Genomic DNA, 57,671 nt, shown 5'->3' with positions numbered 1-57,671 from the left:
GATGCAACGCGAGACGCTGGAGAAGCTGCGGACCGAGGGGCTGCGAGGACTCAAGGGTTGTCAGACTCATGTGCGTTTCCGCCAGCGCAACTCGCCCGAGTTGCTCGAGATTGAAATCCTTCCCTTGGGGCGCTTACACCCGGACTGCTTGCCGCCGGGCCGCAAGCCACCCTGTCCGCGTTGTGGCCGCCGCGGACTTACCCTCCCCAAGAACAGGCTGCTGGACGCGTCCACGATTCCCACCCACCTGGATGTCTTCCGCTTGGAGGACTTCTCCACCGTCATCGTGTGCACCGGGCGCTTCGTTGACGCCTGCCGCCGTCTGGGGCTGGACGGCGTGGCCTTCCAACCCTTGCCGATGAAGTGAGAATTGACTTGGGCGGTGTCGAAGCCGAGGCGGCTGGTGGTGTAGCGTGGGTGGGATGAGCCTCCCGCCCTGGAAGAGATGGCTGGCGCTGCTCGGCCTGGTGCTGAGCGCGTGCGCGAGCTCGGCGCCCGGAGTGGTGGGCGAGTCCGTCGAGGACGTGGACCCGGTGGCCTCGTGGGAGGAGGCGCGGGAGGACCCGAGCTGTGTGGTCCCGCTGTGTGACGAGGAGGAGCGCTGCGCCTTCTGGCGGTGCCAGGACGTGGTGGAGGTGGAAGACCGTCCGGTCCTCCTGGCCTTCGCGCATGGCAGTCTGCGTCCACCCCCCAATCCGACGCGCTGGTGGGGACGCCCGCTGGCGGTGCCTGGGGGCAGGGAAGCCGTCTTCGAGATTCCGTGGCACAACTGGAATATCCGAGGGCAGTACGCGCCCCGGGTGCTCAAGCCCCCGTGCGTCCGCTCGTGGGAGCCGCTCGAGAAGCACCACATCTTCCCGCAGGCGTTGGCTGCGTGGTTCAAGGGCAAGGACATCAACATTCATGCCTATACGATTCGGTTGCCCAGGAGCTTCCACCAGTGGCTACACAGCGGTGGGCCCCAAGGGGGACAATGGAATGTGGCGTGGCGGCAATTCCGGCAAAACAACTACAATGCCAGTCCAGAAGAGATTTGGCGATTCGCGGGCGAACTCATGTCTCGATTTAACGTGATGGGTCCGCTTGTGTCTTATTCCTGTGAGTAAGATGGACTACTTCACTCTCGAAGAAGACAAGTCGCTGGGCTACGTGGCGTACATCGGTTGTGAACACAAGTGGAGGCTGCCGGGCATCCGTCGCTGTCCTGGCTGCACAACCACCTGGAGTGGCGGTGCCAAATCGTACCCTTCGGTGGATCTCACCCCTGTAACCTCCCTGGCTGACTTTGAGGAGGCCCGGGCCGAGCCTATCGAGGAATATGAGAGGCTGTGTGAGCTGGTGCGGCCCTTGTTGCCTCCAGGTGCCTTGGTGGAACCGGGGACGGAGTTCGGCCCGCTCATGGGTAAGGCCCAGGGCCCATTCGGAGCACTCGTGGCTCGGTTTGCGTGGTTGTTGCTGGCACGGCGTGAGGCGTTGGAAAAGCTCCAGGCCGAAGGGCTGAGGGGACTCAAGGGCTGCCGCACGGGATTTCGCTTCCGCCAGCGTACCTCACCAGAGTTGCTCGAGCTGGAACCGCTCCCCGTGGGCCGGCTTCACCCGGACTGCCTGCCGCCCAACCGCAAGCCACCCTGTCCTCGCTGTGGCCGCTGTGGACTCACGCGGCCCGCTGACATGCTGTTGGATGCAGCCACACTTCCCAGCGACCTGGACCTGTTCCGGCTGGAGGACTTCTCCACCACGATTGTCTGCACCGAGCGCTTCGTCGAGGCCTGCCGCCGTCTGGGCCTGGACGGCGTCACCTTCCGGCCCCTGCCCGCTGCCTGAGCCACCGATGCCCTCAGCGGAGCATGATGTTGGCGAGGATGGCAGTGCGCACCGAACCTCCACCTCTACCCTTGAGATAGAGGTCATGAGGGACGGTTTGAAGCCGGTGGAGATCCAAGGAGCCCTCCACCAACAACCGCAGTCCTCCACCCACGGAAGCATGCGCCTGCCGTACCTGGAGGTGGACGTTTTGCCTGTTGGCCTCCAACGACACCCCAGTCACCTGTTGGAGTTCGCCGCTATCCGAGACAGTCAGTTCCATCTGCAGGATCACCTGTGCTCGGGAAGGATTCCGAGGGTGCACACTGTGGTAGCCGATGAAGCTGCGCAGCGCCTGCACTTCGGAACTCAACGTGACGCTCCTCGTGAGATCCCAGACGATAAATGCACCGCCAGCCGCCATTCTGGAGAAAGCCTCGAGCGTGAGGTGGTCGTGCGGTTGAGGGCACCACTGCCCCGCTTGGGGTTGCTCTGCCTGGCGGGGCGCAATCTCCGGGCCGCTCCCAATGCCCTGCACCTCCTTGCTGGGGTCTGGCGAAGGCGCGAAAGAGGGGGGACTTCCAAGGAGGAGCATCAGGGGCAGGACAGGGCCGAGGGAGATTGAGAGCACGGAGGGAGCGTTTCCTGGAAGCGCGCGGGTGCGCTCAGTAGTACTTGCTCACGGCCTTGACCTGCACGCGGGGCGCTACCTTGACGTGGCCCGGGTTCTCGGGGTCCAGCCCGAAATGGGGAACTCCGGGCTTTCCGTCATGCCATACCTCCATGCACACGGGGACTTGCCTGTTATCGTCAGGCAGCCCGCCGCTGTAGTTGACGAGACGGGTATAGACGCGATCTCCCAAGACGACGCTCGCTCCCCGGAGGACGCCACTGGCCATGAAATCGCCCCATCTCGTGCGAACCTCGACTCCCGTGCCACTCATTGGCACCGACACCGTGGCACCCAGCCTGGACAGAGGCACCTGTCTCGGGAATTGGCCTAAGCCAGACCCGTAGACCGCATCCGGATGGAAGCTCCCGATGGCGATGTGATTCTCCTTCATGGCCTTGATCGTTTCGGGCTCGCACTCCACGAGATCCTCGGGCTCCTCCGCCTTCGCCCATTTCCCGCTCTTGACCCACTGCTCGTCGAAGGCCCGGGAGATGGGGGAGGTGGCGCAGCCGGCGGCGAGCGCGGCGGCCACGCCGAGGCTCAGGCAGTACATCAGGCCCGGCCGTGACTTCCGTGCCTGGAGGGCAGGCGCCGGCTTCTGTGGGGTCTTCTTCTCGGACATGTCTTTCTCGCTGTGGCTGGCGTTGAGGACGGGCGCGGCAACGGCCTTTCCGTTGGGCGCCGCGTCCGCAACAACATGGGGCGGTTTCAGCGAGGGCACGACATCTGGGAAAAAAGCATCCCACTGTATGGGAAAGGCTTCGGGTGACATGAAAGGTTGGGTCCGCGCCGTGACCTCCGGGGTCACGCCCGGCTTCCACGAGGGGATCAGCCACAGCGCGGCGGCCAGCGCGAGGCCTCCCATCGCCAGCAGGCCCAGGCGCCGCCCGAGCCCCGGCCCGGTGCGTGGGGAAGGCGCCCGTGCCGGACGCACTGCCAGCGTCATGGGAGTCGCCTCCTGCGTCGGCTGCTCGCCCCGTCTCGGCGGCTGCCGCGCGAGCCTGCTCAGCCGCAGTTGCAGGTCCTGCCCCTCCGCGAGCCGTTCCTGGGGCCCCGTGGTGGCGTTGTGGGGCCCGTGGGGCTCGAACAGGGGCTCGTGCCACGAGTCGTCCGCCTCCGCCCTCAGTGCGGACAGGGCCCGGCGCACCTCGCGCGCGGTCGCGTACCGGGCGCTGGGGTCCTTCTCCAGCATCCGCAGGCACACGCGCTCCAGTGCCTCCGGGACCCAGGGGTTGAGCTCGCGCGGAGGCACGGGCCGCTCGTGGAGCACGGCCGTGCCGATCGCCAGGAAATCCCGGCCCGTGAAGGGCAGCCGGTCCGTGAGCATCCAGTAGAGCTGCACGCCCACCGCCCACAGGTCATCCGCGGGCGTGGGCTGGTAGCGCATCCCCTCCTCGCCCATGTGGTGCCGGAAGAAGTCCCAGGCCTCGGGGCCGCGGTACTCCGGGGTGCCCGGCGGCAGCACCGACGTGGTCAGGGTGGGCGCCCCCGTGTAGGCGCCCGCGCCGAAGTCCACCAGCACCGGCTTGCCGTCCTCGGCCCTCACCAGGATGTTGGAGGCCTTCACGTCCCGGTGCAGCACGCCCGCGGTGTGCATCGCCTCCACCCCCTCCAGCAATGGCAGCAGCAGCTCCACCGCCCCGAGCGCCGAGGGGTTGCTCCGGCGCACGCTCTCGTCCAGGGGCAGTCCCTTCACGTACTCCATGATGAGTACGCGCAGGTGGGGCTGCCCCTCCGGCCAGTCGACGTACCCCAACAGCCGCACCACGCCCGGGTGCTTCAGCCGGCGCATCACGTCCACCTCCCGCTCCTCCCACCCCCGGGAGGACTCCAGCGGGAGCACCTTCAACGCGACGAGGCTCGTGCTGCCGTGGGCCAGGTACACGGTGCCGTAGCCCCCCGCTCCCAGGCGGCGCACCACCTCGTAGCCGGCCACCTCGGTGCCCAGGTCCAACACGGGAGGGGGTTGTCTGCGCGGACCCGGCCGGCCTCCCTGACGGGCGGGGCGGGACGGGGGCTTCGAATTTTCTGCCATGTGGGTGACCTCCAAGGTCGTCCCCACCCCGGTGGGCCGCGCGGCTCCTGCCGCGGGCGGCTCGCGAAGGTGAGTCGACAAGTCATGCCGCGCGACACTACTCACGGAATCACCCCGAGGGCTACTGCGCAGGTCACCTCCCCTCGCGTGACGTGTTCCACGGCACGGGGCCCGGCCTCCGGCGTCCACCTCACGCTTCCCTGGCGAGCCACCGTCCCCCGCCCCCTCCTCGTGGCCGGTGGCATGGGTTGAAGGGTCTCCTTCCACCCCCAACCTTTTCGGGGACGTGTCCTCCTCCGCGATGCCCCTGACCGACCCCCGGCGCTTCCGCCGCCTGCTGCTGCGAGCCATCCTGCTCCCGGTGGGACTGTTGCTGCTGCTCGCGGGCGTCCTCTTGTGGACGGTGAGCGGCCTCATCGAGGCCCAGGAGAAGGCGCGCCATTACCAGGCGGCCCTCACCCGGCTGGAGCGGGTGCGCCTGCTCTTCATCGACCGGGAGACAGGTCTGCGCGGCTATCTCCTCACGGGGGAACCCACCTTCCTGGAGCCCTACCAGGCGGCCGGGCAACGGCTCCCCCTGGCGCTCGAGGAGCTGGCGCAGGGCCTTTCCAGTGAGCCCGAGCAACGGGCCTGGATGGAGGCGCTGCACGGAGGCTGGCGGGAATGGGAGCGGGTGGCCGAGCTCCAGCTCTCCACCTTCCACCAGAAGGGGGACTGGTTGGCCCTGGTGCGTTCGGGCGCCGGCAAGTCCCGCATGGATGCGCTGCGGTTGACCCTGGATACCATCGGCTCCGAGGTGCTCCGGCGCGCCACCCTCCAGGGACTCGAGGCCGAGCGCGCGGGCCGGAGCGTGCTCCTGGCGGGGGCGTGTGGACGCTCGCGGTGGGCCTGTTGCTGGCCTGGCTCAGCCGCCGTCAGCTCCTCACCCTCGCCCGGGACTATGACGCCAGCCTCGCCCAGGTGCGCTCGCAGACGGAGGCCCTGCGTGCCAGCGAGGCCCGGCTGGAGTCGCGCGTGGCCCAGCGCACCCAAGAGCTCACCGTCGCCAACAAGGAGCTGGAGTCCTTCAGCTACTCCGTCTCGCACGACTTGCGCTCGCCCCTGCGGGCCATCGACGGCTTCGCCCAGGCGCTGCGCGAGGACGAGGGCGAGCGGCTGTCCGCCGAGGGCCTCCGGCTCCTCACGCGCCTGCAGGGGGCCGCCACGCGCATGGGCCAGCTCATCGACGATCTGCTGCAGCTCTCCCGCGTCACCCGCGCCGAGCTCAGCCGCGAGCCGGTGGACCTCAGCGCGATCGCCGCGTCCGTGCTCCAGGAGCTGCGCCAGCGCGAGCCCGGGCGCGACGTGACGTGCTCGCTGCAGTCCGGCCTCACCGCGCGGGGGGACCCGCGGCTGCTCCGGGTGCTCCTGGAGAACCTGCTGGGCAATGCCTGGAAGTTCACCAGCAAGCGCTCCGGGGCCGTCATCGAGCTCTTCGCCGAGACGGCCGGCGGGGGGACTCACTACGTTGTGCGCGACAACGGGGTGGGGTTCGACATGGCGTACGCGGGCAAGCTCTTCAGCCCCTTCCAGCGGATGCACAAGCCCTCCGAGTTCCCGGGCACGGGCATCGGGCTGGCCACGGTCCAGCGCATCGTCCACCGGCACGGCGGAGACATCTCCGCCCAGGCCACCCCCGGCGGGGGCGCCACCTTCCGTTTCACCCTGCAGGAGGCACAGCCATGAGCAGCCCACAGTCCATCCTCCTCGTGGAAGACAACCCGGACGACGTCGACCTGACGCGGCGGGCCTTCCAGCGCGCGGGCCTCACCCAGCCGCTGGACGTGGTGGAGGATGGGTTGGAGGCGCTCGACTACCTCTTCGCGCGCGGCGCGCACGCGCACCGGCTCCATTCGCCGCTGCCCTCCCTGGTGCTGTTGGATCTCAAGCTGCCGCGCATGGATGGGCACGAGGTGCTGCGGCGGATCCGCGCGGACGCGCGCACCCGCTTCCTCCCCGTGGTCATCCTCACCTCCTCGGACGAGGAGAAGGACCTGGTGGACAGCTACAGCCACGGCTGCAACAGCTACGTGCGCAAGCCGGTGAGCTACAACGAGTTCGTCGAGGCGGCACGCCAGCTCGGCGTCTACTGGCTGGAGCTCAACCGCTCCCCGCAGCCGGGGGTGCCTGGATGAGCAGGCCGCTCCGTGTCCTGCTGGTGGAGGACAACCCGGACGACCAGGAACTGGTGGAGCGCGAGCTGCGCCGGGGGGGCTTCGAGGTGCACTGTCACCGGGTGCAGTCGGCCGAGGAGCTGCGCGCGGCGCTCGAGCCCGGGGCCTGGGACGTCATCCTCTCGGACTACTGCCTGCCCGGCTTCGATGCGCCCTCCGCGCTCGGCATCGTGCGCGACAGCGGCCTGGACATCCCCTTCATCGTCGTCTCCGGCAGCGTGGGCGAGTTCGAGGGCGTGGAGGTGATGAAGGCGGGTGCCCGGGACTACTTCCCCAAGACGCTCCTCACCCGGCTGCCGGTCGCGGTGGCGCGCGAGGTGGACGAGGCCCGGCTGCGCCACGAGCGCGCCCGGGCCGAGCGGGACCGGGCCCTGCTGGCCCGCGCCGGGGAGGTGCTGGCCGGCTCGTTGGATTTGCAGGAGACGATGGACCAGGTGGCGCGCCTGCCGGTGCCGGAGCTGGCGGACTGGTGCGCCGTCTACTACTCCGAGGATGGCCGGCACCTGAAGGTGGTGGCGCTGGCGCACGAAGACCCCGAGCGGGTGGAGCTGGGATTCGAGACGGACCGGCTCTTCCCCCTGTCACCGGACGCCCCCAGCGGGCCCGCGCGGGTGTTCCGCACGGGCGAGCCGCAGTTGCTGACGGACGTGCCCGCGGCCCGGCTGGAGGCGCTGGCGCGCTCGCCGGAGCACCTGCGCCGGATGCTCGCCCTGGGGCTGCACTCCGTCATCCACGTGCCCCTGGTGGGACGCATGGGGACGCTGGGCGTGGTGACGCTGGGCACCACCGGGAGCCGGCCGCGCTTCCACCCCAAGGACATGCCCGTGGCCCAGGAGCTGGTGCGCCGCGCCGCGCTGACGCTGGAGAACGCGCGCCTGTTCCGCGAGTCGCAGGAGGCCATCCGGCTGCGCGACGAGTTCCTCGCCGTGGCGGCCCACGAGCTGCGCACCCCGCTCACCACGCTGGGCCTGCAACTGAGCACGCTGGTGCAGCGGGCGCGGCGCGAGGCCTCCGCGGACATGGTGGAGCGGCTGGACAAGGGCGTGCGCCAGGTGCGGCGGCTGGGCACGTTGGTGGAGATGCTGCTGGATGTGTCGCGCCTGTCCACCGGCGAGCTGCCCCTGTCGCTGGAGGGGATGGACCTGGGCGAGCTGGTGGCCGAGGTGCTGGAGCGCTTCGAGGCGGAGTCCCAGGCCATGGGGTGCGCGCTGCGGCTGGAGGTGGCCCGGGGGCTGGTGGGCCAGTGGGACCGGATGAGGGTGGAGCAGGTGGTGTCCGGGATGCTCTCCAACGCCCTGAAGTTCGGGGCGCGCCAGCCGGTGGAGGTGCGGGTGGTGCGGGAGGGCGCGGTGGCGCGGGTGGTGGTGGAGGACCGGGGCATCGGGATTCCGGAGGAGCAGCTCGAGCGCATCTTCGAGCGTTTCGGCCGGGCGGTGTCCTCGCGCTCCTACGGCGGGCTGGGGCTGGGGCTGTACCTGGCGCGCCGGGCGGCCGAGGCGCACGGGGGCCGGGTGTGGGCCGAGCAGCGCCCGGGCGGAGGGGCCCGCTTCATCCTGGAGCTGCCTCTGCGGGCCCGGAACCATGCGGTGGAGGAGCCGGCATGACGCGTCCGTTGTTGGTGGTGGATGACGATGCGGACCTGCGCGAGGCGCTCGAGGAGGTGCTGCGCGACGCGGGCCATGCCGTGCTGGGCGCGGGCAATGGCCGCGAGGCGCTGGAGGTGCTCGCGCGCGCCCGGCCGCTGCCCGGGCTGGTGCTGTTGGACATGATGATGCCGGTGCTGGACGGGCTGGGCTTCGCCCACGAGATGCACGCGGTGCCCGAGTGGAAGGACATCCCCATCGTCATCTTCTCCGCCTCGGCGAGCAACGCGAACGTGGCCCGGGAGGTGGGCGCGTGTGCCTACCTGCGCAAGCCGGTGGACGTGGAGGTGCTGGTGGAGACGGTGGGCGCGCACCTGCTGCGCGAGTGAGTCTCAGCCGTCGCGGCGCACCCAGCTCGTCCACGCCCCCGCGTCCCGGTAGCCGAGCCGCTGGTAGAGGCCATGACCCAGGGGCGAGGCCTGCAGGACGGCGACGGTGCAGCCGCGGGCGCGTGCGTCCGCGTGCAGCCCCCGCATGACGAGGCCGGCCAGTCCCTGGCGGCGCGCCTCGGGGTGGGTGGCCACCAGGTAGATGCCGGCGGTGCCGCCCTGCTCGAACGAGACGCCTCCGGCGAGCGCCCGGCCTCCCCGGCGCACCAGCACGGCGTACAGCGGGGCGGAGGTCTGGAGCTGGGGGCGCCAGCTCTCGAAGTAGTCCACGTGCTCCTGGCCGTAGCAGAGCGCGTTGAGCTTCAGCACCTCGTGCAGGTCCTCCGGGTGCTCGAGCGTGGTGCCCGGGGGCAGTTGGGGCGGTGGATGGGCCAGGGGGAGGCCCATGGCGGGGATGGCGTCCTCGGGCCGGTGTCCGGCGCGGGCCAGCACGGCCTCCGCGGCGGTGTCTCCGGGGTACACGGGCACGCGCCAGGCCCGCACGCCCAGCTCGCGGTACCACGCCTCCAGCGGCCCGAGCGCCTCGGCGAGCGCGCGCGCGTCCGAGTACACCACCTGCTGCTGGAAGAGGTTGGCGGCGCGGCCCGGCAGGGCGAAGGCCCGGACTCCGGGCAGGTCCCTCATCCGCAACGGCCCACCCTGGGCCTGGAGGGCCTTGAAGGCGTGGAGGTTGGTGCGCAGGCGCGTGGTGAGCTCAGCGTCCGTCATGAGCGGCAGGGTAGGCGCTCCAGGCGCTCGCCGGTGGACAACGGGCGTACGGAAAATCCCCGGCCGGCCGCCCGGGAGGCTAGGGTGGTGAGGCTCGCATGGAGCCCCGCTTCTACGCCTTCGATCCCCGTCCCATCCGCCGTGCGCTCTTCGTGGGCGCATGCGTGCTCGCCATTCTCAGCGCCTGGGCGCTGGCGGATGCACGGGCGGTGGGAAACGCTCCCCTGGCCGTGGCCCGGGCGGGCATTACCGGTGGGCTGATGCTCGCCTTCGTCTTCGCCTGGCACAGGCTGCGGCCCCGGCCCGGGTGGGGCGTTACATTGAGTGCCAGGGGCGTCGCACTGGCCCGTCCCTTCACCGGCAGCCAGCTCCAACTCTCCTGGGGGCAGATCGACTCCGTGCGACGGCTCGGACGCAAGGAAGACGTGCTCGGATTGTTCCTGGACGAGGGGGGCCGGGTGCTGGTGACGCGCCATCTCTTCCCCTCTCGGACGGCCTTCAGCGAGCTGGCGGCCGCACTGGAAGAAAGGAAGCCCGCCCCGCGTTTTGACGCGTAGCGTCGCGTGAGGCATTTCGTGAATCTTTTCGCTGCCTTGCGTGTTCTCAACACTCTTGTCCAGGGTGCCTCGAAGTGGTAGGCACACCTGTTCCCGCCAAGCGATTTCCCAAGGATTTTTCGCGCATGGAAAACATCCCCGCCCCCGGCGCCGCTGCCACGCCGCCGCCCGCGGATTACGACACCGGTGCCATCACGAAGCTGGAGGGCCTGGAGGCCGTCCGCAAGCGCCCCGGCATGTACATCGGCGACACCATGACGTACGGGCTGCACAAGCTCGTCTACGAGGTGGTGGACAACTCCGTCGATGAGGCCCTGGCGGGCCACTGCACCGACATCGAGGTCGTCATCCACGTGGACGGTTCGCTCTCCGTCCAGGACAACGGCCGAGGCATTCCCGTGGGGCCGCACCCGGACCCCAAGTTCAAGGGCAAGGACACCCTCGAGGTGGTGCTCACGGAGCTGCACGCCGGCAGCAAGTTCGGCAACGGTGCCTACAAGGTGTCCGGCGGCCTGCACGGCGTGGGCGTCACCTGCGTCAACTTCCTCTCCGAGTGGTTCAAGGTCCGCGTGCAGCGCAGCGGCAAGGTGTACGAGCAGTCGTACTCGCGCGGCGTGTCCGATGGCGCCCCGGCCGTCGTCGGCGAGACGGACAAGCGCGGCACGCAGATCTGGTTCAAGCCGGACACCACCGTGATGGAGACGGTGGACTTCAACTTCGACACGCTCAGCCAGCGCATGCGCGAGCTCGCGTTCCTCAACGCCGGCCTGCGCATCATCATCCGTGACATGCGGGTGGGCAAGGAGCACGACTTCAAGTTCGACGGCGGCATCGTCTCCTTCGTCGAGTACATCAACAAGGCGAAGCAGGCGCTCAACGACAAGCCCATCCACTTCCGCACGGAGAAGGAAGGCGTGTCGCTGGAGATCGCCCTGCAGTGGAACGACGGCTACGACGAGCGCATCTTCACCTTCGCCAACAACATCAACACCCACGAGGGTGGCAGCCACCTGTCCGGCTTCAAGGCCGCGCTCACGCGCACGCTCAACAGCTACGCCGAGAAGAGCGGGCAGTGGAAGGACCTGAAGGAGACGCCCACGGGCGAGGACGCGCGCGAGGGGCTCGCCGCCGTCATCTCCGTCAAGCTGTCCAACCCCCAGTTCGAGGGGCAGACGAAGACGAAGCTGGGCAACAGCGAGGTGAAGGGCCTCGTCGAGCAGATGGTGAATGATCAGCTCGCCACCTTCCTCGAGGAGAACCCCAGCGTCAGCAAGAAGATCGTCGCGAAGATTGGCGATGCGACGCGGGCTCGTATCGCCGCCCGCAAGGCTCGCGAGACGGTGCGGCGCAAGGGCGTGCTGGACGGTGGCTCGCTGCCGGGCAAGCTCGCCGACTGCCAGAGCCGCGACCCCAGCGAGAGCGAGCTCTACATCGTCGAGGGTGACTCCGCAGGCGGCTCGGCCAAGCAGGGCCGGGACCGGCGCAACCAGGCCATCCTCCCGCTGCGCGGCAAGATTCTCAACGTCGAGAAGGCGCGCTTCGAGAAGATGCTCACGAGCGCGGAGATCGTGACGCTGATTACCGCGCTGGGCACGGGCATTGGCCGCGAGGACTACAACCCGGAGAAGGCGCGCTACCACCGCATCATCCTGATGACGGACGCCGACGTGGACGGCAGCCACATCCGCACGCTGCTGCTCACGTTCTTCTACCGGCAGATGCCGGAGCTCATCCAGAACGGCTACCTCTACATCGCGCAGCCTCCGCTCTACAAAGTCACGCGCAACAAGAAGGACATGTACGTGAAGGACGAGCGCGGGCTGAACGACTACCTGCTGCGCATCGCCTCGGAGCACTCGCGGGTGGTGACGGCGGGTGGGGAGCTGGGCGGCTCGGAGCTGCGCGGGCTGCTGGAGAAGGTGATTACGTACGAGGAGCGCCTGGAGAAGCTGGCGGCGCGGCGGGACGCCCGGGTGGTGGACGCGCTGGTGCAGGCGGGCCGGGTGGACGCGGGCCTGCTGACGGACGAGGCGGCGCTGCGCGCGCAGGTGGAGAAGATGGTGGAGTACCTGAAGGCGCGCATGCCGGACACGCTGGGCCGCTTCGAGGTCTCCTACCCGGTGGACCCCGAGCACCACACGCGCAAGCTGGTGGTGAAGACGGACATCAACGGCGGTATGCGCCAGACGGTGTTCGACCACGGCTTCCTGTCGTCGCCCGAGTACCTGGAGCTGGTGGGCCTGCGCGAGGCGTTCGCCTCGCTGGGCAAGGCGCCCTACCGGGTGAAGGTGGGCGATGGCGAGGTGGTGGCGCTCTCGGTGCAGGAGGTGCTGGCCGCGGTGCGCAAGGACGCGCAGAAGGGCCTGGGCCTGCAGCGCTACAAGGGTCTGGGCGAGATGAACCCGGAGCAGCTCTGGGACACCACGATGAACCCGGTCACCCGCACGCTGCTGCAGGTGCGCATCGAGGACGCCGTGGAGAGCGACGAGATCTTCTCGCTGCTCATGGGCGAGGCCGTCGAGCCCCGGCGCGAGTTCATCGAGCGCAACGCCCTGGACGTGCAGAACCTGGACATCTGAGCCAGCAGGCCCTCACCGTGTGAATCCCCTCTCCCTCTGGGAGAGGGCCAGGGTGAGGGTCTTTTGCTACTGGGCTGCTCGGGACGCGAAGGTCGCGCCCGCGAGCAGCCTTGTTTTACGCGGAGGGCGTTGCCTCGTCCTCTGCCCCCAACTTCTCCAGCAGCAGACTGCGCTGCTCCAACGGCAGTTCGAGTAGGACGCTCCTGTCGCCGCTTTGTTGGTAGCGTGCCGCCACTGACAGCATGCCGAGGGGAATGCGGCACTCGGGCCTGTCCGCGAGCGCCTCCTCAAGTAGGGGAAGCGCCTTCGTCCACGCATCGTCCGCGAGCAGGTCTTCTTCGAGGCACTCGTCGAGAAGCTCGGACAGGACTGCGGGCATGAGGGCGCTCCGCTGGTGCTTGTCGAGCACCGTCCGGAGTTGCGGAACCTGCCGCGCCATCGCCATCACACCGCGGAGATGCTGCTCGATGGACAGGACGTTGCGGAGCGTTGTGGCAATGGAGTCCGACTCCATGGACTTCGCCACTCCCTCCAGCGATTGGTCGAGCATGGACATGGCCGCCCCGAAGCCCGCGCTTCCAGCCAAGGCCTGGACCTCCAAGAGCGCGACCTCCGCGTCCTCGGGGGCTTTCTGTCGGGCGCCTTCAGCAGCCGTCAGGGCTTCCTTGTATCGGGAGAGCCGAAGCAGTGCGCTTGCACGCTGCTTACTGAAAGGGGTCGTCTTTCCCTCCTTCTTTTCGAAGTCATCAATCCAGGAAAGAACCTTCGATGGCTGCCCAAACTGGAGCAAGATGTTCAAGACGAACCCGATGGTGCGCTCATTTGGATTCAGGCCTAGCACCTTCAACCCAGCCTCCGCCGCTTCTTCGCGTCGATCCAAGGCGAAGAGGGCAATCGACTTGAAAACATGAGCCCACACATCTTCAGGGTTGGACTCTATTGCCTTGTCCAATTGGATGAGTGCATCACCATGCCTTCCCACATGCGCCAGAGACTGTCCATAGGTCGCAAGTGCGACTGGGTCACCCACAAGTCTTTCTGGGGCCGAGTCTGCCAGGGAAACGACCTCAGTGTTTTTGTCTTGTTTATACAGGGAAAGGAGTAGTCCGCGAAGAGCCTGGGGCTCGTCCGGAGCCAATTCTAGATACATCCGATATGCCTGCTCGGCATCCGCGTATCTGCGTATGTTGTACGCGCTTTGCGCAATGATTGCTATCGTGTCTCGGTTCGTGGAGGCCAAGCGTGATGCCCGCATGAGATGTTCGGTTGCCAGTTCATCGCGTCCGTTCAAGTCTAGCAAGGCGGCATACGCATTGATGACCAGTGGCTCGTCTGGCTTGATTGCGAGGGCGCGCGCCCCAGAAACCAATGCCTCCTCAAAGTTTTCAAGGCGCACCAATGCTTTTGCGGCATCCAGGTGTATGCTTCCCTCATCCGGGTATTTTGCTGTTCCTTCTCTTGCCACTTTGAGGGCGTCTTCGAATTGCTCTAGACCATCCAGTGCTAAGGCCAGCAGATGGTAGTAGTAGGGAGATGGCCGCTCCTGCAGGAGCCGAGGCAGCGCATCCACCAAGCCCTGGTAATCCTTCTCCGCGAAGCACCGCTGAGCCTCGGCATTCAAGTGCTCCAGGAAGGGCTCTCGCGGATCCTGTGCAAAATCTTGGAGCGCGGCAGTGAGGTGCAGCCGATCGAAGCGCCGGGCTTCCGGCTCGACCTGTCTCAGGAGATCGAGCTTCGTCCGCAGCTCCCGCCCCGAGAACCAGTACCTCAGAAACTCGACGAAGAGCTTGAAGTGATCCGTGCGGTTGTCTTTGATATCCACACAGATGCGCATCAGCGGTTCGGCCAACTCGTAGTACGACTCGCGCCCCACTTTGGTGCTGAGCACGAACTGGAGCTTCGCCAACTCGCCGAGTTGCTTGGCCGCGACCTGCGGGGAGATCAGGCACCGCATGGCCAGGTCCTTGACGATGATCGGCTTTGCTTCCTGGCACAGCAGTTCGATGATCTTCCGCTGCTGAGGCGTGAGCTGCCGCATACGGTCCTGGTAATAAGGCGTCAGGTCATCGGCCATGCGCATGAAGGGCCCGATGAGCTCCTCGAGCGACTCCTCGTCCAGAAAGTCGGAGAGGATGACGTAGACGCGATGATTGCCGCCGGCCAGGTGGTGGATGGCCCGAACCCGCGCCCGCCCAGTGGGCGTCAGCAGGAAGTCCGCCAGTCCAGTGCGTCCTTCCAGCAGTGCCTTCTGACGCAGCAGTTCCGTCGCCGTGTCGAAGTCCAGTCGCTCCAGCGACTTGATGGTGAAGAAGTTGTAGAACGGCGAGCTCTGGAGCCGCACCCCCGAGAACAGCGCCGGAGTGGTGGCCAGGATGGTCCAGAAGGGGTGCTCCTGGATGAAGGCGCGCCAGCGCTTCTGTCCCTCGTCCTCCAGGCCTTCGAACAGGTCGGACAGGTTCTCGCAGATGAGCAGGAGCGTGCTTCCCCGGACATGCTCGATGAGGAGCGACTCGGCGGCTTGCAGTGCTGCCGCCGGGCTCTGTTTGAAAGCCTCGTAGATGCGATCGAGCGCTGCCGAGAGACTTGGTGTTCCCTCCTGCGCCTGGAGGGCGCGGAGGATTCTCACCAGCAGATCCAGGAACGAGGCGACTCCCCACTCCTCTTCGTTCAGATAGGCAATCTTCAGCCGCGCGCGTGCATTGGCGTAGGCGGGGTCGCTGTTCAGTTTGTGAGCAGCGAGCGAGACGAAGTGGGTCTTCCCCATTCCCCGCGGGCCCACGAGGAGGATGTAGTGCTTCTCCTTGCGCGTGGCTGAAGCGGTGATGCGCTTGAGGATGTCCTTCATCAAGGCATCCCGGCCCACGAAGAGCTGCTCGAGCGCCCGTCCCGACATGTTGCCGGGGCTGTAGCGGGAGGTCGTGACGAGTCCACGTGTCATAGGCGGTTCTTCCTCCACCAGCGCTTGACGACATTCCAGCGGAAGTCATGGACCATCACGTCGTCGCGCTGGTCGAGCGTGAGGTAGTGGTCGCGCCGCAGCAGCAGGCACGTCTCGCGGACCTGCTCCTCTCGCACCTCTGGAAGCGTGTGGCGCGCGAGGTTGATCAGGTTCTCCATCGTCGTCGCACCCTCTTGCGAGGCTACCGCGTCCAGCACGAGCAGTGACAGGCGCGCCTCCTCTGGCCCGTAATAGGTGGAGATCCGCTGGAGGTAGTAGGCGAGGTGGGCCGGATCGTCATCCGCACACACCAGGGCCTCGGCGCCTGCGGTGATGTCGGAGGCCGAGGGCGGCCGACCCAGTTCACCGAGACGATCGACGACGTGATGGATGTAATAGGGGAAACCTCCGATGGCTTGGTGGAGGTGCCGCGCGAGCGTCTCGATCTCGGAGGGTGGATGCTCGAGACCCCAGAGCAGTCGAGAGGCCAGTTCGATGGCCTCCGGTTCGGCCATGGGGGGAACCGTCTCCAGGTGCATGTCGTTGACTGGATCGTTGGCGTTCCCCGCCACCCGCAGCATCCGGAGCACGAGGTGCAGCCCGATGGAGCCGGTGAAGAGGAACCGCAGGCGCGCGCCGTGCTGCTGGCGCAGGCTTCGGAGCAGATCGAGCAACTGGATGACGCTATCCGCCCCCTCGCGCTTGTGGAGGTTGTGCAGCATCAACGGCAGCTCGTCCCAGATCAGCACGACCTTTTCGTCTGGCCCGACTGCTTCGAGCACATCGCTCACTGCCTCGGTGAGCAGCCCCTTCCAGTTGCTCCGGGCCTCGGGCAGGTCCAGGTTGCCCAACTTCTTGGGCAACACTGTGCTCCAGAGATCGACGGCCTTCCTCTTCGCCCGCTTTAGCCCAGAGAGCTGGTGATCCACGGCACGGTAGAGCGCGCGGACAAGCTCGGTAAGGCCATGGACCGCCTCCAAGTCCTGGTAGAACGTGGCGAAGCCGTCCCGTCCGGTCTCGTGCATCTTGAGCACGAGGTGGGTCTTGCCGAGGCGGCGCTCTGCCCCCAGAACGAGCCCTTGCCGCTCTAGAATCCTCCAGTATCGACGGATTTCCTGCTCGCGGCCGACGATGTCGTCGACTCCCAGCCGCCCCCCCGGGTTCACCACCAATGGCTTCATGGGCGGCATTTCTAGCGCGCCCTGGAACGTACGTCAATTTAGTCGTACGTCAATTCCGTCGTATGACTGGAGCAGGTTCTGTTGATTCCCTGTCCTCCAGGATGAGGATTGTTGCAGGGGCAGATTCCGAGGAGGGGATTGGAGTTGTCGGGCGTTCCCAGGACCCCAAAAAGACCAATGGGCCCGGTGCCGAAATCGGCTCCGCGCCCACTTGCCTTTCCCGTCCTTGTTGAGCTGGGCCGCGGAACCGCTGCGGCCCCCATGGGCCCTTACGGAAGGAACTTGTTGTATTTCCCAGGCCCACACCGTGTGGGCCCCATGCAAACAGGGTACTCATCCCCTCCGACATGGGAGCGGAGGTGGTGGGTGCCCGGTTGGGGGGTACGAAAGGGAGGGACGAAGGAATCGGCTAACGCCTGATCGTCCGCCCGGCTTCTTTAACCCGAATGTGTTTTGTGGTCAACGAGAAGAGCCACGCAGCGCCGCCGCGCGTTCCCGGCGGGACATCACCGTGACATCCACGATGTCCACCTCGAGCGCTCCCGCGTTGTCCTCCACCTTCGTGTCCGGGAAGGTGCAGCGCAGGGTGTCCGTGCCCGTCATCTGGTAGCGCTTGCCCGCCTCCAGCAGCCGGTGGTTGCGCCGGCCGGTCTTCTTGCTGCTCTCCGCGCACAACACCCGACGTGTACGGCCCGTGCCGCCCGAGCGCAGCTCCGCGAAGTCGTCGCGCACGGTGAGCAGGTAGAGGGCGTTCGGGTTGAGCCCGCTCAGCGCCAGTTGGTGCTGGGGCTCGAGCACCAGCGCGTTCTTGCCCGGATCAAAGGTGAGATGGCGCGGCGCCACCCACTTGGACTGGCGCAGGGTCACCCGCATCGCCCCCGCGTTGTCCGCCACGTCATCGTCCAGCATGAAGAAGTGCAGCTTGCGCACGCCCTTGAAGGTGCGCGGCGAAGCGCCGATCACCCCGAAGGAGTCGTCCACCGGCACGTTCTCGCCCTCGGCGAACCAGGCCAGCGTGTTCTCCGCGCTCGCCCGTCCGTCGCCCAGCAGGGCGCTGCCGGTGGCGCTGACGGAGTAGCTCGCCCCGGAGTTCAGGTCGATCGACGCCGTGGCGTACTTCTCCACCGGGAAGGCGTTGTACTGGGTGCGCAGGACGAAGACCCGCGTCGGGTACTCCACCTCGTTGAACTTCTTGAGATCCTGCGGCAGCGGCGCGGCGCCGGGGTCGCTGGAGCCCTCCGGCCCCTCGGTCTCCGTGCCTTCCGCGGCGGGCACGGCCGCGGTGGGCGGCGGCTCCTGGACGGCGGGCTCGGGCTCCAGGCGCTCGAGGTCCGCCTGGAGCTGCGGCGGGTTCGCGTCGGTGAGGGTGAAGCGCTTCGTCCAGGGCCGGTAGCCGGGCAGGGTGAGGACGAGGGTGTGGGTCTCGTGGAGGGGGACGTTCGGCACGACGAGCGGCGTGGTGCCGGGCACGTCCCTGCCGTTGATCTTCACCGAGGCGCCTGTCGGCCTGGAGGCGATCCACTGCGCGCCCACCGGCACGCCCTCATCCCTGTCAGAGAGGAAGTAGTGGAGGGTGCCCAGCAGCAGGGCGATGCCGAAGATGGGCACGCTGATGAGCATCACCAGCCGCTGGCGCCGCTCGGCGCGCTCCTCGGCCTCACGCTCCCGGGCCTCGAGCACGGGGCGCAGGTAGTCCGGCACGGCCGGCTTCGTGGTCACCGTGACGGCCGGCACCTCGACGGGGGTGTCGTGTGCCCCCTCGGTGGCGCTCTTCGCGGCGCTCACGTTGGTGGCGGTGTCGGGCTCCTCCCCCTCCAGCCGGGGCGGGGCGGCCATGGTCGCGGGAGCCTGGATGCGCGTCGCGCCCACGTTCGACGTCACCCGGCGCCCGGAGGCCGAGCTGACGGTGCGCGCGCCCGCGCTGCTGGAGGGCCGCCCGCTGTTGGTGGTGGGCCTCGGGCCGGGACGGCTGCCCGCGTTGCTCCCCGGCCGGCCCCCGTCACTGCCGGGCCTCGACTGCACGGCGCGCATGTCGGAGTTGGTGGGGGACCGTCCATTGGACGAGCCCGGCGCACGCGCCTGGGCACCCATCGGCTCGCTGACGGGCTGGGCCTGCCACGCGGCGAGCTGCTCCAGGAAGGCGGGCGTCACCTCCACCCGGCGGCCCTCGGCGGCGAGCTCCTCGGCGAAGAGGTGGCCCAGGAGCTGTGACAGCATCGCCGGCGAGAAGCGCGGCCAGCCCGAGTAGAGCTGCTCACGCAGCGCCTCGGAGAAGGCCTGCGCGGTGGGGTAGCGCTGCTCCCGGTCCAACGCCATCGCGGTGGACATCACCGCTTCCAGGTCCGGGCCGATGGCGGGATTGTAGGAAGAGGGCGGCGGGTAGTCGCCCTCGAGGATGCGCGGCAGCACCGCGGCGAGCTTCCCCTCGTAGGGGCGCCGGCCGCACAGCATCTCGTAGAGCACCACGCCCACGGCGAAGATGTCCGAGCGCGCGTCCAGGTCCTGCGCGCCCCGGGCCTGCTCGGTGGAGAAGTACGGGTACTTGCCCTTGAGCGTGCCGGGCGAGGTGCGCGCCTCCACGACGCTCGTCGCCTTGGCGATGCCGAAGTCGATGACCTTGACCTGGCCCTCGTAGGAGATGAGCACGTTGTCCGGCGACACGTCGCGGTGGACGAGCCCCATGGGCCGGCCGTCCTCGCCGATGTGCCGGTGCGCGTAGTCCAGCCCGTCACACATCTGCGTGGCGACGAACAGCGCCAGCGGCATGGGCAGGCCCGGCAGTCCGGTCTTCTGCGCCCGGCGCAGCAGCTTGGACAGCGTCTGGCCGTGCACGAACTCCATGGCCAGGAAGTACTGGCCGTCGATCTCTCCGAAATCGAAGACCTGGGCGATGTTGCCGTGGGTGAGCCCCGCGGCCACGCGTGCCTCGCTGACGAACATCTCCACGAAATCGGGCTCGTCGGCGAAGTGCGGGAGGATCTGCTTGATGACCACTGGCTTGGTCACCCCCGCGGCGCCCTTCATGCGCGCGCGATAGGTGATGGCCATCCCGCCCGCGGCGAGCTTCGAGACCAATTCGTACTTGCCAAACTCCCGGGCTTCGTTGGCGGCCACGACGCGCGAGCATACCCCGCTTCGTCCAAAAGTCCCGATAGGGGGGGGCCCCCGGTGGCTTTCTTTCCTACCTCCGCGGACAGGCTGCGAATCCACCCGTCAACGTTTTATCCTGAGCCCCGGCCCGGTGGCCGCCCGGACGGGGCGGAAGGGCCGGACCGCCCGTGAAGAAGAAGGAGTTTCAATGATGGTGCGACTGTGGGTGCTCGCCCTGGCGGTGCTGCCGGGCGGAGTGCAGGCCCAGGTGTCCGAGGGGCAGGGGGCGGTGGACGTCCCCCTCGTGGCCGCTCCCTCCCGGGTGGAGGTGGAGCCCGGGGCCCCGGGGGGGGAGCCCCTCCGGCCCCGCTTCGAGGCGCTGCCCGCGGCCGTCTCGGTGGTGCCCGGCCTGCTGCTGCATGGGCTGGGGCCGCTCGTCGCGGGGGACACCCGGACGGCGGGACGGCACTTCCTCCTGGAGGGCTCGGGCCTCGGGCTGCTGATCGCCGGGGGCGTGCCCATCGCCATGTCCGGGGCCTCGCGCCGCGTCATCGGCCCGCTCTACGCGGTGACGCTGACCGGGGTGGGCCTCCTCTCCATCTCCACGCTGGCCAACCTGTACGGGGCCGTGTCGCCCGCCTTCCCCCCAGGCGAGGTGGCGCGGCGGCTGCCCCCGCTCGAGCTGGAGGTGGGCTACCAGCACGTGGCGGACCCGGCCTTCGACTACCGGAACTTCGTCTCGGTGGGCGCGCTGGCGCGGCTGGAGCGCGTGCGCCTGGAGGCCGGGGCGAAGCTGTCTCCGGACGAGGGCAACCTGCGCGTGCGCGTGGGCGGAGGGTACCGGCTGATGGGGGCCCCCGAGGGCGCGCGCGCGGGCGCGGACGGCACGGCGCTGGACCTGGAGGCCGCCGCCATCGCGCACCGCTACCCCTCCGAGGACTTCACCCTGGCCGGTGGCGAGCTCTTCCTCCGGGGCCGCTACGACATGGCGCGCTTCAGCCCGCGCATGGCCGGCTCCTTCGCGGAGATGGGCGTGGGCTTCGCCATGCAGGGCTACCTCTACACGGGCCCGGTGGATGACATCCTCTTCGAGCAGCTCCTCTTCACCTTCGGGTACGGCGTCTACCTGGGACGCGGTGGGCCCTTCCGGGGCGAGGCGCTCCTCTATTACGACCACCGCAAGGACGACTTCCCGGGCGGCATCAAGGCGGGCGGAGGGGTGCCGGGATTCGTGGGGCTGCGCGGGCGCATGTTCCTCACGGAGCGGTGGGGTGTGTCCGCGGATTTCCAGGCGGGCTCGGCGCTGGTGGGCCGGGTGTCACTCGTCTACGCGTTGGGAGGTGAGCCGTGAGGAGGAACATTCGCCGGGGAGCCGCCGTGCTCGCGCTGCTGGCCGCGGGCTGCAGCATGCGGCCGGCCGAGGAGCGCGCCCTGAAGGACCTGCGGGTGGGGCAGGTGGACGCCAACGGCGTCGCCTTCACCGTGGAGGACGGGCTGGCGGTGGTGCGCAAGGTGGAGCCTGGCACGCTGACGCTGTGGGGCTCGGCGCCGGCCTTCCACGTGCGCGCGATGTCCTCGGCAGGAGCCACCGAGGAGTGGACGGTGGTGGTGCGCAACGCCATGCGGGAGGCGGAGCTCTCGGCGGTGGTGGGGAGCGAGCCGATCCTGGTGGAGGCCCTGCCCCAGGGGCCGCTGCCCACCGTGAAGATGTGGAAGGTGCGGGTACCGGCGGGCGCGGAGGCGCGGCTGACGGTGGCGCCCCCGCTGTGGGACCAGCCCATGCCCTTCCGCTTCGCGGCGCTGGCGGACGTGCAGGAGGCCCTGCCTCGCGTGGGGGACATCTACCGCCGCATCAACGCGGACCCCACGCTGCGCTTCATCTACTTCTCGGGAGACCTGACGCAGCGGGGCTCCGTGGAGCAGTTGGAGGAGTTCCAGTCCCGCCTGCTGGAGTCGCACATCCCCCTGTTCGCCACGCTGGGCAACCACGAGACCTACGCCCCGGACGCGAGCTACCACGAGTATTTCGGCCGGGGGAACCTGCACTTCACCTTCCACGGCGTGCACTTCACGATGATCGACTCGGCCAACGGCTCGTTGGACCCGAAGGCAGAGGAGATGCTGGACGGGTGGCTGGCGGCGGGGCGCGAGTCGGTGCACATCCTGGGCACGCACATCCCCATCGTGGACCCCATCGGCGTGCGCAACGGCGCCTTCGCGAGCCGCAACGAGGCGGCGGCCCTGCTGGCGAAGCTGGCCAACGGGAAGCTGGACCTCACCCTCTACGGCCACGTGCACTCGTACTACTCGTTCTCCAACGCGGGCATTCCGTCCTTCATCTCGGGCGGCGGCGGCGCCATCCCCGAGCAGTTCGACGGCGTGGGGCGGCACTTCCTCGCGGTGGAGGTGGACCCGGCCCAGGGCGTGCGCACCGTGTCGCTGGTGCGCGTGGACTGAGACACCTGGGACGCACGGGGCCGCGCGCGCGGCCCTACTTCGGCTCGGCGGGAGGCACCGGCGCCTCCTGGGCCTCCGGGGCCGTGGGCGTGGCCGGTACCAGGGCGGCGGTGAAGCGGGGGTCTCCCGCCGCGGCCAGGGTCTTGCGCAGCGCCGTCACGGCGTCGTCCACCACGCCCTGTCCCACGATGTTGCTGAGCGAGAGCCCCAGGCTGATGCTCTTGGCCACCGTGTCCATCTTCTTCTCCCGGAGCGCGGAGAGCACATGGGCGAAGTCCTGCTTCTCCTGCTCCGACACGTTCTGCATCATCGCGAAGGCGAGCTGCGGCAGGGACTCCTCGATCTGCTCGAACGGGACCCTGTCCATGGTCCTGGCCATCATCTCGGCGCGAACCCTGGCGCGAGCCCGGTCCACGGCGCGGTCCGTCGCGGAGAGCATGACCTGCAACAGCGCGCTGGGGCCGATGGCGATGTCCTCGTTGCCCACGCGCATGTTGAAGGCCGAGGAGCGCAAGAGCCCCATGGCGCCAAACCCGGCGAGCAGCGTGTACCCGACCCGCGACGAGGCCGGCCCCTCGCCCAGGAGCACCCCCTCGGCGTCCGCCGGGTTCATCGTCTTGAGCGCGAGCAGCGCCAGCGTCGAGGCCAGGACGTTGAGCAGCGTGTAGGTGATGGCGTGGCGGTTGGTGATGGCCTCGTAGGGGTCATCCTTGTAGCGGGAGACGAGCTCGCCAATTCCGATGAATGCACCGATGAGCGCCACGGCACCGTACTGCGCCGTATCCGCGAGCAACTCCAACGTCTCTGGCTGCATGGGCTCTCCCCCAGGGCTCGTTCGCGCGGGCTCCCCCCGCGATTCTACCTCCCCGCGCCGGAGCCCGATGAGACCGGAGATGTAGGGTCCTCCGCCCACATGTCGGGAGTCATCCGGGCCTCGCGTCGCTGGGGTGAAGGGGCGTGAACACGGCGCGGGGCCGGTAAATCGGCCTCGGAGAGGACCCCCTTGAAAAGGCACTGAACATCTGTGCACATGAGGGGCCCACGCAGCACGTTGGAGGGGAGTCCCAGCCCATGTTCGACGCGAACGAAAACGATCCCATCTCGCCCGCGATGAGGGCGCTGCTCGAGGTGTTCTCCACGGAGCTGTCCGAGGTGAAGTTCCCGGACGTGGACGCGGAGGTGTTGGAGGAGGCGGCGAGCCGGGTGAGGGCGCAGGCCGAGGCGGTGGCCCAGGCGCAGGCGGCGCTGGAGGCGGCGCGCCAGGTGCTGGCCGAGGGCCAGGAGGCGCTGGTGCAGAAGGGGCAGCGGGCGCTGGCGTACGCGCGGGTGTTCGCCGAGGAGGACGCGGAGCTGAGCACGAAGCTGGAGGCCATCAGCCTGCCGAGGGCGGGCCGCAAGGTGGTGCGTGCGGACGGTGGCGTGGCCGCCGAGGCTCCCGCGCAGAGCGACGAGTCGGCGCCGAAGCGCCGGGGCCGTCCGCCGAAGTCCCGTCCGAGCGCCCCGCTGTTCGCCGATGGGAGCTCGCCCGAGGCCGTCACCGCCGCCATCGAGTCGGCCGAGACCGCGCCCGTGGCCGCCCGTCCCGCGGCGGCCTGAGTCCTGGCGGCCGGAAGCGCCGGTCCGCCCCTCCTCGTTCTCCGTCAGGCCGCGGCCGCACTCGCCGCGCCCTTCACGGACCGGCGCTCGGCGTAGAGCTTGTCCCTCCACGCGAGGAGATCCCCGAACTCCTCGGCCAGCCCTGGTTCGGTGAACGCGGCGCGCATCCCGGGGCCGAGGGGGATGAGGGGGTGCTCCACCGGCCGCACCATGGTCAGCGAGACGGCCACGGCGATGTCCGCGAAGGTGAAGCCGGAGAGCAGCGTGTCGCGCCCCCGCAGCTCCGTCCGGAGCCGTTCGAGGTTCCGCCGGATCGTCGCGCGATCCCGCTCCGGGTCGCGCGTGTCCAGGCGGTACTTCCGGGTCATGAACGCCGTTCCCAGCCTGGCGAACACCGGGCGCAGCGGGGCGGGCACGGACGGAGGCAGGTTCTCGAACTGCAGCGTCTCGTCCTGGGCCATCCGGGACACACTCAGCGCGCGCGCCGCTTCCATCAGCCCGGTGGCGAGCTCCACGTACCGGGCAATCTCCGCCCCCTCGCTCGCGGGGAACAGCGGCGCGCCCGTGCCCAGCTCGTCCGCGTACCGGGCGATCTCCACCGAGTCGCGGAGGACGCGCCCGTCGTGGAAGAGCACGGGCACGGACAGGGGCCCCCGGAACACCCGGGTGCGCAGCCGCAGCAGCGGCTCACCCAGCATCGGGACGTACGCTTCTTCCCGGTAGTCGATGCGGTGGTGGTCGAGCGCGAAGCGGGCCCGCTCCGACCACGGGGAGAACCAGGCGGCGACGAAGCTGGGGCGGCTCATGGTTCGAGCCTAGCAGACCCGAGCGCCCGCTCCTCGGGCCGCCTGGACTCCGGGAGTGAGCCCGAGGGAGGTGGCTCCGTGCCCGGGCGGACGAGGGGCGGGGAGGGCATTCGTACCGGGCCGGTGGCTGTTACCGGCTGGGGGTACAGATGGAAAAAGGAGCACCGGAATGAATGGGTCGATGGAAGCGCCGGCCGCGCGGCTCGACCTGGAAGCGGTCCCGCTGGAGGTGCTCTGGAACGCCCCTATCGGGATTGCCCTCGTGGACCGGGAACTCCAGCTCGTCCGCTTCAACCGGGCCCTGGCCGGGCTGCACGGCCTGCGTACCCGGGCCTGGCCGGGCATCCGCCTGGCCGACGTGCTCCCGCCCGGCGAGGCCACGCGGGACATCCTCTGGCGCATCGAGCAGGTCCTCGCGACGGGCCAGCCCCTTTCCCGTATCGAGCTGGAGTGGGGCCGGGTGAGCTGCCATCCCCTCCATGACGGCGGGCGGGTGGTGGGTCTCTGCCTGTACCTCGAGGAGGTGCCCGAGCCGAGGTTCGCACACGAGGCCCTCCAGGTGAGCGAGGAGCGGCTGCGGATGTCCCTGGCCTCGGCCGCCATCGGCACCTGGGACTACAATCCAGCCACCGGTGAGTTCCTGTGTGACGACCGCGCCAAGGAGCTCTTCGGCGCCTCGCCGGACTTCCGGATGGACTGCGAGACCTTCCATTCCATCATCCACCCCGAGGACAAGGAGCGCACGCAGCAGGTCATCCAGCGGGCGCAGCGCCCGGAGAGTGGTGGGGGCTACAGCATCGAGTACCGCGTCATCGGCATCCAGGATGGGGTCGAGCGGTGGCTCTCCGCCCAGGGGCGCGCCTGGTTCGATGAGCAGGGCCAGTTCCGCCGCTTCAGCGGCACGGTGCTGGACATCACCCAGCGCAAGCGGGCCGAGGCCAGCGCCCGATTCCTCTCGGAGGCCAGCCGCCTGCTCGCGGGGCGCCTGGACCGGGCGGAGGAGATCCTCGAGCGGGTGGCCCGGCTCGCCGCCTCCTCCATCTGCACCTACTGCATCATCGGCGTGTCGCGAGCGGACGGTCGCCTGCCGCGCGTGGCCGCGGCACACCGGGAGCCGTCCAAGGAGCTGCTCGTCCAGGAGGCCCGGCGCTTCGTGCCCAGGACCCAGGGGACGAGCCCGTTGCTGGACGGCGTGCACACCGGGAGATCGGCCCTCATCCGGGAGTTCACCCTGGACGTCCGCCAGCGCTACGCCGTCAGCTCCGAGCACCTGGCGGTGATGAACACGTTGGATGCGCACTCGGTGATGACCGTGCCGATGCGGGCGGGCGGGAAGGTGCACGGGATGATGATCCTCGCGGCGTGTGGCCCCCAGCGGCGCTTCGACGAGGAGGACCTGGCGCTCGCGGAGGAGCTGGCCGCCCGGGTGGGCATGGCGCTGGAGAATCTCCGGCTCTACGAGGAGGCCCGGCAGGCGGTGGGCCTGCGGGACGAGTTCCTCTCCGTCGCGAGCCACGAGCTGAAGACGCCGCTCACCTCGCTCAAGCTGCAGCACGCGCTCATCGGCAAGTTCCTCACGCCGGAGTGCCGGGCCTCCGTGGGCGCGAGGCTCCCCAAGGCGGTGAGCCAGGTGGAGCGGCTCTCCTCGCTCGTGGACAGCCTGCTGGACGTGAGCCGCATCAGCGCGGGCCGGTTGGGGCTCGAGCCCGTGGAGATGGAGCTCACCCACCTGCTGCGCGAGGTGATGGAGCGGCTCTCCGAGGTGTTCGCCCAGGCCGGGTGCGGGGTGGACTTCCCCGCCACGCCGCCGGTGCACGGGTATTGGGATCCGTTGCGGTTGGATCAGGTGCTCGTCAACCTGCTCTCCAACGCGGCCAAGTACGGCGCGGGCAAGCCCATCCACGTGCGCGTGCAGGTGGAGGGCGGACAGGCCCGGCTGACGGTGGAGGACGAGGGCATCGGCATCGCCCCCGGGGATGTGCCGCGCCTGTTCTCCCGCTTCGGGCGCGCGGTGTCGGAGCGGCACTACGGCGGCCTGGGGTTGGGGCTCTTCATCTCCAAGCAGATCGTCGAGGCCATGGAGGGCAGCATCCGCGTGGAGAGCCAGCCGGAGCGGGGCTCGACCTTCACCGTGGAGCTGCCGCTGAAGACGGCCCGGGAGTGAGCGGGCCGGAGAGGACCACTCCCGACAAGACACCGCCCGGAGGCACGTCTTCTCCCGGAGCCCCCTCCGTCAGAAGAACGCACCTCCGGGCGATGGGCCGCACCCGGGAGGCAGCTCCAGGTGCGGCATTGCTCGTACGGCGGTGAGGCTCAGTTCTCCGGGTACGCCGTCCAGCCGGCCGTCCAGTCCACGCTGCCCACCGCGCCGATGAACTGCGCGCTGGCGTCGAAGAAGCCATCCGCCGGAGGCGTGGCGGCGCTGGAGGTGAGGAGCGCCTGCGACTCGGCCGCCGGCTTGAAGTTGGGCGTCTTGGCGTTCACCGCGGCGCTCAGCATCGGATCCACCACCTGGTTGTCGTTGACCGTGGCGAGGAGCTGCTCCGGCTCCTTGTAGATGGAGCCGTCGGTCAGCCGGGTGGCGTCCGCGTTGGTGGTGTTGCCCGCGGCGTCCTTCACCGGGTTGGCCGAGTAGTCGATGGACGTGGTGTTGCCCTTGTTCTGCCAGAAGAGGGTGTTGCGGATGGAGAGGTTGCCGGACTCGGAGAGCTGCGCCGAGGCCGCGCCGTCCACGTCCACCGCCTTGTCGGCGAAGTGGGCGACGATGGCGTTGTTCAGCTTGATGCCGGCGCCGGTGTTGAACACCAGGCCCTCCTGCTTGGTGCCCGTGGTGGCCGGGGCCCGGTTGGAGCCGAGGAAGGTGGCGTTCCAGATCTCCGGCACCGAGCGCGGGGTGGCCGTGTGGGTGGTCTTGTTGCCGCTGGCCTCGATGGCGCGGTTGCCCACCCTGTCGTTCTGCTGCACCACCAGGAACTGCACCTTGCCGCTGTAGCCCAGGTCATAGTCCAGGCCGTCGTCGTCCGGCGAGCTGATGACGATGTGCTTGAGGTTGGCGGTACCGCCGAACATCTCCACGCCGTCGTCGGCGCCCTTGTGCACCTGCACGTAGTCGATCTCCGTGGCCGAGCCGCACGCGCCCGTGGTCAGGCCGTTGAGCTCGTTGTCCTCGGCCAGCTCGTACCCGGCGAACTCGATGCGGGCGTACTTCAGCTTGCCGCAGTCGTGGGCGTCGTCCTCGCCGCCGTACTTCGTGCGCTCGTCGCCGCTGGTGGCGAAGAAGCCCTCGACGGTGTTGCTGCCACCCGCGACGTTGATGCGGGCCTTGCCCAGCAGCACCACGCCGCCCCAGTCACCCGCGGCACGCTCGCCCTCGGGCTTCGCGCTGGTGAAGACGATGGGCTTCGCGGCCGTGCCCACCGCGTTCAGCTTCGCGTCGCGGGTGATGACGAGCGCGCTGCCCTCCTCACCGACGACCGTGGTGCCCGGCTCGATGGTGAGCGTGCCGCTCTCCACGAAGATGTAGCCCTTGAGGGTGTAGACCTTGTCGGCCGTCCAGGTGGTGTCCTGGGTGATGTGGGCGCTGATGTCGTCCGTGGTGTCCGGCGTCACGGGGCCGGGGCAGCCGGCGAGCAGGGACGTACCCAGGGTGAGGCCGAGAGCGAGCCGCTTCATGGTGTTCTTCCTTTTGAGGGGGGTTACAGGGTCCAGCCGAGCGCCGCGGAGAAGGCGATGCCCGGGCGGTACTTCAGGAGGGTGATTCCGCCCTGCTCCAAGACGACGGCGGAGCCGAGCAGGTTGGAGCCGGTGAGCTTGAGTTGCAGGCCGTTGCCGAGCTTCTGGCTGACGGACAGGTCCACGCGGTGGAAGGGCTGCTCGTAGACGTCCGGCAGGGGATTGAGGCCGACCTCGCTGATGCGCGGGCCGTAGACGTTGTAGAGGAGGGCCACCTCGGTGCCGCTCTCGGGGCGGTCGTAACCGAGGTTGAGGTTGATGACGTAGGGCGACTGTCCCTGCATGGGCCGCTGGCTGTTCGTCTGCGCGCCCAGCTTCTCCGGGTCCGTGAGGACGATGCTGGATTGGATGAGGGTGAGGTTGGCCGCGGCGCGGAAGTGGGAGAGCGCGGGCGAGAGGCGGCCGAGCGACGCGCGGGCCTCCAACTCCACGCCGGCGCTGTGGGCGCCGTCCGCGTTCTCGAAGCCCATGTCGCCCGAGTAGCGGAGGATGCGCTCGATGGGGCTCTGGAAGTTCTTGTAGAAGACGCTGGCGGCGAGGACCTCGTTCTCCCCCACGAACCACTCCAGGCGGGTGTCGAGGTTGTGGATGCGCGTCTCGAGCAGCGCCGGGTTGCCGGAGACGTTCCGGCGGCGGACGAAGTCGAAGAAGATGAACGGGGCCAGCTCGCGGAAGGTGGGCCGCGCGAGGGTGTAGCTGTAGCCGGCGCGCAGGTTCATGTCCGGGCCGAGCGCGTAGATGGCGTTGAGGGCCGGCAGCACGTCCAGGTACTTCGCGTCGGTGCTCGCGGTGGGCGCGGTGTCGAACGGGCTGTGGGCGGTGAGCTGTTGCAGCGAGTGCTCCACGCGCACGCCACCCACCAGGCGCAGGGGCTCCACGGGCTTGTAGTCCGCCGTCACGAAGCCGGCGAAGACTCCGAGGTATGCGTCGTAGGCATCATCGCCGCGCGTCGTCTCGCGCATGCGGATGCCGGTACCCAGGTTGGAGGAGGCGAACAGCTCCTCGGGGGGCAGCGAGGTGTCCACCGGGGTGTCGGTGAGCTGGTAGCGGAAGCGGCGGGCCTGGAAGTCACGGAAGGACACCTGGGCCAGGCCGCCCGCCTTCACGCGCAGGCCGGAGAAGGGGAGGGTGAGGCTGGCGCTGCCGCCGGTGGAGGTCTCGCCCAGCGAGCCGAAGAAGCGCTCGCCGCTGTTGGGTTGGTTGGGGAAGGCGAACGTGCCGGTGGGGTTGCCCAGGTCGTCGCTGTAGAGGGTGTCACGCGTGTCCGGCTCGTCGCGCTCCACGCGGCTGAAGTTGGCCTGCCAGTCCAGCTCGGCGTCGGCCAGGGTGTTGAGCCGGTGGAAGCCGCGCACCTGGTTGAAGGAGAGCGCGCGGGAGACGAACTGCAGGCGCGTGCTCTCGAACGTCTCCGAGCGCCCGTTGTTCACGCCCCGGGAGGTGAAGGTGGTGCTGTCCGTGCCGCGGGTATAGAGGCTGAAGAGGGTGAGCTCGTTGTCGCGGTCGAACTGGTAGCCCACGCTGGCGAGCGCGCTGAGGGTGGCGCCCTCGGAGCCCTGGAGGGTGCGGGTGGCGTCCTGCGCCTGGAGCTGGCCCACGGGCATGTCGGCGCGGGCGAACTCGGACTCGCGCACGCTCTCCTTGTGCCCGTAGTTGACGGTGGCCAGGTAGCCCAGGCGGCTGTTGCCGAAACGCAGCGTGTCGCCCACGGACGCGCCCAGGCCCATGTTGGGCAGCGCGGTGGTCTGGCGCGCGGACCAGACGTTGGGGAAGGCCCGCCAGGTGCTCGCCGAGCTGCCCATCCGCTCGCCCTGGGGCAGGCCCGCGGGCAGCCGGCGCTCGGGGCCCGCGAAGCTCAGCGACTCGAGGAAGCTGCCCGGGTGCGTGTTGCGCCGCCGGAAGGTGGAGACGCTGTCGCCGGAGAAGGTGATGCGCGGCTTGAACTCGAACTTGCTGGGGTAGGTGTTGGTCTCGATGAGGAGCGTGCCGCCGCCGAAGGTGCCGGGCAGATCGCTGGTGTAGCTCTTCACCACGTTGAGGTTGGCGAGCAGGCTGGTGGGGAACAGATCCAACGGCACCGAGGGCTCATCCGGCTCGGGGCTGGGCAGCAGCGCGCCGTTGAGCAGCGTCACCGAGTAGCGGCCACCGAGGCCGCGCAGCAGCATGAAGCGGCCGTCCACCACGGTGACACTCACCACGCGCTTCACCGCGTCCGAGGCGCTCGAGTCCGGCGTGCGGGCGATCTCCTGGGCGCTGATGGCGTCGGACACCGCGGCGGCCTTCTTGCGCTCCTGGAGGATGGCGCCCTCGGCCCGGCGGTCCGCGCGGGCCTCGACGACCACTTCCTGCACGGCGCCCGCGTCGGCGCTGAGCTGCACGTCCAGCTTCGTGGCCTTGCCCTGCTCCACGATGACGCCGGTGATGCGGCGGCCCTCGTAGACGTCATAGAAGACGCGCAGGTCATACTTCCCGGGAGGCAGCGCCAGCCGGTAGTTGCCGTCGATGTCGGTGAGCACGCTCTGCTGTCCGCCGGTGACGAGCTTCACCGTGGCCTCGATGAGCGTCTCCTTCGTCTGGGCGTCGGTGACCTGGCCGTAGATGCCGGTGAAGCCCACCACTCCCTCTCCCCCCGGGAGAGGGTCGGGGTGAGGGTGCTGGGTTGAATCCGCGTCAACCTGGGACGAGGACTCGGAGGTCTCTGTGGCGTCGGCGGGCGCCTGGGCCATCACGGGCGCGGCCAGCAGTGCGAGCGCCGCCAGTGCGGCGCGAATGGAATGGAGAGACAACACGGGACTCCTCACCAGCGAGCGCGCGTAGAGAACGCGACGCCCGTGGCAACGAAATGGATGGAAGGTGAAAAGGGAGAGACCGGAATGAAGACTTCAGGTCACGGCGCGGACGGCTCGGCGACGGCGTCGGGGACCACGGCGACGGTGAGATTCCCGCCGCGTGCGAGGTCCATGACTTCCATCGCGGTGCCGTACGGCACATCGTTCTCCGCATCGAAAAACACGATCTTGTCCGGGCGCGCGTTGATCATCCGCTGCAGCCGGGCCACGAGCTGGTCGCGCGGCACGTCCTCGCGGTTGATCTGCACCGAGCCCGTCCTGGTGACGGTGAGCACCACGGGAGGCAGCGCGCCAGGGGGCGGCGGAGCCACTTCGGTCTGCTCGTCCGCCTTGCCGGGCACGTCCATCCACATCTGTTTGGTCATCAGCGGGGTGACGACCATGAAGATGATGAGGAGCACCAGCACCACGTCCACGAGGGGCGTCACGTTCATCGCCGGGCGGATACCGCCCTTGCCACCACCGACATCAAAGGCCATGGCGGTTCACTCCTGCTTCTTCAGGTCGACGACCTGGAGCGAGATGCCGGGGAAACCAATCTCCTGCAGCGTCTTGAAGACGCCGCGCACCTCGGCGTAGCGCACGCCGCGGTCGGCCTTGAGCACCACGCGGGCCTCGGGGTCCTTCGTGTGGACGGCGCGGAGCTGCCCGGCGAGCTGGGCCCGCGGCACCTCCTTCTTGTCCACGAAGAAGGCGCCCTGCGCGGTGAGGCTCACGGTGGTGGGAGTGAGCGAGTTGTCCTCGCCCTTGTCCGGGTTCACCACCGCCGGGAGGTCCACCGCCGCGCCTGCCTCGAGCTGCGGGGTGACGACCATGAAGATGATGAGGAGGACGAGCACCACGTCCACCAGCGGCGTGACGTTCATCTCGGGCACGAGCCCACCGCTACGCCGGGCGGACATCGATGCTCTCCTTGCGCGTGGCGCGCTCGACGTCCAGGGCCACCGCGCCCTCACCGCGCACCGCGGGGGACACCACGCCGTGCACGTCCTCCAGGTGGTCCATGAACTCCTTGCGGGCCAGGTCCAGCGACAGCAGGAGCGCGTCGGCGCGGGTGGTGAGGAAGTTGAACATCAGCACCGCGGGGATGGCCACCAGCAGGCCGAGCGCCGTGACGACGAGCGCCTCGGCGATACCGGCGGACACCGCGCCCAGGCCGCCCGAGCCCGTCTTCGCGATACCGGCGAAGGCCTCGATGATGCCCACCACCGTGCCGAGCAGACCGACGAACGGCGCCACCGAGCCCACCGATGCCAGCACGCTCATGCCCCGGCGCACGTCCGCGGTGACGCGCTCGTAGATGCGCTCGAGGTCTCTCCGCGTCAGCTCCACCGCGCCCAGCTTGCCCTGCGGCGCCGCCTTCTTGGCCAAGTACGTCTTCACGCCACCGCCCAGCAACTTAGCCAGGCTGCTCGCCTTGGCCGTCGAGGACTCGATGACGAACTGCTCGTGCTGCTGCGACTCCAGCAGCTTGCCGGCGCGCGCGGCGAACTTCCGGTCCGCCGCCTTCGAGCGGAAGAAGTAGAACAGGCGCTCGAAGAACACGACCATCGACGCCAGCGCGAAGGCGACCAGCGTGTAGGCGATGCACCGGGCGAAAAAGCCCATGTGGTGGTAGATCTCGATCAGATTGAAGTTCATCTGGGGGGCTCCGGCGGGTGAGACGGGAATGGCTCGCTACTTGAGACGGAAGGGGACCTTCACGATGCGGAAGACGGCGGTGGGCTGGCCGTCGACGAGCGCGGGCTCGTAACGCCACGTGCGCACCGCGGCGAGGGCGGCGCCCACGAAGGGCTCCTCTCCGCGCATCACCTTGACGTTGCTGACGCTGCCGTCCGCCTCGACGACGATCTTGAGGATGACCATGCCCTCCTGGCCCCTGGCCCTCATGTCCGAGGGGAAGTCGGGCAGCAGGTTGGAGCTGAGCTCCTTGGGAGGCGTGGCGGACTCGGGGAGGTTGATGGGCCTGGGGCGCAGGGAGCCACCGGCCACACCGGGGCTGTCCATGCCCGTGACGATGGCGCCCGCCACGAGCTGGCCCGTGCCGCCCACGGCGACGGGAGCCGCGGCCACGGCGTTCTCCGCGTCGGCCTCGGGCGGCTTCTCCACCGGAATCTCCTTGGGCGCCACCATGGCCGCGGGCGCGGCGACGGTGGGCGGCGGAGGCGGCTTCGCGGCCTTGGGCTTGGGCGGCGGGGGAGGCGGCGGCGGGGGCGGCTTCGCCTCCACCACCACCGGAGGAGGCGGCGGACGGAACACCACGTCCACCTTCTTCTCCTTGATGACTTCCCTCACCTGGTTGCCCACGGCCACCGCGGTGAGTCCGATCAAGGCGCACACCCCGAGGGAGGCGACGCCTGAGAGCGCGAACCGCCGGGCGGACTGCACGTCGGTGGCGCTGTCGTAGGTCTCGAACATGACGTCCAGCCGTATAGCGACGTCACGTTTCAGCCATGTGCAGCCCCCGCAACACTTCGTCACGCCCTGCGTCACGTCTGGCTCGCGGGCACCTCACGGCGGCGTCACGGCGTGACAATCCGCGCACGCTTCGTCACGTGGGCCTCCTCGTCACGGAGATGTCACCGAGGGAGGGAGCGGCCGGCTTCGAGCGTTGCTCCATTCTGGACCACGCCTCGGGCGGGCGAGCGGGGGGGCGGACGGTGTTTCCGGCAGGGCGCTGGATTGGTGGGGTCCGTCGAACCGTGCGAATCTCGTGACGACCATGTCGGCCGCGGAGCTTCCCGGAAACGGAGCGGGGAAGGATCGGTCCCTACCGCCTCCTGGGGAAGTTGAGCTCGGGGGGGATGGGGGTCGTGTACCGCGCGCGGCTCGACGAGACGGGGGAGCTGGTCGCCCTCAAGACGGTGCGGGTGCCCGAGGCGCCCATGCTGCGCGGCATCCGCCGGGAGATCCACGCGCTGCGGCGCATCCACCACCCGGGCGTGGTGCGCGTGCTCGCCGAGGGCGTCCAGGACGGCCTGCCCTGGTACGCCATGGAGCTCATCGAGGGGCTCACCCTCCGGCGCTACCTCGATGCGCTGTGGAAGCGTGATCCGCGCTTCACGACGGATGTCGTCACCCAGGCCGTCTCCTCGCCCGAGTCCGCGGGCGCCCCGGCCGCCTCGGGCATCTCGTTCCGTTCCTTCGGACCGCCTCCATTGGAGCAGCGGCGCGACGCCGCGCTGACGCGGCTGGACGAGGTGCTCACCCTGGTGCGCCGCCTGTGCTCCGCGCTGGCCTTCCTGCATGGCGAGGGCATCGTCCACAGGGATCTCAAGCCGGAGAACATCGTCATCCGCCCGGACGGCACGCCGGTGCTGGTGGACTTCGGGCTGGCGTCCGCCTTCGGAGGGCCGCTGGGCCGCGAGTCGCTCGACGTCTCCGGCAGCCTGGAGGGCTCCTACATCTACATGGCCCCCGAGCAGATCAAGGGCGGGCTGGTGGATGCGCGGGCGGACCTCTATGCGTTGGGCTGCATCCTGTATGAGCTGGTGGTGGGGCAGCCGCCCTTTCCCGGCTCGGGTTGGGACGTGCTGCGGCGGCACCTGCAGGAGCAGCCCCATCCGCTCTCCGCGTGGGTGCGCGATGTGCCGCCGGAGCTGGACGCCCTGTCCCAGCGCATGCTGGCGAAGGTGCCCCGCGAGCGCATCGGCTACGCGGCGGACGTGGGCGCGGCGCTCGCCGGACTTGGCGCGGAGGAGCTGTCCCGGCCACCTCGGGGTTCCCCGCGGCCGTACCTCTACCGGCCGGAGTTCGTGGGACGGCAGCGGCTCCTCCTGGAGCTGGAGCAGCGGCTGGCGATGGCCCGCGAGGGCAATGGCGGGTGCCTGCTCATCGGTGGCGAGAGTGGCGCGGGCAAGACGCGCGTGGTGATGGAGTGCGCGGTGGCCGCCAGCCGGACGGCCTTCCGCGTCGTCACGGGCGGCTGTCTGCCGCTCTCGGGGGGAGGCACGGGCGAGCAGCACGGTGAGCCGCTGCATGCCTTCAAGCCGCTGCTGCAGGCCATCGCCGACGAGTGCCGGCAGCAGGGGCTGGAGGAGACGGAGCGGCTGCTGGGCGAGCGCGGACGGGTGCTGGCCCGCTACGAGCCCGCGCTGGCGGACCTGCCCGGACAGGAGTCCAGGCCCGAGCCGCCCCGGCTTCCTCCGCAGGGCGCCCGTGAGCGCGTCATGCGCTGCCTGGCCGAGACGCTCGCCGCCTTCTGCGAGAAGGAGCCCGTGCTGCTCGTCATCGACGACCTACAATGGGCCGACGAGCTGTCGCTGGGCGTGCTGGACTTCCTGCAGTCCGGGTTCCTCGGCGAGTCGCACGTGCTGGCGGTGGGCACCTACCGCAGCGAGGAGCTGGACGCGGCGCTGCGGCTGCTGCTGGCCGCGCCGGGGGTGTCGCACCGGGCGCTGGGGCAGTTGGACGAGTCGATGGTGGCGCGGATGGTGGAGGACATGCTGGCGCTGCCCTCGCCGCCGGAGTCCTTCGTGCGCTTCCTCGCCACGCGCTCGGCGGGCAACCCCTTCTTCGTGGCCGAGTACCTGCGCACGGCCATCGACGAGCGGCTGCTCTTCCGGGACGTCTTCGGCCGGTGGCAGGTGGCCGTGGGCGGCGACACCCTGGATCGCCTCCACGAGGAGCTGCCGCTGCCCGGGGTGCTGCACGATCTGGTGGGCCGGCGCCTGGAGGGCCTGGGCTCGGAGGCGCGAGGCCTGTTGGAGGTGGCGTCGGTGCTGGGCCGCGAGCTGAACGCGGACGTGCTGGCGGTGGCCGCGGGGCTGGGGGACCTGCAGGAGCTGGAGGCCCTGGAGGAGCTGCGCGCGCGGCACGTGCTGGAGGACGCGGGGGGAGGGCGGCTGCGCTTCGTCCACGACAAGCTGCGGGAGATCGCCTACGAGGGCATCCTCCCCGAGCGGCGCGGTCCCCTGCATCGCGCGGCGGCCATGGCCCTGGAAGAGCACCACGCGGAGGAGGGCATGCCCCCGGCGCTCTACCCCGTGCTGGCGCACCACTTCGAGCTCGCCCAGGACGACGTGTGGACGTTCGAGTACCTGGAGAAGGCGGGGACGCACGCGCTGCAGGCGGGCGCGAACCTGGAGGCCTCGGGCTACCTGCGCCGGGCGCTGGAGCTGGAGGTGCGGCGCGGGCTCGACACGGGCGTGCGGCTGGATGGGAGCCGGCGCGCGCGTTGGGAGCGGCTGCTGGCCGAGGCCATGCACGGCCTGTCGGATTTCGAGGCCTGCATCTCGCACGGCCAGCGGGCGCTCGCGGAGCTGGGCCGGGCGCTGCCGGAGACGCCAGGAGGGCTGGGCCGCTTCATCCTGGCGCAGGTGGTGCGGCAGTTGATGCACCTGGTGCTGCCCCGGAAATGGGTGCTCGAGGAGGACCGGCAGACGCGCGTGTTGCTGGGGGCCTCGGCGCTCGCGGCGACGCGGCTGGCCGAGTGCTACTACTGGCGCTATGAGCCGCTGCGCATGGTGGCCACCGCGTTGCTCTCGGTGAACCTGGCCGAGCGCGCGGGCCGGGACGCGGAGCTGCCGCGGCTGTACGGGCAGCTCGGCTCCATCGCCGGCATGGGACGGCTGCACGCGCTGGCGCGCGCCTACTTCCGCCGCGCCCAGGGCGAGGGCCAGCCGGTGGAAGACCCGAGCGCCACGGCCTTCGGGCTCATCGTCGAGTCCATGTACCACTCCTGTTTCGCGCGCTGGGCGCTGGCCTCGGCCAAGGCGAGCGAGGCGAAGCGGGTGTTGCTGCGGCTGGGGGACAAGGGCGAGCTCGAGCTGTCCGAGGTGCTGCTGGGGAACGCGGAGCAATACACGGGCCGCTTCGAGGAGGCGCTGGTTCGCTTCGCCCACATCCGCGAGTCCGCCCGGAAGCGGGGCCACCTTCAGCACGAGGAGTGGAGTACGCACTCCATGGCGCTCAGCCTGCTGGTGCTCGGCCGGTTGGACGAGGCGATGCCGCTGCTGCGCGAGGCGAGTGGGATGCTGAAGGGGCGGCATGATCCGCTCTCCAACATCATCTGCGCCGGGCTGCTGGGCATGGCGTACCTGGAGCGCGAGGAGTGGGAGCGGGCGCGCGACGAGGCCGACAAGGTGGTGGAGCTGGTGAGGCGCTACCCGCCGATGCTGTACACGGAGAGCCACGGCTACGAGGGCGCGGCGAAGGTGTACCTGGCGCTGTGGGAGCGGGAGCGGGTGCCCGGGCGGAGGCCGCCGCCGGTGGCGGAGGAGGCCCGGCGGGCGTGCGCGCGGCTGTCGTCCTTCGCGGTGCGCTTTCCCATGGCCGGGCCGGTGGCGCTGCTCTGCACGGGGCGGATGCACTGGCTGGCGGGCCGCACGTGGCGGGCGCGCTCGGCGTGGAAGCGCGGCGTGCGGGTGGCGCGGGAGCTGGGCATGCCCTACGACGAGGCGATGGCCTGGCTCGAGCTGGCGCGCGCCTCGGCGCCGGGGAGCCCCGAGCGCGAGGAGGCCGTGCGGCAGGCGGTGGAGGGCTTCACCCGGCTGCGCTGTGCCGGGCTGCTGCGCGAGGCCGAGGCGCTGAACATCCCCTCTCCCCTCGGGAGAGGGACGGGGTGAGGGTATCGGGTGCACCCGGGTTGAACCCCCTGTCCCCACTGGGGGCCACGGGTGGAAGAACGGGCCCGGGTACCCTCACCCTGACCCTCTCCCGGAGGGAGAGGGAACATCCTCACAGCCCGGTCCACAGATGGGTGGTGGTGCGCAGGCCTCCGTCCTGCTCGCGCAGCAGTGCCACCAGCCGGCCGCGCTGCATGGCGCGCACGGGCGCCTCGGGGTCCGGGAAGCCCTCGGGCAGGCGCCAGTCCGGGGGCCGCACCTCTCCGACGGGGATGGAGCGCCCGTGCTTGAGGTCGTTCACCTCGTCGCCCGCGATGGCCCGGGAGGGGCACCACGGCAGCACCTCGGAACCATGCAGCCAGACACGCCCTCCCGGGCCCGGGTCCGCCCAGGGGCCGATGGCGGTGCGGTGCAACCGCGAGAGGTGGGCGCCACAACCGAGCGCCCGGCCGAGGTCCCGCGCGAGCGCTCGCACGTAGTAGCCGCCGCGGCAGGTGATGCGCAGGCGGCTGCGGCGGGGCAGCTCATGGGAGAGCCAGCGGGCCTCGTGGAGGTAGACGCGCGAGGGGGGAAGGTCCACGGCCTCGCCGCGGTGGGCCTTCTTGTACGCGGGCTCGCCGCCTACCTTCTTGGCACTGGTCGCGGGAGGTACCTGCTCCGTCCAACCAAGGAAGGGGACGAGTGCGGCGTCCAGAATATTGTACGAGAGGACAGAGGTATCTCCTTCACGGACGATCTGACCGAGCAGGTCTCCGTTGTCTGTCTCCACGCCCCAGATGACCTCGGCCTCGTACGTCTTCGGCACGGCGTGCAGAAGGTCCATCAGGTGCGTGGCCGGGCCCGCGAGCAGCAGCAACAGGCCCTCGGCGAAGGGGTCCAGCGTGCCGCCGTGGCAGACGGGAAGTTGCCTGCGGGTGAGGCCCGCGGCTTCCACCTCGTCCATGAATGCCTGCACCAGGGAGAAGCTGGTGGTGCCCACCTGCTTGTGGGCCAGATAGATGCCGGGCTTCATGCGTTGGAATTCCTCGGAAGTTCGTCGGCGATGTCGCGCATGCATACCTTTATTTCCGGGAACAACACGATGGTGGACATGGGGCGGGACAGGGTGGACGTGCCACGGGGAGAGGTGTGGTGGCGCGCCCTGCTGCTCTTCGGCGCCTTCTGCGGGCTGAAGGCGCTCAGCGCCTTCTTCGTCTTCGAGCCCCTGGCGAGCGCCTCGGTGTGGTTGCCTGGCGGGCTGACGCTCGCCGTCTTCCTGCGCGCGGCCCCGCGCCGCTGGCCCGTGTACCTGGCCGCCGTCTTCGCCGCGGAATTCATCGGGGTGCTCCTCAATGGTAGCTCCTGGCACATGGGCCTCTTCTGGGGGCTGGGCAACTGCCTGAGGACAGTCGTCGGGGCGGGGCTGATGCGGCGCTGGCTGGACGGGCCGGTGACGTTCTCCCGGCCCCGGGACGTGGGCGCGTTGCTCCTCGCCGGAGGCCTGCTCAGCCCCATCCCCAGTGCCCTGCTGGGCATCGGGGCGGTGGCGCTCTTCGGCTCCGCGCCCCTGAGCCCCGAGGCCTTCTGGCGGGGCGGGCTGGGCTGGTACCTCTCCGATGGGTTGGGGGCGCTGCTGTTCGCTCCCCTGCTGCTCACCTGGGCCGCCCGGTGGCCCCTGCCCCGGCGCTCCCTGGAGGACGTGGAACTGGTGGGGACGATGCTGCTGCTGGCGCTCGTGGCCCATGCCGCCTTCGGCGTGTCCAATCCCCGGGGCATCCTCATGTCGATGCCCTACCTGTGCCTGCCCTTCGTCCTCTGGTCGGCGCTGCGGCTGGGGCCTCGGGGCGCGGCCACCGCCGCCATGGTGCTGGGGAGCATCGCCGTCTGGCACACCGCCGCCCATCGCGGGCCCTTCGGGGTGATGGAGGCCACGCTCCCGGAGCGGGTCATCTCCGTGCAGATCTTCCTCGCGGTGGCGGCCCTGTCCACGCTCGTCCTCGCCGCCATGGCGTGTGACCGCCGGCGGGTGGAGCGCGAGCAGCGGCTGCTGGCGGAGTCCGGCGCGGTGCTCGCCGGCTCGCTCAACCCCCAGGAGACCCTGCCTCGCCTGGCCTGGCTCCTCGTCCCGGAGGCTCTTCTCCGGTTTCGCCGTGTGGCTGGCGGACGAGGAGGGGCGGCTCGTCCCGGCGGCGCGGCTGGGGCTGCCGCGGGAGGCCGAGGAGCGGCTGCGCGAGGAGGTCCGGCTGTTGTCCGGGCCCTCCCGGCGCCAGCTCGGCCCGGAAGGCGCGTCGGTCCTGGCGCGCATCCAGCACCACGGCCGCCTGTTGGGAGGCCTGGCGCTGGTGCAGGCCGGACACACCCACCCGGCCCGCTCGCGGGTGCTGGCCTTCGCGGAGGACCTGGCCCACCACTGCGCGCTCGCGCTGGAGAACGCGCACCTGCTCGGGCAGTTCCAGTCCGCCATCCACGTCCGCGACGAGTTCATCACCGTCGCGGCCCACGAGCTGCGCACCCCGCTCACCGCGCTCAAGCTGCAGCTCCAGACGCTGCAGCGCCCGCTGCGGCAGGGCGCCCCCTGCGAGCCGCTCCTCACGCGCTTCCAGGCGGTGTCCCGGCAGGTGGCGCGCCTGGGCCGGTTGGTGGAGGGCCTCCTGGACGTGGGGCGCCTCAACACCGGCCGGCTGCCGCTGGAGCGCGAGCCGGTGGCGCTGGACGAGCTGGTGCACGACGTGGTGGAGCACTTCTCCGAGGAGCTGGGGCGCGCCGGCTGCGAGGTGTCCCTGTCCCTCCAGCCGCACGTCACCGGGGTGTGGGACCGGGCCCGGCTGGAGGAGGCCCTCATCCACCTGCTGGGCAACGCCGTGAAGTTCGGCGCCGGTCGGCCCATCGGGCTCCGGGTGGAGCAGTGGGGCGGCACGGCCCGGCTCCTCGTGGAGGATCAGGGCATCGGCGTCTCCCCGGAGGCGCTGGAGCGCATCTTCGGCCGCTTCGAGCGGGCGGTGCCCTCCCAGGAGTATGGCGGCCTGGGGCTCGGCCTCTTCCTCACCCGGCAGATCGTCGAGGCCCACGGGGGCTCCGTCCACGTCACCAGCCAGCCGGGCGAGGGCGCCACCTTCGTCCTGGAGCTGCCCGCCTCCTCCCCCGGCGCCTACATGCCCCTCCCCGGCCCCTGGCCCCGGCCGCCCGCCGACTCGCACCCCACGTGAAACCCAGGGAATGCCCGGTCCGGACGCCCCTCCCCCCGGTTGTCCTCCAGCCGACCGATGTACGGAAATGTTTCCGACTCCAACGGGATGGCATACAATCCCGAGAGGTGCTGTAACCGTGCGATCTTGCTGGGGCGTCGTCTAAAGGCAGGACGTCAGACTTTGAATCTGATCATCAAGGTTCGAATCCTTGCGCCCCAGCCACCCTTCTTCTCTCGAGGACGGTGGACCGATGCCGCAGCCGCAGAAGGTGCTTCTGCTGGTCCCCCTGGGTAGCCCGACACCGGTGCTCCTCCGGGAGGTGGAGGGCCCTATTTCGCTGCAGCTCGGCCTCGCCTCGGTGGTGAGCAAGTTGTCGCTGCCGGCGCCCGCCTACGCCTTCAACAAGGACCGGGGCCAGTACCACTGCAACGCCATCATGCGCCGCCTGGTGGGGCTGATGGAGCCCGGGCAGTCCATGGTGATGGGCGTCACGGACGTGGACCTCTTCGTGCCGGACTCGCCGTACGTGCTGGGCGAGGCGGACCGGGAGTCCAAGAGCGCCGTGCTGAGCCTGGCCCGGCTGCGCCAGGGCGCCGACGGCGAGCAGGCGCGGCGCCGGCTCCAGGTGGAGGCCGTGCACCAGGCGGGGCACCTGCTGGGGCTCTCCTACTGCGAGGACGCCCGGTGCGTGATGTTCTTCGCCCAGACGCCGCAGGACTGCGACCGCAAGCAGCTGTCGCTGTGCAACAACTGCCGCAACGAGCTGAACAAGCTCAACCGCTAGCCGCTCGTGTTTGAATGCCGCGCCCGCATGGACGTCTCCATGCGCGGGGCCGGAAGGAACAGGAGCACGAGCGTATGAAGCTGTTGCGGATTGTCGGGTTGGCGGCGGTGGTCGGGCTGGCGGGATGTGACTTCGAGGGCATCGACCTGGACGGCGGCGGCGGTGGCGGCGCGGGAGGCACCTTCACCCGCGGCTTCGTCTTCGTGCGCAACGGCACGGCCGGCCGCAACGTGTATGCGGTGGACGACGCGGGGGATCCCAACTCCCCGCTGCAGCTCACCACCCAGGGCGGCGCGTACCACCCCACGGTGTCGCGCAACGGCCGGCTGGTGGCCTTCGTGTACCGGGCGGGCTCCGTGATGGAGCTGCGCACGGTGCCCACCACGGGCACGGGCCAGCCCTCCACGGTGTTCGCCAACACGAGCACCTCTTGCCAGGGCTGCGGCAACTTCCGCTACCCCACCTTCAACCCCAGCGGGAGCACCATCGTCTTCACCCTGGACCAGGGGGGCTACGCGAAGCTGGCCCGGGTGAACGCGGACGGCAGCAGCTTCCAGCTCCTCACCAACGGCAGCCCCTACGTCTACGGCGCGGCCTCCTTCTACCCGGATGGGCAGTCCGTGCTCGCCGCGGGCGGCTACACCACCAGCCAGCTCAACACCCTGGTGAAGGTGGGCGTGGCGACCGGCTCCGCGGACGTCATTTCCTTCAACCTGGGCAACACGGCGCAGGTGGTGATGTCGCGCCCCGCGGTGTCCCCGGACGGCACGAAGGTGGCCTTCGATGGCCGCACCAGCAATGGCTCGCAGATCTTCGTGGCGCCCCTCGGGCAGACGCTCGGCAGCGTGACGCAGGTGACGTCGCACACGGGCGAGTTCGGCGTGGAGGACACCTGGCCGAGCTGGCGCGGCAACACCGAGCTGACCTTCCTGTCCAACTCGGGCGGCAACGACAACGTCTACCGCATCAGCATCGCCTCCACGGGCGCGGGCACCCTCGTGGTCCCGGGCGCCCTGGAGCCCGCCTACGGCGGTTAGGGCCGATTCCCCTGGATGAACGAAGGCCCGGGACCCTTGCTTCGGGTCTCCGGGCCTTCGTGTTTCAACCTGGGGTGCTCGGCTACTCGGGCTTGGCGTTCACCGCAACGCTCGGCGCCACCGTGCCCGTTCCCGTCTTCACCTCCATCGCGTCCGCCACCAGCTCGGTGATGTCCTTCACCTTGATGCGCTCCTCGCGGCCCGTGTCGTTCACCGCGTCGCTCAGCATCGTCGAGCAGAACGGGCACGCCACCGCGACAATCCCCTTGCCGCCCGGCTCCTTGTACTCGCCCACCAGGCCCGGCTTCTGCTTGTCCGTGGCCGAGGGGAACGGCGTGCTCGGGTCCTCGGCGTGCTGGAGCGTCAGCGCCGCCTCGTTCAACCGGTTGTGGTTGATGCGCGTGCCGATGTGCTCCTCCATCCACATCCGCCCGCCACCCGCGCCGCAGCAGAAGCCCTCACGCTGGCTGCGCTGCATCTCCACCACCTCGAGCCCCGGAATCGCCTTCAGCACCTCGCGCGGCGCGTCGTACACCCCGTTGTGCCGGCCCAGGTAGCACGGGTCGTGGTACGTCAGCTTCTGGTTCATCACCGCGGAGAGCTTGATGCGCTTCTCCTTCAGCAGCTCGTTGATGAGCTGCGTGTGGTTGATGACCCGGTACTCGCCACCGAACTCCGGGTACTCGTTCTTGATGGTGTTGAAGCAGTGCGGGCACTGGGTGATGACCGCCTTCACGCCCATCGAGTTCCAGCTCTCGACGTTCGTCTTGGCCATCGTCTGGTACAGGTACTCGTTGCCCAGGCGGCGCGCCGTGTCGCCGTTGCACATCTCCTGCTTGGACAGCGTCGCGAAGCTCACGCCCGCCTCGCGCATGATCTTCACCAGCGCCCGGCTCACCTTCTTCTGCTTGTCGTCGTAGCTGCCCGCGCAGCCCACGAAGAAGAGGTACTCGTACGGGCCGCCGCCGTCACCCCACGTGGGCAGCGCCAGGTCCTCGGCCCACTCGTCGCGCCGGTCCTGGCCCAGTCCCCAGGGGTTGCCCTGGCGTTCAATCCCCTCGAACACGCGCTGGATTTCCGCCGGGAACTCCGCCTTCACCTGCACCTGGTAGCGGCGCATGTCGATGAGCCGCGGCACGTTCTCGATGAACACCGGGCACGCCGTCTCGCACCAGCCGCAGCTCGTGCACGCCCACACCGTCTCCGCCTTCAGCGCGCTCCCGATGATTTCAGGCAGCGGCTCCACCGTGCCCGACGGGCCCCGGCCCTCCTCCACCCACATCTGGTGCTCCCAGACCCAGTGCTTCAGGTCCTGGTTCACGCCCTTGTGGGTGAGCGGCTTGCCCGTGATGTACGTGGGGCAGTGCGTCTGGCAGCGGCCGCACTCGGTGCACGAGTACAGGTCCAGGCCCTGCTTCCAGGTGAGGTCCTTCACCGTCGCGGTGCCGAACTCCTCCTTCTCCAGGTTGGGCGTGGACAGCTTCGCGCTCTGCGTGTTGCGCTGCCCCTGGCCCAGCCGCAGGAAGAAGACGTTGGGCAGGCCCGTAATCACGTGGAAGTGCTTGCCCCAGGGCAGGAAGTTGAGGAACGCCAGGACGATGGCCAGGTGGATCCAGAAGCCCGCCACCCCCAGCACGTGCGCCACCGTGTAGCCCAGCGGCTTCATCGCCATGCCGAACACGCTGGTGACCGGCTCCCACCACACGAAGTTGCTCGTGGCCAGCGGCATCGTCTGCTCGCGCGGCACCATGTGGCTGCCGCCGAAGAGGAACTCCGTCACCATCAGCCCCGAGATGAAGCCGAGGATGAGGTAGGCCTCCCACGAGGGGCTCATGCGGTCCGGCTTCACGCCGGCGCGCAGGTAGACGAAGTAGGCCGCGCCCAGCAGCGCGCCCGCCGCCACCAGGTCCTTGGCCAGCAGGTAGACGCGGTAGACGCCGAGCAGCAGCGGGTGCGCGCCCCAGAAGGGGTCCGTCAGGTCCGTGAGCAGCACCAGCGCCGTCTCGGAGAAGCCCATCACGAACATCATGATGGTGCGCAGCGCCAGCACCAGGAACGCCGCGAAGATGAAGACGTGCATGAGGCCCGGGGTGAATTCCTCCGGGTCCACCATGCGCTTCTGTCCCAGGCCGAAGCGCAGCAGCGCGGCGGCCCGCTGGGGGAGGTTGTCCAGCCGGTTCTCGGGCTTCATCGCCGCCAGGACGCCGATGCGTCCGGCCATGGTCATGACGAAGACGGAGACGCCGATGACGAGGAGGAGGCCTGTAATGATGGGGCTCATGGCGGTGCGGGAATCCTCGCGAAGGTACGCGCGTGTAACCTTGCAACCCTAACAAGGTTGATTCGCGAATCAAGCGCCAGTCCGGGGCGGGCGGCGCAGTGTTTCTACTCGGTGCGAAGCCTGCACGTACCGCAGGCGGGGCAACGTTGACAGCCCAACGTGCATCCCTCACGGTGCCCGTCCCGACGGACCCATGGCCGGTAGCCTCCCAGCGAGGACGGCCCTTCCGTGGGCCGAAGGGGGGACATTCCGTGAGAAGACTTCGAGGAAGCCTGGGCTGCCTGGCCGTGGTGCTGGCGGCGATGAGTGGTTGTTCGGACCCGGGCCAGGGGGCCCCGGGGCCGGTTCCGGTGGCGCCGGTGCAGCGGAGCGCGCACCTGGTGGGGACGCCCGGGCTGGTGAGCGACCTCCAGCCGACCCCGCCGCCGGACCGGACGCACAGTTACCCCAAGAACTTCGTGGTGATGGGCACGACGCGCTTCTTCACCGCGAGCGACCCGATGCACGGCAGGGAGCTGTGGAAGAGCGACGGGACGCCCGCGGGCACCGTGCTGGTGGCGGACATCACCCCGGGACGCGAGGATTCCACCCTCTCCGATTTCACGCTCGCCCATGGCGTGCTCTACTTCGTCGAGGATGGCATCGGCGCCGACGAACGGCTGTGGCGCAGCGATGGAACGGCCGAGGGCACCCGGCCTGTCTTCACCGATCCGGCCTCCCCGCTGATCGTCTCGGACGCCGTGGCCTTCAAGGGCACGCTCTACCTCGTCGCGTCCAGCGATTTCGGCCGGAGCAAGCACCTGTGGACGAGTGACGGGACGCGCGAAGGCACCACGGTCGTGAAGACCTTCCCCCCGGGACGGGCGCCCTGGGGGTTGTCGCGCATGGGGGAGCGGCTCTTCTTCACCGCGGATGACGGCGTGCACGGCAGCGAGCCCTGGGTGAGTGATGGGACGGCCGCGGGCACCGTGATGCTGAAGGACCTCGCTCCGGGGTCCACGAGCAGCTCGCTCCGGTCGTTCGCCGTGGCGGGGAGCGTGTTCTACTTCACCCTCGGGGTGGCCTTCTCCGGGACGCAGCTGTGGAAGAGCGATGGAACGTCCGAGGGGACGGTGCCCCTCTCCAATGTCCCCGGGGAGCCCATCGCCGTCCCGGGCGGCCCCAGGCTCATGGACCTGCACTGGCTGATGTTCTCGGGCGGGACGCTCTTCTTCTCGGCGAATGACAACCTGGCCGGACAGGAGGCTCTGGAAGAGCGATGGCACGCCCGCGGGCACCGTTCGGGTGAAGGACATCAATCCCCTGGGACATGCCTACCCCCAGTCCCCGCGCGACGCCAACGGGGTCCTCGTGTTCGAGGCCCGGGAGCCCGGCACCGGAATGGAATTGTGGAAGAGCGATGGGACGGCCAAGGGCACCGTCCGCCTCACGGACCTCCGGCCGGGCGAGGCCGATTCCGTGTCGGGCCCGTTCGCCGTGGCCGGCTCGCGCGTGTACTTCTTCACCAACCCCGGCATGAGCCCTTACGAGCTGTGGACGAGCGACGGCACCCCGGCGGGGGCGCGGAGGCTGCGGAGCTTCACGCGGACGAGCGCCTCGCTCTACGACTCACTCGGCTTCGCGGACGGCTCCCTGCTCTTCGTGGCGAGTGATGACGTGAGAGGCGACGAGCCGTGGATGACGGACGGGACCCCCGAGGGCACCGTCCTGCTGCGGGACATCCACCAGGGCGCGCATGGCGGCAGTCCCCAGAACCTGATGGACCTGGGCGGCGGGCGCCTCCTCTTCGCGCTCCCCGCCTCCGGCCGCCAGGAGCTGTGGTCGAGCGATGGCACGGAGGCGGGCACCCGGCGGCTCCTGGCCGGAGTGTCGGCCCTCGGCACCACGAGCTGGCGCGTGGGCGGCGTGCGGTACTTCGCCGCGTCCACGACGGAGTGGTCCGCCCACACGCTGTGGCGGAGCGATGGGACGCCGGAGGGCACCTTCGCCCTCCAGGACTTCCCCTCGGGCCTGGGGGCCATCTCGGCCGAGCGGGCCGGACGCCTCTTCTTCTCAGCGGCCACGCCCACCGAGGGCATGGAGCTGTGGGCGAGCGATGGCACGCGCGAGGGCACGGTGCGGGTGACGGACATCCGCCCGGGCCCGGCGTCGTCCTCTCCCCGGAGCTTCTTCAACGTGGGCGGGACGCTCTACTTCACGGCGGATGACGGCGTGCACGGCGCCGAGCTGTGGAAGACGGATGGGACCGCGGCGGGCACGGTGCTGGTGACGGACCTCGTCCCGGGCGCGGAGGGCGCCAACCCGATGGAGATGGAGGACCTGAACGGGACGCTCGTTTTCACCGCCAGCGAGCTCATCGACCTCGGGGGTGGCTTCCCGTGGAGGAAGACGGTGCTGTGGCGGCTGGGGCCGGACGGGCAGCCGCGGAAGATCTCCTTCCCCGCGCCCGCGCCCGGAGTGGGCGTGGGAGAGCCGGCGCGGCTGCGGGTTGTCAACGGCACGCTGCTCGTCTTCGTCGACGACTTCCCGTCCCAGTTGTGGACGTATGACGGGACGTCCGAGCACGCGACCCTGCTCTCCAGGCCGGGCCTCTTGCCCCGCTTTCCCCTCGTGGACCTGGTGGCCGCGGGCAGGGTGCTCTACTTCCTGGTCCGCGATAGCCCGGTGGGCGTGGCGCTGTGGCGCTCGGATGGCACGGCCGCGGGCACGTTCCGGGTGAAGGAGGCGAACCAGACCTGGAAGTATGGGGAGGTCTCCCCGTCTTCCCTGCTGGGGCTCGCGGACCGGGGCCAGGTGCTGCTGCGCTCCTGGCAGGTCGCCACCGGCGTGGAGATGTGGGCCTCGGATGGGTCCGAGGCGGGAACCTCCCTGGTCGCGGACCTCGCGCCGGGGCCCTCCGGCAGCGATCCGCGTTCGTTCATGCGCAGCGGGGACAGCGTGTTCTTCAGCGCCGACGACGGGGTGCACGGCGCCGAGCTGTGGCGTCTGTCGCTGCCCCCAGTGGCGCCCGATACCACGCCGCCCGTCGTGGTGTGTCCGGCGGGGATGTCGGCCGAGCCCACCTCGAGCGCGGGCGCCATCGTCTTCTGGTGGGGGGCCCGGGTCTCCGATGATGTCACCGCGTCCATTCCCCTGACGTACAGCCACCTGCCGGGCAGCACGTTCCCGCTCGGGAAGACGGGGGTGACGGTGACGGCGAGGGACGAGGCGGGCAACGAGGCCTCCTGCACCTTCGACGTCTGGGTGCGCGCCTCCAGCGTGCCCGTGGTGGTGTGCCCGGCGGACGCGGCCACGGAGGCCACCAGCCCCGAGGGCGCCCCGGTCTCCTTCGCGGAGGCCACGGCGGGTGAGGCCGGGGTGACGTACAGCCACGCCCGGGGTGGCACCTTCCCGGTGGGGGAGACGGTGGTGACGGCCACGGCGAAGGACGCGGACGGGAACACCGGCACGTGCACCTTCCGCGTCACGGTGACGGACACCACGGCGCCCACGCTGGCGTGCCCGGCGGATGTGACGGTGGAGACGCGTGAGGCCTCGGGCCGCGCGGTGGAGTACCCGGCGGCCACGGCGGGCGACACCGTGACGGCCGAGCCGCGGGTGACGTACAGCCACGCTTCGGGCAGCACCTTCCCGGTGGGCACCACCCCCGTCACCGCCACGGGGACGGACGCGGCGGGCAACACGGCCTCGTGCTCCTTCCACGTCACCGTGAAGCCCGTGGGCACCGAGGACGACAACGAGGACGAGGAGGGCTCCGGCTGCGCTGCGGCGGGAGGCTCTCCCGCGGGGCTGCTGGGGCTGTTGCTCCTGCTCGCCTGGCCGTCCCTCGGCCGGGCCCGGACGCGCCGGAGCTGAATCCGACGCCCGCCCGAGGCTTCCAAAGGGGTGCCTCGGGCGGGCTTCCACAACACATTGTGTAAAAGCGAGCAGGCGTGCACTACGAGACGTGGCCGGCTGCTTTGAGGCCCAAGGGCTTTACACGGCGGCCGACAATGCCCAACCTGAACGGTAAATCGGTCAACGCGTTGGACGGGGCACACATGGGGTGGGCTCCAGGGTGACCGAGCGGGAGGCGCCCGTGGGGGCGTCGAGCCAGTTGGCCGGCGACCTGAAGCAGCACGGAAAGCGCCCAGGAGAAGCCATGGTGCACGACGACACGACGTACCTGGACGACGAGGGGCTGGCGTATGTGGTTCCGGGCGGCGAGGACGAGGAGTCGGGAACCATCCTGCCGGTGCGGGTGACGACCGGTGGACGGTTGTGGGGAGCCGACGACGCCTACGGCGGGTACGACGCCGAGTAGTGCCACGGCCCCCGCGTCCACGGGACAAGACGCGGGGGCGCGAGTGTGACGCGGAGGGACGCGTCTCCCTGTCGAGCCGGTGCCTGGCACCCGTTCCGGGGATGGAATCCGCGGCTCCGTGTATCTTCCACCCCTTGTGGGTTCTCCGAGCGAATCGAGCGCAGGTGAAGCGGCACCGTCAGGGCATTCCGAGGAGGAGCTCGCGGGCTTCGACCGGCTGCTGCCCACGCTGAAGGAGGCGTACCAGCGCAACCGCGGCAAGGCATGGACGGCCGGGGAAGCTCGGGGAGCTGTCGGGCCTGCCGGTGGAGGAGGTGGCCCGCACGCTGGAGCGGTTCGCCTCGGAGCTGGAACTCGCGGAGGTGCTCTTCGGGGATGAGGGAGATCTCGTCGGCGCCATCCAGCTCTCGCCGGCCGTACTGGAGACGGAGCCCTTCGCGGCCGTGCGCGCGCGGCTCGCGGCCCAGGGTCCGCTGGAGGCCCCCCTCCGGCTCACGCGGCTGTGTGTGGACGGGTACCGGGGGCTGGAAGGGCTCGACGCGCGGCCCGGCGCCCTGACCGTCCTCACGGGCGAGCCGGGCTCGGGCAAGTCCTCGCTCCTCGACTGCCTGGCGCTGCTCGCCTTCGCGGTGGAGCACCCGCTGCCTTCGGGGGTGGACTCGCGCGGCACGGGCCAGCGGCTGTTCTCCGCCGGAGCGCCCGAGCGCCTCCACCTGTCCCTGCACGTCACCAGCGGCGCCGGCCGTGCCTTCCGGTACGCGGTGGAGCTGGGCGGGCCCGAGCGCGCGCCCCGCGTCACCTCGGAGCGCTTCGCCGCCGTGGAGCCGGACGCGAGCGGCCAGAAGCCGGAGACGTTCGCGTTCTTGGACTTCGAGAATGGCGGGGGCGTGGTGCGCACGGTGAGCTGGGCATCGGCGCGTCCCCGCGTGCTGGAGGTGCGCCACACGCTGCCGCCGGACAGGCTCGCGCTGCGCGGGGCGCTGGAGCCCGCCCTGCGCTCCGCCGCCAGCTTCCGCGCGTTCGTCTCCGGCTGGCGCTTCTACCCGGGCTTCGACGTCTCGCGTGGCGCGGTGCTCCGGCGGCCCGTGCCCTCGGAGCCCGAGCCCGTGCTGGCGCCGGATGGCTCCAACCTGAGCGCCGTGCTCTTCCACCTGATGGTGGAGGAGCCGGAGCGCTGGCGCGAGCTCGAGGTCACCCTGCGCGCGGCCCATCCCTCCTTCGAGTCGCTCTCGGTGAAGCCGCGGGGCGGGCCCGGCACCGTCATCGGCGTGTGGCGCGAGGCCGGCGTGCGGGGCGAGCTGACGCTGGCGGACCTCTCGGACGGGACGCTGCGCCTGCTGTGCCTGGCGGCGCTGTGCCTGTCGCCCCGGAAGCCGCCGCTGGTGGGTCTCGACGGGCCCGAGCTGGGACTCCACCCGCGCGTGCTGCCGGTGCTCGCGGAGCTGCTCCAGCGCGCCACCACCGGGAGTCAGCTCCTCGTGGCCACGCAGTCCCCCGCGCTCCTGGCCGCGCTGCCGCCCGGGACGGTGTTCCGGATGAAGAAGGTGGACGGGCGCGTGGGATGGGAGCCGGGGCCGGGTGGGGTGGATGGGACCCGCTCGTGAGGGGGTTCGCGGAGGGTCCGGGTCCAGCATTCCGGGAGAGCGTCCGCAAGTCCGGTGGACGAGCGTCCGGAATGAGGAGCCTTCGGGTTGCGGCCGTGGGGGCCAGTGCGGCGATACTGAGGGGACGCGGTGGCCGCGGGGCGCATGCAGGTGCCTCGCACGGAGGATGAAGCGATGAAGCTGACGGCCTGGGCGGTCGAGCGCGATGGTGAGCGCGGCCGGGATGTACATCTGCTCGTCACCGTGGAGGCCGAGTCGGACGCGCCGCGTGCACCCGTGGCGATGAACCTCGTGCTGGACCGGAGTGCCTCCATGCGAGGCGCGCCGCTGGCCGCCGCCATCGAGGCCGCGCAGTTGCTCGTCGAGCGCGCGGGGCCGAAGGACTACCTGGGGCTGATGACCTTCGACGGGGCGCCGGAGCAGCTCGTGCCGCTGCGGCTCATGGACGCGCAGGCGCGCACCGAGCTGGCCGAGAGCCTTTCGGCGTTGCAGGCCGGAGAGGGCACGGCGCTGCACGAGGCGGTGGAGACGGGAGCGGCCGCGGTGCGCCGGCTGTTCATCCCCGGGGCGCGGCCGAAGCTGCTGATGCTCACGGATGGCGAGCCCTCGGTGGGCCCGCGCTCGCTGGCGGACTTCCGCACGCTGGGGAGCAAGGTGGCCGAGTCCGGCATCACGCTGCACGCGCTGGGACTGGGGCGGCACTACCTGCCGGAGATTCTCGAGGCGCTGACGGGCCCCGCGGGCACGGGCTTCACCCACGTGGACGACGCCGAGGGCCTGCCGGTGGCCACCGCGGCGCTGGTGGCCGAGCTGTTCGGCGAAGTGGGGACGGACGCGCGGCTGTACGTGAAGCCGATGGGCTTCACCGAGCTGCTGTGCCGTCACCGCTACCCGGCGCGGGTGGAGGGGGACGCGCTGAGCGCGGGGTTGGGCTCGCTCTCGCACGCCTTCGCGCGCCGGGCGCTCTTCACGGGGCGGCTGGAGCTGGCGGACTGGTCGCTCGGGGTGACGACGACGTGGACGGAGAATGGGGATACGCGGCGGGTGTCGGTGCCGGTGCAGCGCGTGTTGCCCGACAGCCCCGAGGGCCGTTTCATCCGCGCGGTGGGCGTGGAGCTGGACCTGGTGGCGGCCGAGTCGTCGGCGTGGAAGTCGCTGATGCGGCGCAACCCGATCTCGGCGGAGCAGTCGCTGAAGGTGGCGGAGGAGGCGCTGCGCGAGCTGGTGCGGCTGGCGGTGGAGGCGGTGCCGGCCAAGCGCCACGTGGAGCGGCTGGCGGACCTGAAGCTGGCGGTGGAGCGGCGCGCGGCCGAGCTGCCGGCGCTGGTGGTGCGCCGGGCCCGGGCCGCCGACGCACACACCGGGCTGAGCATCATCCAGCCCGCGATTCCCATCCGGAAGGCGGGGAACTGAGCGCTCAGCGCCAGACGAGCGGAACCGCTCGCGCACCGGGCCGCGGAGCCACTCCCCGGCGGTGATGCGGAAGAGGGCGTCCTGGAGGAGTTGGCACCACTCCGGGAAGTCCTTTGGACGCGGCCGCTCGGCGAGCATTCGAGCGGTAGGGAAGCCGCTGTAACGCGGTGACGGACGTCCGCGTATCATTCATGCCACCGGAGGCCGTCCGCCCGGGAATGCCCGCCTGCCTGGAGGGTTGATGGGAGCCAATCCAGGGGTGGATGGCTGGCGGATGGCGGGCGGGTGGGTTAACGGGAGGCGCATGACGCAGCAGCGGGTACGACGTTCGAGCTGGGTGGGACTTCTCTTCGCGGCGGTGCTGGGGCTGTGCCTCGGCGCGGGCGAGGCCTGGGCCCAATTGCCTTCCACGGCGGTGGCCAGTGGCGCGCCGGACGAGGGCAATGATCGGGTGGAAGCCGCCCTCCTGACGGACGTGGCCCAGGTGAAGGCGGGAGACGCCTTCCGCGTGGGCGTGCGCTTCCGCATGGACCCGGGCTGGCACATCTACTGGAAGAACCCGGGCGAGTCGGGGCTGGCCTCCGAGGTGACGTGGGACACGCCGGGCACCACCGTGGGCGCGCTGCAGTGGCCCGCGCCGTCCACGTTCCGCACGCCGGACGGCTACATCACCACCTACGGCTACGCGGAAGAGGTGCTCCTCTTCGCCGAGGCCCATGCCTCCGAGAAGGCCGAGGGCTCGCTGCAACTGTCGGCCGCGGCGGACGTGCTGGTGTGCGAGGTGCACTGCCTGCCCGCGCAGCTCATGCTCACCCGCAACCTGCCGGTGGGCCCCGAGACGCGGCCGGACCCGGAGCACGCGCCCGGCTTCGACGCGGCCCACGCGCGCGTGCCCGTGGCGCCCGAGAAGCTCCGGCCACGCGGTGTCGCTCGCGCTCGACGCGAAGGCGCTCACCGCGGGCCAGCCCTTCACCGGCACCCTCACCGTGACGGGCCCCCGGGGCCAGCCGGTGCCCGAGGTGGAGAAGGACTTCTTCGTCCCCGAGCGCATCCCCGGCATCGCGAGCCTGGCGCTGTCGCCCGTGGCGGGCAGGCCCGGCACCTTCAAGCTGGAGGGCAAGGCCGCTCCGAGCGTGCCCGCGCAGGAGCCCCGGTTGGCGGGCGTGCTGCGCCTGGGCCGGGCCGCCGCGGGGGCCACCTCGCTGACGTTGAGCCTGCCGCTGGCGTCCGTGGTGGCCGCCGCGCCCGGTGCTCCCGAGGTGAAGGCCGTGGCCCCGGCCGTGGCGGCGGAGTCCTCGCTGTCGCTGGGGCTGGTGCTGCTCTTCGCCTTCCTCGGGGGCGCGCTGCTCAACCTCATGCCGTGCGTCTTCCCGGTGCTGGCCCTCAAGGCCTACGGCTTCACCCGCACCGTGCACGCCGAGCGCGGCAAGGTGGGGATGCACGCGCTGGCGTACGCGGGCGGCATCGTGGGCTCCATGCTGGTGCTGGCGGGCGTGGTGCTGGCCCTGCGCGCCGGAGGCAGCACCGTGGGCTGGGGCTTCCAGTTCCAGGAGCCGCTCTTCGTGGCCGCGGTGGCCGCGGTGCTGGTGGCCTTCGCGCTCAACCTCTTCGGCGTCTTCAACGTGGGCACGGACGGCACCGCGCTGGTGGAGAAGGTGGACTCGAGCCACGGCCTCTCGCGCAGCGCGGGCGAGGGGGTGCTGGCGGTGGTGCTGGCCACGCCCTGCTCGGCGCCGCTGCTGGGCACGGCGGTGGGCTTCGCGCTCGCGGCGGGCCCGGCCACGGTGCTGGCCACCTTCTTCATGCTGGGCCTCGGCCTGGCGCTGCCCTTCTGCCTGCTGGTGCTGGTGCCCGGGCTGACGAAGCTCCTCCCCAAGCCGGGCGCGTGGATGGAGCGCGGCAAGCAGTTGCTCGGCTTCGCGCTGCTGGGCACCACGGTGTGGCTGGTGTGGGTGATGGGCGGCCTCACGGGCGTGGACGGCATGGCGCGGCTGCTCGCCTTCCTCGCCGTGGTGGGCCTGGGCGCGTGGATGTACGGCCTGGCGCAAGGGGCTTCGGGCGGACGCAAGGCGGCGGGCGTGGCGGCGGTGGTGGCGGTGCTGGCGGTGGGCGGCGGCCTGTCCCTGCGCTTCGAGGAGACGGGCCCGGCCGTGCGCAAGGCGTCGATGGTGGCCGAGGCGCAGCCGTGGGACGAGGCGGCGGTGGCCGCGGCGCTGAAGGCGGGGCAGCCCGTGTTCATCGACTTCACCGCGGACTGGTGCCTCACGTGCAAGTTCAACGAGCGCACGGTGCTGACGCGCGAGGAGGTACGGGCCGCCTTCGCGCAGCACAAGGTGGCCTTCTTCGTGGCGGACTGGACGCGGCGGGACGAGCGCATCAGCGCGAAGCTGGCCGAGTTCGGCCGGGCCGGGGTGCCCATGTACCTGGTGGTGAGCCCCGCCGCGCCCGACAAGCCCGAGGTGCTGCCCGAGCTGCTCACGGCCGACTCCGTCACGGAGGCCGTGCGCCGGGCGGCCGAGCGGGTGGCCGACGCGAGATAGCGGCCGCCCCGGAGTTTGTTTCTTCCGCAGTACCCGCACAAGGAGCGCAGAGCGAATGAAGCCTTTCTTCACCGCAGTGGCCCTCGCTGTGATGTTGCCCGTGGCGGCGCTGGCCGCCGACACCGCCCAGGTGGGCAAGCCCGCCCCGGCCTTCACCCTGAAGGACGAGTCCGGCAAGGAGCACTCGCTGTCGCAGTACAAGGGCAAGGTGGTGGTGCTGGAGTGGACCAACCCGGGCTGCCCCTTCGTGCAGCGCCACTACACGGCCGACACCATGCAGAAGACGTTCACGGGCGTGGATGCCAAGAAGGTGGTGTGGCTGGCGGTGGACTCCACCGCGAGCAACACGCCGGACAAGTCCGCGGCCTGGAAGAAGACGGAGGGCTTCACCTACCCGGTGCTGCAGGACGCGAGCGGCACGGTGGGCAAGGCCTACGGCGCCAAGACGACGCCGCACATGTACGTCATCGATGAGCAGGGCGTGGTGCGCTACGCGGGCGCCATCGACGATGATCCGCGCGGCAACAAGAAGGAGGGCACCACCAACCACGTGAAGACGGCGGTGGACGCGCTCCTGTCCGGCAAGCCGGTGCCGGCCGCCACCACGGAGCCGTATGGCTGCTCGGTGAAGTACAAGAGCTGAGCCCCAGGCTGTCGCGGTGAGGCCCTCGCTCCCGGAAGGGGACGGGGGCCTTCGTTTTTTCGGGAAGACAGACGTGGACGGAGTCAGGCCCGGCGCCGCAAGGTGGCGACGAGGACACTCAGCACCCGGAGCCGGGAAGCACTCAGCTCGCGCACCGAGCGGATGAGGCGCCTGACCTGGGGCGAATCCCGCTCGGAGGGCGGCGAGCGCGTCCACGAGGGCGGATGCGCGCAGGCGAGTCCGAGCAGCCGATCCGCGGGAAGGTGGAGCACCAGGCACAGACGGCGCAGGGTGAGGACGCTGGGCAGCAACAACCCCCGCTCCAGACGGCCGTACACCTCGTGGGAAAGCCCGAGGCGCTCGGCCACGTCCGCCTGGGTGAGACCGGCTCGCAACCGGGCCTCGCGGGCCGTGTTGCCCAGGGTCTTCGAGAGGCGGCGCCGCACTGCGGGCCCACCCCGGGAACGGGGACCTGTCGTCACGTCGCACCCCCCATAAGAACAACGCTCCACCGAGGGCTGCCAGGCACCTCGGGGAGCGTTGAGTTGGCGCCCCGCCATGACGCGGGTACGCCGGTACTGCGCTTGGGAGGGAGCCCACGAAATCCACTGCTGGCAGTCAGTGGGTTTCGTGGACTACTTCGCGAGTCCCTATAGGAACATGACTTTTGCGGTCATGCAAGCGCCTTGGCTCACGGGAGGATGGACTGGGGCGTCCGGGTGGTCGCGCCGACCGGCAGGTAGCACTTGCCCTGGTACTCGGCCTGGTTCTTGAGACAGGGCGGGCGCTTCTCCAGCGCCACCCAGCACCCGCCATTGATTTCCACTTCGCCCTCGTCGGGGAAGCAGGGCGCCTTGGCCTGGTTGCGGAAGGGGCCCCCGGGCATGGGATAGGCGAAGACCGCCACGCCCCGCTCGTGCTTGTCGATCATGATGGGCGCATCGAGGCGGGCCGCGGCCTCCGCGCCCACCCCATGGGCCGTGCGGGGTTCATGCGCCGGGCCTGTGTCGAAGCCGGTGACGCCGAGCCAGAGACCCACGCCGAGGGTCACCGTGGCGAGGCCCGCGAGGGCGAGTCCCCACCGGGAGCGCAGCCATCGGCGCGAGCGGCCGAGCCATCTGCGCCGCAGTCCGATGGGCTCTCGGGTCAGGTGGGCGCGGGCGTCGGCGTTCCGTTCCACGCGCTCGACCACGGAGGCCAGCAGGTCGAGCAACTCCGACAAGGCCGGCAGCCGGCCCGAGGCGGGAGCGTGCTCCACCTCCAGCACGACATGGGGAGGCGACACGTGCGAGGAGGCGGAGATCCGCCAGTCCTCCATGGGCTCCCAGTCCGCGTGCCGGTCGGGCATCAGCACCAGGGCCGAGGCCCCGGTATCAACGTTGTGCGCCTCGTAGAGGCGGCCCAGTCCTCCCCCGAGGTCCTTGTGCTTGTAGCGCCTGCCGAGGTGGAACGGCCCCAGTCTTCCGCCCTTGAAGGGTGGTTCGTCCGCCATGTGCTGCCTCCTTCCGCGAGCCCTTCTATCACCTCTCGGAACGGGAGGCCGCACCTCATCTCGCAGGTCACCCCCCACGCTGTCCGAGGCGCTCCAGTTCGGCCTGGGACTCCGCTGCTGTTCGTCGCGTGCCATGCACGTCAGGGTGCGGCACATGACCTGTCTGGTCAATCTCCCCCGCGTGACCCGTGAACAGCGGTGGGCCATGTGACACAGGCGCGCCGATCCGAGTGAACGGTGTCACGGAGTGCGGCGCTGGCCGTCCCCTTCGGGAGCGCGTGTCCCATCTCACGGACGCTCGAGCCGCTCGCTTAAGCCAAGCAAAGTAATTCCGTTCAGGGGGTAGGTCCCGGCCGCGAAGGGGAGCAACTGGTCCGATGGTCGGACCAGTCGGCACGCCGCGCGGCCAGAAGGTGCCCTCCGCGTTGCTGCAAGAGCACCCCTGAACGGATTTACTTCGTATGGCTTGGCCCGGCACCTGTGCCTTCCGCGCACCTTCCCCCACCGCCGGGGCCGAGGTGGCGGGGCCCGTGCGTTGACAGAGGGAGATCCTGCCACTGAAGATGACGAGGAAGCGGGGGGGATGTGACGACTT

At 70.0% G+C, this 57,671-nt stretch carries 42 protein-coding genes, 1 tRNA gene and 3 pseudogenes (1 of these 46 cut by a window edge); 28 read left to right on the top strand and 18 right to left on the bottom strand.

Translation table 11 applies throughout. The features are described 5' to 3' along the window. The 3 genes in view from ACN28I_RS27735 to ACN28I_RS27725 are tightly spaced (at most 55 nt apart) and all read left to right on the top strand, a layout consistent with a single transcriptional unit that may run on beyond the window. Positions 1–367: the 3' portion of a double-CXXCG motif protein gene (locus tag ACN28I_RS27735; protein WP_420944942.1), read on the top strand. The gene continues 350 nt to the left of window position 1, outside the view; only the last 367 of its 717 coding nucleotides appear in the window; its start codon lies beyond the left edge, outside the window; its stop codon occupies positions 365–367. A 55-nt stretch (positions 368–422) separates the two neighbouring features. Beyond that, positions 423–1,106: a TIGR02269 family lipoprotein gene (locus tag ACN28I_RS27730; protein WP_420944941.1), complete on the top strand. Its 684-nt coding sequence runs from the start codon at positions 423–425 to the stop codon at positions 1,104–1,106. 1 nt (position 1,107) lies between these two features. Continuing rightward, entirely contained in the window at positions 1,108–1,824 is a 717-nt protein-coding gene (locus tag ACN28I_RS27725) for a double-CXXCG motif protein (protein WP_420944940.1), read from the top strand. Positions 1,825–1,837: 13 nt separating this feature from the next. Here ACN28I_RS27725 and ACN28I_RS27720 read toward each other — a convergent pair whose 3' ends face one another. Then, positions 1,838–2,176 carry a hypothetical protein gene (locus tag ACN28I_RS27720; RefSeq protein WP_420944939.1) on the bottom strand — a complete coding sequence of 113 codons (339 nt, stop codon included), beginning with the start codon at positions 2,174–2,176 and terminating at the stop codon, positions 1,838–1,840. Between the two features lie 292 nt (positions 2,177–2,468). Then, the gene (locus tag ACN28I_RS27715; protein ID WP_420944938.1) at positions 2,469–4,511 is read right to left on the bottom strand and encodes a serine/threonine protein kinase; all 2,043 of its coding nucleotides are present in this window, start codon (positions 4,509–4,511) and stop codon (positions 2,469–2,471) included. A 301-nt stretch (positions 4,512–4,812) separates the two neighbouring features. Here ACN28I_RS27715 and ACN28I_RS27710 point away from each other — a divergent pair. The 5 genes and pseudogenes from ACN28I_RS27710 to ACN28I_RS27690 form a co-directional block, all read left to right on the top strand. After that, positions 4,813–5,307 (top strand): annotated as a pseudogene (locus ACN28I_RS27710) (CHASE3 domain-containing protein); the annotation flags it as partial. Between the two features lie 71 nt (positions 5,308–5,378). Then, on the top strand, positions 5,379–6,236 hold the full coding sequence (locus ACN28I_RS27705) for a sensor histidine kinase (RefSeq protein ID WP_420944937.1): 858 nt from the start codon (positions 5,379–5,381) through the stop codon (positions 6,234–6,236). Then, entirely contained in the window at positions 6,233–6,685 is a 453-nt protein-coding gene (locus ACN28I_RS27700) for a response regulator (protein WP_420944936.1), read from the top strand. The genes ACN28I_RS27705 and ACN28I_RS27700 overlap by 4 nt, the downstream gene beginning before the upstream one ends. Then, positions 6,682–8,328, top strand: a complete 1,647-nt coding sequence (locus ACN28I_RS27695) for an ATP-binding protein (protein ID WP_420944935.1) — start codon at positions 6,682–6,684, stop codon at positions 8,326–8,328. The genes ACN28I_RS27700 and ACN28I_RS27695 overlap by 4 nt, the downstream gene beginning before the upstream one ends. Next, positions 8,325–8,696 carry a response regulator gene (locus ACN28I_RS27690; RefSeq protein ID WP_420944934.1) on the top strand — a complete coding sequence of 124 codons (372 nt, stop codon included), beginning with the start codon at positions 8,325–8,327 and terminating at the stop codon, positions 8,694–8,696. The genes ACN28I_RS27695 and ACN28I_RS27690 overlap by 4 nt, the downstream gene beginning before the upstream one ends. Positions 8,697–8,699: 3 nt before the next feature. Here ACN28I_RS27690 and ACN28I_RS27685 read toward each other — a convergent pair whose 3' ends face one another. After that, on the bottom strand, positions 8,700–9,464 hold the full coding sequence (locus ACN28I_RS27685) for a GNAT family N-acetyltransferase (protein ID WP_420944933.1): 765 nt from the start codon (positions 9,462–9,464) through the stop codon (positions 8,700–8,702). Positions 9,465–9,562: 98 nt separating this feature from the next. On the opposite strand from ACN28I_RS27685, the gene ACN28I_RS27680 reads away from it, so the two are divergent. Continuing rightward, the gene (locus ACN28I_RS27680) at positions 9,563–10,021 is read left to right on the top strand and encodes a hypothetical protein (protein WP_420944932.1); all 459 of its coding nucleotides are present in this window, start codon (positions 9,563–9,565) and stop codon (positions 10,019–10,021) included. Between the two features lie 125 nt (positions 10,022–10,146). Continuing rightward, positions 10,147–12,600: a DNA topoisomerase (ATP-hydrolyzing) subunit B gene (gene gyrB / locus ACN28I_RS27675; protein ID WP_420944931.1), complete on the top strand. Its 2,454-nt coding sequence runs from the start codon at positions 10,147–10,149 to the stop codon at positions 12,598–12,600. Positions 12,601–12,715: 115 nt separating this feature from the next. On the opposite strand, the gene ACN28I_RS27670 is transcribed toward gyrB, so the two are convergent. The 3 genes from ACN28I_RS27670 to ACN28I_RS27660 all read right to left on the bottom strand — a co-directional run bounded on the left by ACN28I_RS27670 (position 12,716) and on the right by ACN28I_RS27660 (position 19,833). Continuing rightward, the gene (locus tag ACN28I_RS27670; protein WP_420944930.1) at positions 12,716–15,538 is read right to left on the bottom strand and encodes a tetratricopeptide repeat protein; all 2,823 of its coding nucleotides are present in this window, start codon (positions 15,536–15,538) and stop codon (positions 12,716–12,718) included. Continuing rightward, positions 15,535–16,719, bottom strand: a complete 1,185-nt coding sequence (locus ACN28I_RS27665; protein ID WP_420944929.1) for a hypothetical protein — start codon at positions 16,717–16,719, stop codon at positions 15,535–15,537. Before ACN28I_RS27665 ends, ACN28I_RS27670 begins: the two co-directional genes overlap by 4 nt. A gap of 459 nt (positions 16,720–17,178) precedes the next feature. Beyond that, the gene (locus ACN28I_RS27660; protein WP_420944928.1) at positions 17,179–19,833 is read right to left on the bottom strand and encodes a protein kinase domain-containing protein; all 2,655 of its coding nucleotides are present in this window, start codon (positions 19,831–19,833) and stop codon (positions 17,179–17,181) included. A 184-nt stretch (positions 19,834–20,017) separates the two neighbouring features. On the opposite strand from ACN28I_RS27660, the gene ACN28I_RS27655 reads away from it, so the two are divergent. Then, on the top strand, positions 20,018–21,160 hold the full coding sequence (locus tag ACN28I_RS27655; RefSeq protein WP_420944927.1) for a hypothetical protein: 1,143 nt from the start codon (positions 20,018–20,020) through the stop codon (positions 21,158–21,160). Beyond that, a complete protein-coding gene (locus ACN28I_RS27650) occupies positions 21,157–22,266 on the top strand; it encodes a metallophosphoesterase family protein (protein WP_420944926.1) in 1,110 nt (369 codons plus the stop codon). Before ACN28I_RS27655 ends, ACN28I_RS27650 begins: the two co-directional genes overlap by 4 nt. Positions 22,267–22,300: 34 nt before the next feature. On the opposite strand, the gene ACN28I_RS27645 is transcribed toward ACN28I_RS27650, so the two are convergent. Continuing rightward, on the bottom strand, positions 22,301–23,080 hold the full coding sequence (locus ACN28I_RS27645) for a hypothetical protein (protein ID WP_420944925.1): 780 nt from the start codon (positions 23,078–23,080) through the stop codon (positions 22,301–22,303). Between the two features lie 257 nt (positions 23,081–23,337). Between ACN28I_RS27645 and ACN28I_RS27640 the strand changes: the two genes are divergently transcribed. After that, a complete protein-coding gene (locus tag ACN28I_RS27640; RefSeq protein ID WP_420944924.1) occupies positions 23,338–23,862 on the top strand; it encodes a hypothetical protein in 525 nt (174 codons plus the stop codon). 44 nt (positions 23,863–23,906) lie between these two features. Here ACN28I_RS27640 and ACN28I_RS27635 read toward each other — a convergent pair whose 3' ends face one another. After that, positions 23,907–24,668, bottom strand: a complete 762-nt coding sequence (locus tag ACN28I_RS27635) for a glutathione S-transferase family protein (protein ID WP_420944923.1) — start codon at positions 24,666–24,668, stop codon at positions 23,907–23,909. A gap of 169 nt (positions 24,669–24,837) precedes the next feature. On the opposite strand from ACN28I_RS27635, the gene ACN28I_RS27630 reads away from it, so the two are divergent. Then, on the top strand, positions 24,838–26,832 hold the full coding sequence (locus ACN28I_RS27630) for an ATP-binding protein (protein ID WP_420944922.1): 1,995 nt from the start codon (positions 24,838–24,840) through the stop codon (positions 26,830–26,832). A 149-nt stretch (positions 26,833–26,981) separates the two neighbouring features. On the opposite strand, the gene ACN28I_RS27625 is transcribed toward ACN28I_RS27630, so the two are convergent. From ACN28I_RS27625 to ACN28I_RS27600, 6 genes are all read right to left on the bottom strand, one after another. Beyond that, positions 26,982–28,340, bottom strand: a complete 1,359-nt coding sequence (locus ACN28I_RS27625) for a hypothetical protein (protein WP_420944921.1) — start codon at positions 28,338–28,340, stop codon at positions 26,982–26,984. A 23-nt stretch (positions 28,341–28,363) separates the two neighbouring features. Next, positions 28,364–31,123 (bottom strand): TonB-dependent receptor domain-containing protein, encoded by a 2,760-nt coding sequence (locus tag ACN28I_RS27620; RefSeq protein WP_420948726.1) that lies wholly within the window; start codon positions 31,121–31,123, stop codon positions 28,364–28,366. Positions 31,124–31,284: 161 nt separating this feature from the next. Beyond that, on the bottom strand, positions 31,285–31,725 hold the full coding sequence (locus tag ACN28I_RS27615; protein WP_420944920.1) for an ExbD/TolR family protein: 441 nt from the start codon (positions 31,723–31,725) through the stop codon (positions 31,285–31,287). 6 nt (positions 31,726–31,731) lie between these two features. After that, entirely contained in the window at positions 31,732–32,148 is a 417-nt protein-coding gene (locus tag ACN28I_RS27610) for an ExbD/TolR family protein (protein WP_420944919.1), read from the bottom strand. Continuing rightward, complete coding sequence (locus tag ACN28I_RS27605; protein WP_420944918.1) at positions 32,132–32,887, bottom strand: MotA/TolQ/ExbB proton channel family protein; 756 nt, start codon at positions 32,885–32,887, stop codon at positions 32,132–32,134. Before ACN28I_RS27605 ends, ACN28I_RS27610 begins: the two co-directional genes overlap by 17 nt. Before the next feature lie 36 nt (positions 32,888–32,923). Then, on the bottom strand, positions 32,924–33,664 hold the full coding sequence (locus ACN28I_RS27600) for an energy transducer TonB (RefSeq protein ID WP_420944917.1): 741 nt from the start codon (positions 33,662–33,664) through the stop codon (positions 32,924–32,926). 344 nt (positions 33,665–34,008) lie between these two features. Here ACN28I_RS27600 and ACN28I_RS27595 point away from each other — a divergent pair, with 344 nt between their 5' ends. Next, complete coding sequence (locus ACN28I_RS27595; RefSeq protein WP_420948725.1) at positions 34,009–37,812, top strand: serine/threonine-protein kinase PknK; 3,804 nt, start codon at positions 34,009–34,011, stop codon at positions 37,810–37,812. Between the two features lie 112 nt (positions 37,813–37,924). Here the strand turns inward: ACN28I_RS27595 and truB are convergent, their stop codons facing one another. After that, positions 37,925–38,824 carry a tRNA pseudouridine(55) synthase TruB gene (gene truB, locus ACN28I_RS27590; RefSeq protein WP_420944916.1) on the bottom strand — a complete coding sequence of 300 codons (900 nt, stop codon included), beginning with the start codon at positions 38,822–38,824 and terminating at the stop codon, positions 37,925–37,927. A gap of 30 nt (positions 38,825–38,854) precedes the next feature. On the opposite strand from truB, the pseudogene ACN28I_RS27585 reads away from it, so the two are divergent. The 5 genes and pseudogenes from ACN28I_RS27585 to ACN28I_RS27565 form a co-directional block, all read left to right on the top strand. Further along, a pseudogene (locus ACN28I_RS27585) lies at positions 38,855–39,742 on the top strand (MASE1 domain-containing protein); the annotation flags it as partial. Between the two features lie 199 nt (positions 39,743–39,941). Then, positions 39,942–40,997: a sensor histidine kinase gene (locus ACN28I_RS27580; protein ID WP_420944915.1), complete on the top strand. Its 1,056-nt coding sequence runs from the start codon at positions 39,942–39,944 to the stop codon at positions 40,995–40,997. Between the two features lie 130 nt (positions 40,998–41,127). Next, positions 41,128–41,201 (top strand) — tRNA-Gln (locus ACN28I_RS27575). Positions 41,202–41,229: 28 nt separating this feature from the next. Continuing rightward, positions 41,230–41,763 carry a non-proteolytic archaemetzincin-like protein gene (locus ACN28I_RS27570; RefSeq protein ID WP_420944914.1) on the top strand — a complete coding sequence of 178 codons (534 nt, stop codon included), beginning with the start codon at positions 41,230–41,232 and terminating at the stop codon, positions 41,761–41,763. A gap of 74 nt (positions 41,764–41,837) precedes the next feature. Continuing rightward, positions 41,838–42,800, top strand: a complete 963-nt coding sequence (locus ACN28I_RS27565) for a TolB family protein (RefSeq protein ID WP_420944913.1) — start codon at positions 41,838–41,840, stop codon at positions 42,798–42,800. Positions 42,801–42,882: 82 nt separating this feature from the next. On the opposite strand, the gene ACN28I_RS27560 is transcribed toward ACN28I_RS27565, so the two are convergent. Then, positions 42,883–45,081, bottom strand: coding sequence for a (Fe-S)-binding protein (locus ACN28I_RS27560; protein ID WP_420944912.1), 2,199 nt, complete (start codon positions 45,079–45,081; stop codon positions 42,883–42,885). Between the two features lie 251 nt (positions 45,082–45,332). On the opposite strand from ACN28I_RS27560, the gene ACN28I_RS27555 reads away from it, so the two are divergent. From ACN28I_RS27555 to ACN28I_RS27520, 8 genes and pseudogenes are all read left to right on the top strand, one after another. After that, positions 45,333–46,733 carry an ELWxxDGT repeat protein gene (locus ACN28I_RS27555; protein ID WP_420944911.1) on the top strand — a complete coding sequence of 467 codons (1,401 nt, stop codon included), beginning with the start codon at positions 45,333–45,335 and terminating at the stop codon, positions 46,731–46,733. 25 nt (positions 46,734–46,758) lie between these two features. Continuing rightward, the gene (locus ACN28I_RS27550) at positions 46,759–48,936 is read left to right on the top strand and encodes an ELWxxDGT repeat protein (protein WP_420948724.1); all 2,178 of its coding nucleotides are present in this window, start codon (positions 46,759–46,761) and stop codon (positions 48,934–48,936) included. A 286-nt stretch (positions 48,937–49,222) separates the two neighbouring features. Then, positions 49,223–49,384, top strand: coding sequence for a hypothetical protein (locus tag ACN28I_RS27545; RefSeq protein WP_420944910.1), 162 nt, complete (start codon positions 49,223–49,225; stop codon positions 49,382–49,384). A gap of 314 nt (positions 49,385–49,698) precedes the next feature. After that, positions 49,699–50,988 carry an AAA family ATPase gene (locus ACN28I_RS27540; protein ID WP_420944909.1) on the top strand — a complete coding sequence of 430 codons (1,290 nt, stop codon included), beginning with the start codon at positions 49,699–49,701 and terminating at the stop codon, positions 50,986–50,988. Positions 50,989–51,162: 174 nt separating this feature from the next. Further along, positions 51,163–52,401, top strand: coding sequence for a vWA domain-containing protein (locus ACN28I_RS27535; protein WP_420944908.1), 1,239 nt, complete (start codon positions 51,163–51,165; stop codon positions 52,399–52,401). 241 nt (positions 52,402–52,642) lie between these two features. After that, positions 52,643–53,143 (top strand): annotated as a pseudogene (locus ACN28I_RS27530) (protein-disulfide reductase DsbD domain-containing protein); the annotation flags it as partial. A gap of 181 nt (positions 53,144–53,324) precedes the next feature. Further along, a complete protein-coding gene (locus tag ACN28I_RS27525) occupies positions 53,325–54,941 on the top strand; it encodes a protein-disulfide reductase DsbD family protein (protein ID WP_420944907.1) in 1,617 nt (538 codons plus the stop codon). 55 nt (positions 54,942–54,996) lie between these two features. Then, entirely contained in the window at positions 54,997–55,584 is a 588-nt protein-coding gene (locus ACN28I_RS27520; protein WP_420944906.1) for a thioredoxin family protein, read from the top strand. Positions 55,585–55,667: 83 nt separating this feature from the next. Here ACN28I_RS27520 and ACN28I_RS27515 read toward each other — a convergent pair whose 3' ends face one another. Then, a complete protein-coding gene (locus tag ACN28I_RS27515) occupies positions 55,668–56,030 on the bottom strand; it encodes a helix-turn-helix transcriptional regulator (protein WP_420944905.1) in 363 nt (120 codons plus the stop codon). Positions 56,031–56,275: 245 nt separating this feature from the next. Next, complete coding sequence (locus ACN28I_RS27510; RefSeq protein WP_420944904.1) at positions 56,276–57,076, bottom strand: hypothetical protein; 801 nt, start codon at positions 57,074–57,076, stop codon at positions 56,276–56,278. Positions 57,077–57,671 lie beyond the last annotated feature (595 nt).

It is taken from the genome of Archangium gephyra (assembly GCF_049060025.1).
Lineage (GTDB): Bacteria > Myxococcota > Myxococcia > Myxococcales > Myxococcaceae > Archangium > Archangium gephyra_A.
Note: the sequence above shows the minus strand (reverse complement) of the source record. Positions and strands in the feature narration are given on the sequence as shown.

Bases quoted from the DNA above. Each gene is read 5' to 3' on its own strand.
- ACN28I_RS27730 (WP_420944941.1), top strand. From the start codon at position 423: ATGAGCCTCCCGCCCTGGAAGAGATGGCTGGCGCTGCTCGGCCTGGTG.
- ACN28I_RS27725 (WP_420944940.1), top strand. From the start codon at position 1,108: ATGGACTACTTCACTCTCGAAGAAGACAAGTCGCTGGGCTACGTGGCG.
- ACN28I_RS27715 (WP_420944938.1), bottom strand. From the start codon at position 4,511: ATGGCAGAAAATTCGAAGCCCCCGTCCCGCCCCGCCCGTCAGGGAGGC.
- ACN28I_RS27700 (WP_420944936.1), top strand. From the start codon at position 6,233: ATGAGCAGCCCACAGTCCATCCTCCTCGTGGAAGACAACCCGGACGAC.
- ACN28I_RS27695 (WP_420944935.1), top strand. From the start codon at position 6,682: ATGAGCAGGCCGCTCCGTGTCCTGCTGGTGGAGGACAACCCGGACGAC.
- ACN28I_RS27690 (WP_420944934.1), top strand. From the start codon at position 8,325: ATGACGCGTCCGTTGTTGGTGGTGGATGACGATGCGGACCTGCGCGAG.
- ACN28I_RS27685 (WP_420944933.1), bottom strand. From the start codon at position 9,464: ATGACGGACGCTGAGCTCACCACGCGCCTGCGCACCAACCTCCACGCC.
- ACN28I_RS27680 (WP_420944932.1), top strand. From the start codon at position 9,563: ATGGAGCCCCGCTTCTACGCCTTCGATCCCCGTCCCATCCGCCGTGCG.
- gyrB (WP_420944931.1), top strand. From the start codon at position 10,147: ATGGAAAACATCCCCGCCCCCGGCGCCGCTGCCACGCCGCCGCCCGCG.
- ACN28I_RS27670 (WP_420944930.1), bottom strand. From the start codon at position 15,538: ATGACACGTGGACTCGTCACGACCTCCCGCTACAGCCCCGGCAACATG.
- ACN28I_RS27665 (WP_420944929.1), bottom strand. From the start codon at position 16,719: ATGAAGCCATTGGTGGTGAACCCGGGGGGGCGGCTGGGAGTCGACGAC.
- ACN28I_RS27655 (WP_420944927.1), top strand. From the start codon at position 20,018: ATGATGGTGCGACTGTGGGTGCTCGCCCTGGCGGTGCTGCCGGGCGGA.
- ACN28I_RS27645 (WP_420944925.1), bottom strand. From the start codon at position 23,080: ATGCAGCCAGAGACGTTGGAGTTGCTCGCGGATACGGCGCAGTACGGT.
- ACN28I_RS27640 (WP_420944924.1), top strand. From the start codon at position 23,338: ATGTTCGACGCGAACGAAAACGATCCCATCTCGCCCGCGATGAGGGCG.
- ACN28I_RS27635 (WP_420944923.1), bottom strand. From the start codon at position 24,668: ATGAGCCGCCCCAGCTTCGTCGCCGCCTGGTTCTCCCCGTGGTCGGAG.
- ACN28I_RS27630 (WP_420944922.1), top strand. From the start codon at position 24,838: ATGAATGGGTCGATGGAAGCGCCGGCCGCGCGGCTCGACCTGGAAGCG.
- ACN28I_RS27625 (WP_420944921.1), bottom strand. From the start codon at position 28,340: ATGAAGCGGCTCGCTCTCGGCCTCACCCTGGGTACGTCCCTGCTCGCC.
- ACN28I_RS27620 (WP_420948726.1), bottom strand. From the start codon at position 31,123: ATGGCCCAGGCGCCCGCCGACGCCACAGAGACCTCCGAGTCCTCGTCC.
- ACN28I_RS27615 (WP_420944920.1), bottom strand. From the start codon at position 31,725: ATGGCCTTTGATGTCGGTGGTGGCAAGGGCGGTATCCGCCCGGCGATG.
- ACN28I_RS27610 (WP_420944919.1), bottom strand. From the start codon at position 32,148: ATGTCCGCCCGGCGTAGCGGTGGGCTCGTGCCCGAGATGAACGTCACG.
- ACN28I_RS27605 (WP_420944918.1), bottom strand. From the start codon at position 32,887: ATGAACTTCAATCTGATCGAGATCTACCACCACATGGGCTTTTTCGCC.
- ACN28I_RS27600 (WP_420944917.1), bottom strand. From the start codon at position 33,664: ATGTTCGAGACCTACGACAGCGCCACCGACGTGCAGTCCGCCCGGCGG.
- truB (WP_420944916.1), bottom strand. From the start codon at position 38,824: ATGAAGCCCGGCATCTATCTGGCCCACAAGCAGGTGGGCACCACCAGC.
- ACN28I_RS27570 (WP_420944914.1), top strand. From the start codon at position 41,230: ATGCCGCAGCCGCAGAAGGTGCTTCTGCTGGTCCCCCTGGGTAGCCCG.
- ACN28I_RS27565 (WP_420944913.1), top strand. From the start codon at position 41,838: ATGAAGCTGTTGCGGATTGTCGGGTTGGCGGCGGTGGTCGGGCTGGCG.
- ACN28I_RS27560 (WP_420944912.1), bottom strand. From the start codon at position 45,081: ATGAGCCCCATCATTACAGGCCTCCTCCTCGTCATCGGCGTCTCCGTC.
- ACN28I_RS27550 (WP_420948724.1), top strand. From the start codon at position 46,759: ATGACGGACGGGACCCCCGAGGGCACCGTCCTGCTGCGGGACATCCAC.
- ACN28I_RS27545 (WP_420944910.1), top strand. From the start codon at position 49,223: ATGGTGCACGACGACACGACGTACCTGGACGACGAGGGGCTGGCGTAT.
- ACN28I_RS27535 (WP_420944908.1), top strand. From the start codon at position 51,163: ATGAAGCTGACGGCCTGGGCGGTCGAGCGCGATGGTGAGCGCGGCCGG.
- ACN28I_RS27520 (WP_420944906.1), top strand. From the start codon at position 54,997: ATGAAGCCTTTCTTCACCGCAGTGGCCCTCGCTGTGATGTTGCCCGTG.
- ACN28I_RS27510 (WP_420944904.1), bottom strand. From the start codon at position 57,076: ATGGCGGACGAACCACCCTTCAAGGGCGGAAGACTGGGGCCGTTCCAC.